General features: G+C 59.9%; 53 protein-coding genes, 1 tRNA gene and 1 riboswitch (1 of these 55 running past the window's edge). Of the genes, 13 read left to right on the top strand and 41 right to left on the bottom strand.

Annotated features, from left to right (window positions below):
• The 3 genes in view from VR74_RS08735 to VR74_RS08725 are tightly spaced (at most 5 nt apart) and all read left to right on the top strand, a layout consistent with a single transcriptional unit that may run on beyond the window.
• A protein-coding gene (locus tag VR74_RS08735) for a CDP-alcohol phosphatidyltransferase family protein (protein WP_045695948.1) crosses the window boundary here: on the top strand, positions 1 to 124 show its 3' end. The gene continues 1013 nt to the left of window position 1, outside the view; 124 of the gene's 1137 nt are visible here — the last part of the coding sequence; its start codon lies off the left edge, out of view; it ends in the stop codon at positions 122 to 124.
• A 5-nt stretch (positions 125 to 129) separates the two neighbouring features.
• Positions 130 to 819, top strand: a complete 690-nt coding sequence (locus tag VR74_RS08730) for an HAD family hydrolase (RefSeq protein WP_045695946.1) — start codon at positions 130 to 132, stop codon at positions 817 to 819.
• Positions 816 to 1550, top strand: a complete 735-nt coding sequence (locus VR74_RS08725) for a phosphocholine cytidylyltransferase family protein (RefSeq protein ID WP_299949941.1) — start codon at positions 816 to 818, stop codon at positions 1548 to 1550. Before VR74_RS08730 ends, VR74_RS08725 begins: the two co-directional genes overlap by 4 nt.
• A gap of 170 nt (positions 1551 to 1720) precedes the next feature.
• On the opposite strand, the gene VR74_RS08720 is transcribed toward VR74_RS08725, so the two are convergent.
• Positions 1721 to 2197, bottom strand: a complete 477-nt coding sequence (locus VR74_RS08720; RefSeq protein WP_299949940.1) for a cupin domain-containing protein — start codon at positions 2195 to 2197, stop codon at positions 1721 to 1723.
• Positions 2198 to 2719: 522 nt separating this feature from the next.
• Here VR74_RS08720 and hlyD point away from each other — a divergent pair.
• The 5 genes from hlyD to VR74_RS08695 are packed head-to-tail and all read left to right on the top strand — an operon-like array spanning position 2720 to position 8376.
• A complete protein-coding gene (gene hlyD / locus VR74_RS08715) occupies positions 2720 to 3727 on the top strand; it encodes a secretion protein HlyD (protein ID WP_045695944.1) in 1008 nt (335 codons plus the stop codon).
• A gap of 8 nt (positions 3728 to 3735) precedes the next feature.
• Positions 3736 to 5487 (top strand): ATP-binding cassette domain-containing protein, encoded by a 1752-nt coding sequence (locus tag VR74_RS08710; RefSeq protein ID WP_045695943.1) that lies wholly within the window; start codon positions 3736 to 3738, stop codon positions 5485 to 5487.
• Complete coding sequence (locus tag VR74_RS08705) at positions 5484 to 6620, top strand: ABC transporter permease (protein ID WP_045695942.1); 1137 nt, start codon at positions 5484 to 5486, stop codon at positions 6618 to 6620. The genes VR74_RS08710 and VR74_RS08705 overlap by 4 nt, the downstream gene beginning before the upstream one ends.
• Before the next feature lies 1 nt (position 6621).
• Positions 6622 to 7722, top strand: coding sequence for an ABC transporter permease (locus tag VR74_RS08700; protein WP_045695940.1), 1101 nt, complete (start codon positions 6622 to 6624; stop codon positions 7720 to 7722).
• Positions 7723 to 8376, top strand: coding sequence for a CerR family C-terminal domain-containing protein (locus tag VR74_RS08695; RefSeq protein ID WP_045695939.1), 654 nt, complete (start codon positions 7723 to 7725; stop codon positions 8374 to 8376).
• A gap of 288 nt (positions 8377 to 8664) precedes the next feature.
• Here VR74_RS08695 and VR74_RS08690 read toward each other — a convergent pair whose 3' ends face one another.
• The 14 genes from VR74_RS08690 to VR74_RS08625 all read right to left on the bottom strand — a co-directional run bounded on the left by VR74_RS08690 (position 8665) and on the right by VR74_RS08625 (position 26298).
• On the bottom strand, positions 8665 to 9780 hold the full coding sequence (locus tag VR74_RS08690; protein ID WP_045695938.1) for a diiron oxygenase: 1116 nt from the start codon (positions 9778 to 9780) through the stop codon (positions 8665 to 8667).
• Positions 9781 to 9972: 192 nt separating this feature from the next.
• Positions 9973 to 10533 (bottom strand): hemerythrin domain-containing protein, encoded by a 561-nt coding sequence (locus VR74_RS08685; RefSeq protein WP_045695937.1) that lies wholly within the window; start codon positions 10531 to 10533, stop codon positions 9973 to 9975.
• Positions 10534 to 10712: 179 nt separating this feature from the next.
• On the bottom strand, positions 10713 to 11330 hold the full coding sequence (gene pdxH, locus VR74_RS08680) for a pyridoxamine 5'-phosphate oxidase (protein WP_045695936.1): 618 nt from the start codon (positions 11328 to 11330) through the stop codon (positions 10713 to 10715).
• Complete coding sequence (gene hemN / locus VR74_RS08675) at positions 11314 to 12663, bottom strand: oxygen-independent coproporphyrinogen III oxidase (RefSeq protein ID WP_045695935.1); 1350 nt, start codon at positions 12661 to 12663, stop codon at positions 11314 to 11316. Before hemN ends, pdxH begins: the two co-directional genes overlap by 17 nt.
• On the bottom strand, positions 12660 to 13277 hold the full coding sequence (locus VR74_RS08670) for a molybdenum cofactor guanylyltransferase (protein WP_045695934.1): 618 nt from the start codon (positions 13275 to 13277) through the stop codon (positions 12660 to 12662). The genes hemN and VR74_RS08670 overlap by 4 nt, the downstream gene beginning before the upstream one ends.
• Positions 13270 to 13881 carry a carbonic anhydrase gene (locus VR74_RS20705; protein WP_299949938.1) on the bottom strand — a complete coding sequence of 204 codons (612 nt, stop codon included), beginning with the start codon at positions 13879 to 13881 and terminating at the stop codon, positions 13270 to 13272. Before VR74_RS20705 ends, VR74_RS08670 begins: the two co-directional genes overlap by 8 nt.
• 23 nt (positions 13882 to 13904) lie before the next feature.
• Positions 13905 to 14465, bottom strand: a complete 561-nt coding sequence (locus VR74_RS08660) for a hemerythrin domain-containing protein (protein WP_045695932.1) — start codon at positions 14463 to 14465, stop codon at positions 13905 to 13907.
• Positions 14449 to 15621, bottom strand: a complete 1173-nt coding sequence (locus VR74_RS20700) for a peptidylprolyl isomerase (protein ID WP_299949935.1) — start codon at positions 15619 to 15621, stop codon at positions 14449 to 14451. The genes VR74_RS08660 and VR74_RS20700 overlap by 17 nt, the downstream gene beginning before the upstream one ends.
• Positions 15621 to 16388 (bottom strand): respiratory nitrate reductase subunit gamma, encoded by a 768-nt coding sequence (gene narI, locus VR74_RS08650; RefSeq protein WP_299949933.1) that lies wholly within the window; start codon positions 16386 to 16388, stop codon positions 15621 to 15623. Before narI ends, VR74_RS20700 begins: the two co-directional genes overlap by 1 nt.
• A 23-nt stretch (positions 16389 to 16411) precedes the next feature.
• Positions 16412 to 17611, bottom strand: a complete 1200-nt coding sequence (locus VR74_RS08645) for a hypothetical protein (protein WP_299949932.1) — start codon at positions 17609 to 17611, stop codon at positions 16412 to 16414.
• Positions 17611 to 18294 carry a nitrate reductase molybdenum cofactor assembly chaperone gene (narJ, locus tag VR74_RS08640; protein WP_045695930.1) on the bottom strand — a complete coding sequence of 228 codons (684 nt, stop codon included), beginning with the start codon at positions 18292 to 18294 and terminating at the stop codon, positions 17611 to 17613. Before narJ ends, VR74_RS08645 begins: the two co-directional genes overlap by 1 nt.
• A gap of 2 nt (positions 18295 to 18296) precedes the next feature.
• Positions 18297 to 19820, bottom strand: coding sequence for a nitrate reductase subunit beta (gene narH / locus VR74_RS08635; protein WP_045695929.1), 1524 nt, complete (start codon positions 19818 to 19820; stop codon positions 18297 to 18299).
• Positions 19817 to 23551 (bottom strand): nitrate reductase subunit alpha, encoded by a 3735-nt coding sequence (locus VR74_RS08630; protein ID WP_045695928.1) that lies wholly within the window; start codon positions 23549 to 23551, stop codon positions 19817 to 19819. The genes narH and VR74_RS08630 overlap by 4 nt, the downstream gene beginning before the upstream one ends.
• 14 nt (positions 23552 to 23565) lie before the next feature.
• Complete coding sequence (locus VR74_RS08625) at positions 23566 to 26298, bottom strand: MFS transporter (RefSeq protein ID WP_045695926.1); 2733 nt, start codon at positions 26296 to 26298, stop codon at positions 23566 to 23568.
• A gap of 326 nt (positions 26299 to 26624) precedes the next feature.
• On the opposite strand from VR74_RS08625, the gene VR74_RS08620 reads away from it, so the two are divergent.
• Positions 26625 to 27401: a cyclic nucleotide-binding domain-containing protein gene (locus VR74_RS08620; protein ID WP_045695925.1), complete on the top strand. Its 777-nt coding sequence runs from the start codon at positions 26625 to 26627 to the stop codon at positions 27399 to 27401.
• On the opposite strand, the gene moaA is transcribed toward VR74_RS08620, so the two are convergent.
• From moaA to VR74_RS08575, 9 genes are all read right to left on the bottom strand, one after another.
• The gene (gene moaA / locus VR74_RS08615) at positions 27398 to 28390 is read right to left on the bottom strand and encodes a GTP 3',8-cyclase MoaA (protein WP_045695923.1); all 993 of its coding nucleotides are present in this window, start codon (positions 28388 to 28390) and stop codon (positions 27398 to 27400) included. The genes VR74_RS08620 and moaA overlap by 4 nt on opposite strands.
• A riboswitch (molybdenum cofactor riboswitch) is annotated at positions 28382 to 28500 on the bottom strand. (Overlaps the previous gene by 9 nt.)
• An 82-nt stretch (positions 28501 to 28582) precedes the next feature.
• Positions 28583 to 29779 carry an NnrS family protein gene (locus VR74_RS08610; protein WP_045695922.1) on the bottom strand — a complete coding sequence of 399 codons (1197 nt, stop codon included), beginning with the start codon at positions 29777 to 29779 and terminating at the stop codon, positions 28583 to 28585.
• A 24-nt stretch (positions 29780 to 29803) separates the two neighbouring features.
• Positions 29804 to 31993, bottom strand: coding sequence for an adenosylcobalamin-dependent ribonucleoside-diphosphate reductase (locus VR74_RS08605; RefSeq protein ID WP_045695966.1), 2190 nt, complete (start codon positions 31991 to 31993; stop codon positions 29804 to 29806).
• A gap of 154 nt (positions 31994 to 32147) precedes the next feature.
• A complete protein-coding gene (locus VR74_RS08600; protein ID WP_045695920.1) occupies positions 32148 to 33332 on the bottom strand; it encodes a molybdopterin molybdotransferase MoeA in 1185 nt (394 codons plus the stop codon).
• Positions 33329 to 33817, bottom strand: coding sequence for a cyclic pyranopterin monophosphate synthase MoaC (moaC, locus tag VR74_RS08595; RefSeq protein ID WP_045695919.1), 489 nt, complete (start codon positions 33815 to 33817; stop codon positions 33329 to 33331). The genes VR74_RS08600 and moaC overlap by 4 nt, the downstream gene beginning before the upstream one ends.
• The gene (moaB, locus tag VR74_RS08590) at positions 33814 to 34356 is read right to left on the bottom strand and encodes a molybdenum cofactor biosynthesis protein B (protein ID WP_045695918.1); all 543 of its coding nucleotides are present in this window, start codon (positions 34354 to 34356) and stop codon (positions 33814 to 33816) included. The genes moaC and moaB overlap by 4 nt, the downstream gene beginning before the upstream one ends.
• Positions 34337 to 34837 (bottom strand): molybdenum cofactor biosynthesis protein MoaE, encoded by a 501-nt coding sequence (locus VR74_RS08585; protein ID WP_299949930.1) that lies wholly within the window; start codon positions 34835 to 34837, stop codon positions 34337 to 34339. The genes moaB and VR74_RS08585 overlap by 20 nt, the downstream gene beginning before the upstream one ends.
• Complete coding sequence (locus VR74_RS08580) at positions 34831 to 35304, bottom strand: membrane protein (RefSeq protein WP_045695916.1); 474 nt, start codon at positions 35302 to 35304, stop codon at positions 34831 to 34833. The genes VR74_RS08585 and VR74_RS08580 overlap by 7 nt, the downstream gene beginning before the upstream one ends.
• Before the next feature lie 11 nt (positions 35305 to 35315).
• The gene (locus tag VR74_RS08575; RefSeq protein WP_045695915.1) at positions 35316 to 35555 is read right to left on the bottom strand and encodes a MoaD/ThiS family protein; all 240 of its coding nucleotides are present in this window, start codon (positions 35553 to 35555) and stop codon (positions 35316 to 35318) included.
• 255 nt (positions 35556 to 35810) lie between these two features.
• Here VR74_RS08575 and VR74_RS08570 point away from each other — a divergent pair, with 255 nt between their 5' ends.
• On the top strand, positions 35811 to 36584 hold the full coding sequence (locus VR74_RS08570) for a sulfite exporter TauE/SafE family protein (protein ID WP_045695914.1): 774 nt from the start codon (positions 35811 to 35813) through the stop codon (positions 36582 to 36584).
• A gap of 6 nt (positions 36585 to 36590) precedes the next feature.
• Here VR74_RS08570 and VR74_RS08565 read toward each other — a convergent pair whose 3' ends face one another.
• A complete protein-coding gene (locus tag VR74_RS08565) occupies positions 36591 to 38267 on the bottom strand; it encodes an acyl-CoA dehydrogenase family protein (protein ID WP_045695912.1) in 1677 nt (558 codons plus the stop codon).
• 218 nt (positions 38268 to 38485) lie between these two features.
• Between VR74_RS08565 and VR74_RS08560 the strand changes: the two genes are divergently transcribed.
• Positions 38486 to 39619 carry an acyl-CoA dehydrogenase family protein gene (locus VR74_RS08560; protein WP_299949928.1) on the top strand — a complete coding sequence of 378 codons (1134 nt, stop codon included), beginning with the start codon at positions 38486 to 38488 and terminating at the stop codon, positions 39617 to 39619.
• 149 nt (positions 39620 to 39768) lie between these two features.
• Here the strand turns inward: VR74_RS08560 and VR74_RS08555 are convergent, their stop codons facing one another.
• The 3 genes from VR74_RS08555 to VR74_RS08545 form a co-directional block, all read right to left on the bottom strand.
• Positions 39769 to 40872 carry a hypothetical protein gene (locus VR74_RS08555; RefSeq protein ID WP_299949925.1) on the bottom strand — a complete coding sequence of 368 codons (1104 nt, stop codon included), beginning with the start codon at positions 40870 to 40872 and terminating at the stop codon, positions 39769 to 39771.
• Between the two features lie 159 nt (positions 40873 to 41031).
• A tRNA-Thr gene (locus tag VR74_RS08550) sits at positions 41032 to 41107 on the bottom strand.
• 65 nt (positions 41108 to 41172) lie between these two features.
• Positions 41173 to 41787, bottom strand: coding sequence for a GNAT family N-acetyltransferase (locus VR74_RS08545; protein ID WP_045695962.1), 615 nt, complete (start codon positions 41785 to 41787; stop codon positions 41173 to 41175).
• A gap of 195 nt (positions 41788 to 41982) precedes the next feature.
• On the opposite strand from VR74_RS08545, the gene VR74_RS08540 reads away from it, so the two are divergent.
• Entirely contained in the window at positions 41983 to 42456 is a 474-nt protein-coding gene (locus tag VR74_RS08540) for a hypothetical protein (protein WP_045695911.1), read from the top strand.
• A gap of 107 nt (positions 42457 to 42563) precedes the next feature.
• On the opposite strand, the gene VR74_RS08535 is transcribed toward VR74_RS08540, so the two are convergent.
• A complete protein-coding gene (locus VR74_RS08535; protein ID WP_299949923.1) occupies positions 42564 to 42974 on the bottom strand; it encodes a DUF1761 domain-containing protein in 411 nt (136 codons plus the stop codon).
• Between the two features lie 118 nt (positions 42975 to 43092).
• Between VR74_RS08535 and metG the strand changes: the two genes are divergently transcribed.
• On the top strand, positions 43093 to 44832 hold the full coding sequence (metG, locus tag VR74_RS08530) for a methionine--tRNA ligase (protein ID WP_045695908.1): 1740 nt from the start codon (positions 43093 to 43095) through the stop codon (positions 44830 to 44832).
• On the opposite strand, the gene VR74_RS08525 is transcribed toward metG, so the two are convergent.
• The 12 genes from VR74_RS08525 to VR74_RS08470 form a co-directional block, all read right to left on the bottom strand.
• On the bottom strand, positions 44829 to 45746 hold the full coding sequence (locus tag VR74_RS08525) for an HAD family acid phosphatase (protein ID WP_045695907.1): 918 nt from the start codon (positions 45744 to 45746) through the stop codon (positions 44829 to 44831). The genes metG and VR74_RS08525 overlap by 4 nt on opposite strands.
• 50 nt (positions 45747 to 45796) lie before the next feature.
• Entirely contained in the window at positions 45797 to 46459 is a 663-nt protein-coding gene (locus VR74_RS08520) for a DUF938 domain-containing protein (protein WP_045695905.1), read from the bottom strand.
• Positions 46456 to 48207 (bottom strand): class I adenylate-forming enzyme family protein, encoded by a 1752-nt coding sequence (locus VR74_RS08515; RefSeq protein ID WP_045695904.1) that lies wholly within the window; start codon positions 48205 to 48207, stop codon positions 46456 to 46458. Before VR74_RS08515 ends, VR74_RS08520 begins: the two co-directional genes overlap by 4 nt.
• A 152-nt stretch (positions 48208 to 48359) precedes the next feature.
• On the bottom strand, positions 48360 to 49019 hold the full coding sequence (locus VR74_RS08510) for a hypothetical protein (RefSeq protein WP_299949921.1): 660 nt from the start codon (positions 49017 to 49019) through the stop codon (positions 48360 to 48362).
• Positions 49020 to 49138: 119 nt separating this feature from the next.
• Positions 49139 to 49747, bottom strand: coding sequence for a hypothetical protein (locus VR74_RS08505; RefSeq protein WP_045695901.1), 609 nt, complete (start codon positions 49745 to 49747; stop codon positions 49139 to 49141).
• Between the two features lie 49 nt (positions 49748 to 49796).
• Positions 49797 to 51719 carry a 1-deoxy-D-xylulose-5-phosphate synthase gene (dxs, locus tag VR74_RS08500; RefSeq protein WP_045695900.1) on the bottom strand — a complete coding sequence of 641 codons (1923 nt, stop codon included), beginning with the start codon at positions 51717 to 51719 and terminating at the stop codon, positions 49797 to 49799.
• A gap of 77 nt (positions 51720 to 51796) precedes the next feature.
• Positions 51797 to 52693, bottom strand: coding sequence for a polyprenyl synthetase family protein (locus VR74_RS08495; protein ID WP_045695898.1), 897 nt, complete (start codon positions 52691 to 52693; stop codon positions 51797 to 51799).
• A gap of 13 nt (positions 52694 to 52706) precedes the next feature.
• Positions 52707 to 52952 (bottom strand): exodeoxyribonuclease VII small subunit, encoded by a 246-nt coding sequence (locus VR74_RS08490; protein ID WP_045695896.1) that lies wholly within the window; start codon positions 52950 to 52952, stop codon positions 52707 to 52709.
• 67 nt (positions 52953 to 53019) lie between these two features.
• Entirely contained in the window at positions 53020 to 53628 is a 609-nt protein-coding gene (locus VR74_RS08485) for a histidine phosphatase family protein (RefSeq protein ID WP_045695895.1), read from the bottom strand.
• A 126-nt stretch (positions 53629 to 53754) separates the two neighbouring features.
• On the bottom strand, positions 53755 to 54609 hold the full coding sequence (gene lepB, locus VR74_RS08480; RefSeq protein WP_299949918.1) for a signal peptidase I: 855 nt from the start codon (positions 54607 to 54609) through the stop codon (positions 53755 to 53757).
• Between the two features lie 122 nt (positions 54610 to 54731).
• Entirely contained in the window at positions 54732 to 55796 is a 1065-nt protein-coding gene (locus tag VR74_RS08475; protein WP_045695894.1) for an MBL fold metallo-hydrolase, read from the bottom strand.
• Positions 55797 to 55850: 54 nt separating this feature from the next.
• Positions 55851 to 56816 (bottom strand): pseudouridine synthase, encoded by a 966-nt coding sequence (locus tag VR74_RS08470; protein ID WP_299949916.1) that lies wholly within the window; start codon positions 56814 to 56816, stop codon positions 55851 to 55853.
• Positions 56817 to 57041 lie beyond the last annotated feature (225 nt).

Raw genomic sequence — 57041 nt, 5'->3', positions numbered from 1 at the left:
CGAGCCCGCCTGGGGGTTTGTGGCAATCGCCGCCTGGACTGTCATTTGCCTGGTGTTTCATGGTGTCCGGGTCGTCCAGGCTCTCGCTCAACCGGACAAGCCGGTATCCTGGATGGAGGGATAGCTATCATGCCCGGAACGGCCATTTTTGATCTCGACAAGACGATCACATGCGCGCCGACATGGACGCGGTTCGTCTTCTTTGTGAACCGCGCCCGGATCCCGTTCCTGCTGCGCCTGCCATTGCTGCTTGGGCACGGCATTGCGCACAAGCTCGGCCTCGCCAGCCGGGATTCGGTCAAGGCCCACAGCCTGCGGACACTTGCATGGCTGGACCGAGACTCACTGGAAAAAGCCGCTGATACCTTCATCGCTCGTGAAGTGGCGCAAGGGCTGCACCCCGGCGCCGTCGCCGCGATCAAGTGGCACGCCCAACGGGGTGACCGGCTCGTTATTGCCACGGCTGCCGTCGACCTTCTGGCAGACCGGCTTGCGGCCGCCCTCGGCTTTGACCAGGTGATCGCAACGCGTCTTGACTGGACGCTACACGGCACGGTTCCCGCGCCGAGAATGTCTGGGGCCAATTGCTATGGCGCCGAAAAATTGCGCAGGATCGGGGAGTACACGTTTCCTCGTCCCATCTTCGCCTATAGCGATCATGTTTCTGACCTTGCCATGCTGGAACAGGCCGATCACGGAATTGCGGTCAACCCGTCCCGAGGCCTGCGTCACGCGGCGCCGGAGCGCAATGTCAGGGTGGTCGACTATCGCATGGCGACCGGTTACCCGCACACAGACGAGGCATCGGAGTTCACATGAAAGCCATCATCCTGAGCGCCGGCCGCGGCTCGCGGCTTCTGCCCCTGACCGAAAACATGCCGAAATGCCTTCTGCCAGTGAGGGACACGACGCTGCTTGGGTGCCAACTGGATACGCTGGAAGCGGCCGGGATACGCCACGCCACAGTTGTAACCGGCTTCATGCCAGGACTGGTCGAGGCCGAGCTTGCGAGCCGGAACGGCCCGCTGAAGGCCACGCCCTTCTTCAATCCCTTCTTCCAGGTCGCTGACAATCTCGCCAGTTGCTGGATGGTCCGTGAACAAATGGACGAGGAATTCCTGCTGATCAATGGCGATACGCTCTTTGAGATCAGCCTTTTGCAGGATGTCCTGTCGAGCCCGGTCCGGCCCATTCAGGTAACAATCGACCGCAAGGTGTCCTATGATTCCGATGACATGAAAGTAACTCTGGACGGGACGCGCCTCATGGCGATCGGCAAGTCACTGGCTCAGGCAGACAGCCATGCCGAATCGATTGGCCTCTTGAGATTCATGGGCGAGGGCCCCGGCATGTTCCGCGCCAAGATCGAGCAGATGTTGCGCACCCAGGACGGGATTTCTGCCTGGTTCCTCAAGGCGATTGATGCCATCGCCCGCACGACCGGAGAGGTAGAAACATTGTCGATTCAGGGGCGAGCATGGGCTGAGGTCGATACTGTCGCGGATTTCGAGGCCCTAGGTTCCCTGCCCTTTCTAGCGCGCCCTGACTAACCCTTATGCAATTCACCGCTCAGGAAATCGTGTATGACTGAGGCAGCGCTTTGGGACGGACAGGATGCCCTTTCCTCAATGGCGGAACCAAAACCCTGCGTCTGAACCTGTACATACTCCCGACGATCGTCAATCGCAGACACAGTCCAGGCGACTTCCATCAGGTCACGTCAGAACAGGATGGTCATGAGCAAGGACGCGTCCTCAATTCCTTTCACCGAATGTGGCTTGCCCCCTTCGAGATAGACCCAGTCACCTGCTCGCAGGTCGATTGTCTTGTCCGTTAATCCGAGCTGGGCGTGCCCCTCAATGCAAAGGAACATGATCTGGCCAGCAACATGGTGCGACGAAATCTCGCTTCCGTTCGGCACAACAAGGCGTATCGCTTCGAATCCCGGAGTGCGGACGATGGCGCTTGTCTTCGCCGCGCCGATCCGTGAGCCGTGGGGACGCAGATCAACGACCTCTCCGGGTTCTGCATGCTTCAAGGCCATATTGATGTCTCCCTTTGTTATAGTACGCTCACATCCGAAGCCGTGCACCTTTCCGGGATCAACACCGAGCAGGTCAAAATAGTCCGGCGCCTCCTCGCCCGCCATGCAGGGCGAGGAGGCGTACCGCCCAATCCCGTCATTACGTCCGGTCATTGCCATCCTCCAACGTGCGCCGTGCCGAACGAGGCATACAGCGAAGAATTCAACCCCGTACAAACGGCCAGATCCAGAACCCGGACATGGCTTGGCCGAGGTCGGCAAACAGTGCCGAAAGCAGAGCCAGCTTACAGTAGCACGCCCAGTCGGATGATCCGGCATGAGTTTTTAAAAAAGCGGAAGAGACCTGTGAAGATGAAGGGTGGCTAGATGCCACTATCCCTGATTTTAGGGCGATTGACGCTTACACCGCCCTGGAAACAAGAATTGGCGTGCCTGTGGCTTGAGGGTACGCATTTATACGTTCGTATCGTTTAGGTAATATCGGCAAGCCAAAAGTCGGGCATGTTCCGCGATCTCACATCTGACTTCCATACCTTTCTACATGTTTTACTATGTGGTGATTGGTCCTTCGATACTTGAAATCGGCACTTGCAAATACTGTACGTTCGTACAATATTCTTAGGGTAGGATCTGTTTAGCAGGGAAGGTGCAGCACCTGTCCCGGAAAGTCTGTCGATGAAGCGGATTGCCCTGATCGCGGCTGTTCTGGTCGTAGCGCTGGTTCTGGCGCGCTTTGTCCTGTGGCCTCGTTTAAATTCTGGCGACACCAATTCTGAGGCCGCGCTTGCACTCTATGGCAATGTCGAAATCAGGCAGGTCGATCTGGCGTTCCGGGTCTCGGGCCGTCTCGATGCCGTAAATTTCGAAGAAGGTGACACGGTTTCGGTTGGCAACGTGATCGCGGTTCTCGATACTGCGCCTCTGCGTGACGGAGTCACTCAGGCCAAAGCTGAAGCGTCGGTGCGCCGGGCAGAGCTTGCGCGCCTTGAGGCCGGTAGCCGGTCTCAGGAAGTTGACCGGGCGCGCGCCCGGGTTGAGGAACTGGAAGCAAACGTTCTGATCGCCCAGCAGACCTTCGACCGGCAGTCAAAATTGCGCGACAGTGGATACGTGTCCCAGCAAGCCTATGACACTGCGCTCGCTACACTGGACGCTGCAAAAAAGCGACTTGTCGCGGGGAAAAAGGAATTGGTCCTCGTGCAGCTTGGGCCGCGTCCTGAAGAGATCGCCGGAGGAACGGCGGGTGTCGAAGCAGCCGAGGCTGCCGTTGCTCAGGCAGAGTTGAGACTCGGAGACACAAGCCTGATTGCACCTTCGGATGGTATCTTACTGGCGCGCGTGCGTGAACCCGGCTCCATTGTTGCCGCAGGCGTGCCCGTTGCCACGCTGGCCCTGACCAGCCCGGTCTGGGTGCGCGCCTATGTCGATGAGACCGATCTTGGTTTCGTCGTACCGGGCAAGACTGCCGACGTGTTCACCGACAGCATGCCGGACCGCCCTTATCGGGGACAGGTTGGATTTGTCTCCCCCGTCGCAGAATTTACACCCCGGACTGTCCAGACCCCCGATCTGCGTACTGATCTTGTTTATCAGGTGCGGATCATAATCGACGCACCAGACAGCGGCTTACGTCAGGGCATGCCCGTAACTGTCAAGATGAGCCGTTCGGCTGTGGCAGATTGAGGACGCAGATGAGCGATGCCTCCGTCAATACCCTGAAGCCTCACCCCTTTGTCCAGATCAACAAAGTGACCAAGCGGTTCTCTGCAAAGGGACCGGCAGCGCTTGATGCCGTGTCCGGATGCATCGAGACGGGGAAGGTAACCGGACTTGTCGGCCCGGACGGAGCCGGCAAGACGACCCTGATCCGTCTCCTGACCGGGCTTAGCCGTCCAAGCCAGGGCGACGTGCTCATTGAAGGAATGCGCGCCCACGCCTCACAGCACCGCTTGCACCAGATGCTTGGCTATATGCCGCAACGCTTTGGCCTCTACGAGGACCTGAGCGTAATGGAAAATCTGGACCTGTTTGCCGACCTGAAGGGGCTCTCAGGCGACCAGCGGGAAGAAACGTTCTCCCACCTGCTGAAGTTCACCGATCTGTCTCGCTTCACCGCACGCCTGGCAGGCGCCTTGTCCGGCGGCATGAAGCAGAAGCTCGGACTGGCCTGCGCGCTGCTGACCCGGCCACGCCTGCTCCTTCTAGACGAACCGTCTGTAGGGGTCGATCCCATTTCGCGCCGGGAATTGTGGTCGATGGTTGGCGAACTCATCGATGACAGCATGGCAGTGGTCTGGGCAACAGCCTATCTCGACGAAGCCGAAAAATGCGATGATGTTCTCCTGCTCAGCGATGGCAAGCTTTTGTATTCCGGCTCCCCCGGCGAATTGACGGGCACGATGAAGGACCGTGTCTTTCTGGCGCGCGTTCCGCTGGCAAAGCGCCGCTCTGCCATCGCGCCGCTGCTGGGCGATGCATCAGTGGCCGATGCGATCCTGCACGGCGATGCCATACGCCTGCTCACCCGTGAAGGTGCGGATCTTGCTCACGTCAGAACGCTGGTGAAGGCAGAGATCGTTCCCGCCGCGCCACGCTTCGAGGACGCGTTTGTCGACCGGCTTGGCGGCGGGCCGGATGGACGCTCGGCTTTGGCCGATGCGATGAAAGGTCATGCTGATAATGGCGGTGCTGTCGTCGAGGCGCGCGGCCTGACCAAGCGTTACGGCAATTTCACCGCAGCATCCAATATCACATTCACCCAGAAACGTGGTGAGATCCTGGGCCTCCTGGGCCCCAATGGCGCAGGCAAATCGACGACTTTCAAGATGCTGTGCGGCCTGTCGGAGCCAAGCGAGGGCGAAGGACGGGTTGCCGGGTTCGACCTGCGCACGGCGGCTGCAGATGCGCGCGGGCGGCTTGGCTATATGGCGCAGAAATTCTCCCTCTACAGTGACATTTCGGTTGTGCAGAATCTCTCCTTCTTTGCGGGCGTGTATGGTCTCAATCGCCAGCGCGCCAGGGAGCGTATCGAAACCATGCTCGAGGCGTTCGATCTGACTCCCTATCGCGGCATTTCGGCCGGGCAACTGCCGCTTGGGTTCAAGCAACGCCTCGCACTTGCAGCCGCGCTGCTGCATGAGCCGGAAGTCCTCTTCCTGGATGAACCAACCTCCGGGGTTGATCCAATCACAAGGCGAGAGTTCTGGTCGCACATCAATGCGCTGACGGCGAAGAATGTCGCGGTCCTGGTCACCACGCATTTCATGGAAGAGGCTGAGTATTGCGACCGGATCAATCTGATCTATCGCGGCAAGACGATCGCAGAAGGCACACCAGAGGCGCTGAAGGCAAGCTGCAGCAATGCAGACGGATCGGTGGTGACCATGGAAGATGCATTCATTGAGCTGGTAGCGCGCTCTGAACTGGAAGGGGCCACAGCATGAACGGGCCGAGACTTCCTGCACCCTTGCGCCGCACCCTGTCTCTTGCGCGCAAGGAAACCTTCCAGATAATCCGTGATCCCTCATCCATCCTGATCGCATTCATCCTGCCTCTCATCCTTCTCCTGCTGTTCGGCTTCGGTATATCCCTCGATGCCAATTCGATCCGCATTGGTATGGTGGTACAGGACGCGCGCGCCGACGCGCGTAGCCTCGTTCAGGCATTTGAAGCGTCCGAGTATTTCGAAATTGTCACGGCCTTCGACCAGTCGGCACTCGAGCCGGGCCTGGTGTCCGGACAGTTGCGCGGCCTGGTCGTCATTCCCCCCGACTTCACCGAACGCCTGCACAGGCGCGATCCGGCGTCCATTGAAGTCTTGACCGACGGGTCTCAGCCAAATACGGCGCAATTCGTCGCGAACTATGCTCAGGGCGTTTATGCGGTCTGGCAAACCCGCCAGTTCGGTGATGCAGCCTTTACGCCCCCCCCTGCGATCACACCGCAACCGCGCTTCTGGTTCAATGCTGAACTGACCAGCCGATACAATCTCGTGCCAGGTTCGACCGCCGTCGTCATGACCATTATCGGCACGTTGCTGACCGCGCTGGTGATCGCCCGAGAATGGGAGCGCGGCACGATGGAGGCGGTACTCGCCACACCGGTCAGCCGGGTCGAACTGCTGCTGTCCAAGATTGTACCCTATTTCATCCTGGGCATGAGCTCTTTGGTGCTGTGCACCCTGGCAGCGGTGTTTGTCTTTGATGTGCCGTTCAGGGGCTCTGTGCTCGCCCTTGCTGCAGTGGCTGCTGCCTTCCTTGTGCCCGCTCTCGGGCAGGGATTGTTGATTTCTGCGGCGACCAAGAACCAGTTTGTTGCCGCCCAGCTCGCACTCTTCACCGGTTTCCTGCCGGCGACCCTGCTATCGGGCTTCATCTTCGAGATCAGCGCCATGCCATTGCCGATCCGCACGGTCACCACGGTGATCCCGGCGCGCTATTTCGTCACCAGCTTGCAGACACTGTTCCTGGCAGGAGATGTCTGGTCGGTTCTGTTGCCGGCAATAGCGAAAATGCTGGCCGTCGGGGCCTTCTTCCTTGCGCTCACGTGGCTAGCCACGCCGAAGCGGATCGCCTGATATGTGGCGACGCATCCTCTCTCTCATAATCAAGGAGATGCTCGCCATCTGGCGCGATCCGAAGGGGCGCGCCGTGATCCTGGTGCCACCGCTCCTCCAACTCGTGATCTTTGCATTCGCCATGACAATGGAAGTGCGCAATGTCGATATCGCTGTCCTCAACCTCGATACCGGAAGCCGGGGTCGCGACGTTGAAGCCGGCATACTGGGCGCCTCCCCCTTCGACGAAGTGATCGGGCTGCAGTCGGTCAGCCAGATTCAGGAAGTCATCGACAGTCAGCGCGTCATTGCAGTCGTCCATATCGGGCAGGACTTCACGCGCCGGATCGAAACCGGCCATTCGGCAGACGTCCAAATCATCCTTGACGGACGCAAGTCTAACGCATCGCAGATCGTCAATTCGTACCTTTCTGGTATCATTTCACGTGTTTCGGCGACAGCCTATCCGGGCGGTAGCGCGCCGGAAGCAATCCGTATCCGCCATTGGTTCAATCCCAATCTTGAATACGCCTGGTTTACCCTGCCAGGACTGGTCGCGACGATTACGCTCCTGACGACGATTATCGTGACCGCCTTGTCGGTCGCCCGTGAGCGTGAGCTTGGTACGTTCGACCAGTTGCTGGTCTCACCGCTAAGACCGATCGAGATCGTTGTCGGAAAGTCTGCACCGGGCCTGATCTTTGGTTACCTGCACGGGACATTCTTCATTCTTGTCGCTGTGTTCGGATTCAAAATTCCCTTTGCCGGCTCCCTGCTCGCACTCTACGGCTCGATGTTCTTCTACTTGCTGGCAGTCATCGGGATTGGCCTCTTCATCTCGGCGATATCTTCCACCCAGCAGCAAGCCATACTCGGCGCCTTCGTGTTCGCTTCGCCCGCAGTGCTCTTATCCGGCTTCATGTCTCCCGTCGAAAACATGCCGGGCTGGATGCAGCTGGCTACACAAATCAATCCGCTTCGCCACTTCCTCCATATTTCGCAAGGTGTGTTCCTGAAAGACCTGCCACTGTCCGAGGTGGTGCGTAGCACAGTCCCGCTGATCCTGATCGCCATGGTAACCCTTCCGGCGTCGGCCTGGCTGCTTAGAAAGACGAGTTCATAAATGGCAAAGCGAGACGACCCTCGGAATGTTGAAACACGCGACCGGCTCGTCGAATCCGCTATCGAGCTGTTTGGCCTTGTCGGCTACGATGGAACATCTACCCGCGCCATCGCAAGCAAGGCGGGTGCGTCGCTTGGTGCCATCCCATACCACTTCAAGACCAAGGAATGCCTCTATCTTGCCGCGGCAAGATCGATCGCAGAACAGGTCTCACTCAGACTTGGTCCGGTGCTCAGCGCATTTGAATCTGATATTTACAGTGACGAGCTCAGCCGGAAAAAGGCCATCTCGCTGCTCGAAGAGATATTCACACCATTTGTAACCATGCTGGCAAGCAATGACAGTGAGAAGTGGGCCCGGTTCACGCTCCGCGAACAAGCCGCGCCAACCAAAGCGTTCGATATATTGTACGCCAGCGATATCGGCCGGTTCTTTCGCGCAGTGATACATTTGGCAGCGATCGCAAGCGGTGATGTGCCTGCATCTCAATCCGCTCGCATTCGGGGTATGACACTGGTCGGCCAGGCGCTGGCTTTTCGCGCGGCACGGGCTCTTTCTTTAAGAACACTTGAACTGGAAGATCTTGGCGCCAAAGAGATCACACTGATCACGGCAACGATTCGGGAGAATATACGCCTCCTGCAATACGTGTAACGCCATTGGCGCAAGGTCAAAATCCTCAAGACGCGACTTCATCCTGCAATTTCAAGGCAGCGACGTGAAATGTTTCTCCCACCTGGTGGCAACTGCGACCAGAATGACCCTTCGCCTTACCAAGTCCTCAAGCGCCCCTGCGCCATATGCTGAAAACCTTCAATCTGACCCGGTCCTGAGCACGGATCCGAACCCGGCTCATTCGTGAACCGGGTTGCTACCGGGCCAGGCCCTGCAATCAAACTCGGCACCATTCGTGCGAAGTGATCGCAGGACCGAAGGGCCGACCTACTCAGCCGCGACCTGGCGGATCGGTCCGGTTTCAAGAGGACGCTCGAGCGAGGCCCAGTCAATCTCGGCGTCGGTCGCCGCATTCTCGTAATGCAGCACGCCAAGCGCCTCGAATTTCGGTTTCACGCTTTCCGTCAGCAGGCCGACGCGTTTCAGGTTCGGGATCATCCGTTCGAATAGAAAGTTGCGGAAGGCCTGGCCGCCCTGCGAATCGATACTCATCCGCCGGGCCTCTTCCCGGTCGAAGCCGAATTCTTCCTCGACAATCGTGGAGAACAGGCGTTCGCGCATGATGGCGCAAGCCTCATAGGCAAACTGTGCGCGTTCCTCGATTTCCGCTTCCGGCAGGGCCTTGATCCAGTCTTCAAGGTAATTCACGCCGAACGCGACATGGCGGCCCTCATCGCGCATCACGAGCGTCAGGATCTGACGCAGCAGCGGGTCGCGCGTCGTCTGCGCCATGGTCTGGAAGGCGGCCAGCGCCAGCCCTTCGATCAGCACCTGCATGCCAATGAACTTCAGGTCCCAGCGTTCGTCCGTCAGGATCTTGTCGAGCAACAGTTTCAGACTTGGATTGACCGGATATTCGACACTGCAGCGAAAGCGCAGGTATTTGTTGAAGACTTCGACATGGCGCGCCTCATCGAAGGTCTGTGAGGCGGCATAAAGTTTCGCGTCATAGGTCGGCGCGCAGGAGACGAGCTGCGAGGCGACCATCATGGCTCCCTGCTCGCCGTGCAGGAATTGCGAGAGTACCTGCGCCAGGGACCGCCAAGCATACTCGTTCTTCTTCTCCTCGCTCATGGCAAGATAGACCGGGTGGTCATGGAAGGGGTTCAGACCGGCCTGCGATGGCCCTTCGCTCTTGTCGAAGTCCACCTCCCAGTCGACATCCATCTGGGCATCCCAGTTGAATTTTTTTCCGAGTTCGTAAAGGCGGCGGATCTTCGAATTGGCGACCTCGTAGTCCCAGTTATAGGACCCGGTCAGCGGCGTCTTGAATATCTCGCGGACAATTTCGACATCCTCCGGCGACAGTTTGTCGGCCAGTTCACCGGGCTCCTTGAATGTGCGGGCCGTTGTGGGTGGGCCCGAAACCAGTTTCACTTTCATCGTTTCCTCCTTTTCAATCGCTGAAAAGGCGCCGCTATGATGACAGGCCTTCCCGCTTGACCGAGAATAGGCCCAGTATCCATTGGGAAAATACGTAAGTTGACGGAGGCGTCATCTTTTTTTGATGCGCGATTACCGTTTTCAGATGATCCGGGCCGGATGCAGGATCACTTGCGACATCTGACCCCGATGTCAGGCGCCCTCGTTCAACATGATGGCCTCGATCGCCCTTGCCACGCTATCGATCCGGTCCAGCCTGGTGCGGAGGTCAGGGTCTTCGCATGACGCCTGAATGGCGTATTCAACGTCGCGCCAGTCTTCGAGTGTCAACTGGCGTTCGGCCATGGGAAAGAAGACATTATCCTCCTTGACCATGTGGCGCCGCAGCAATCGCGTATACACAGCTCCGGTTTCAACAATGACTTCCATTGGCAGGTCGCTTCCCTGTCGAAGCTCACTGATGTGTTCGCCAAATTGCCTTGCTCCGGCCGCGAGGCGCTCATGGTCTGCGCGTAAGTCGTCGAGCGCCGGCCGCGCCAGATCCGATCTGGTGACGAGCACATCATAGATCAGATCTTCCTTCCGGTGATGCCACTCATCCGGAAACGATGTGAAATAGTCCAGCAACATCTCAAGAAGTTCGTATCGCGGTGACCTTCCCGCTTCAAAGGCTGCCAGCTCCAGTTCAAACAGGTCGAGAAAGCGTCGGAATACACGATGCTCCGCCTTGAGTATCTCAATTGCTTCCGGCATCTTTTACTCCTTTTCACTTTGTCGCGGGACGCTCTGGCCGCCCGAACCTATGTGGCTTCACGACTGTCATGACCGCCCCTTGCCAGCCTCACCGCCCGCGCATTTTCCTTGATCGCGATCCCGTCGCATCGTGACCGCGTTCTGTTGCCTGGCATTCTGTAAAGCACCCGGTCGCCACATCATGGAAACAGCTCCAGGGACTGCCATCCGTCATCAGCAGACAAGGCGAAAACGCGGCGATGGTGTATCCTGAATGATCCTTCAGACCAGAACTCGACCCGGTCCGGCCTGACGCGATACCCTGACCAAAAATCCGGGCGCGGGACAGGCTGCGCCGCAAACTGCACTGTTCTGCTGGCAATACGACTGAGGAGTATCGAAGGGGATTCCAGACGCTGGGATTGCCGGGATGCCCAGGCGCCAATCTGGCTGCTTCGGGGACGAGAGGCAAAATAGGAATCCGCCTCCTGCGGCGTCACACCCGTCACGCCGCCCTCAATCCTGACTTGTCGTCCCAGCGGCGACCAGTGGAAGCATAGCGCTGCTCTTGGATTGGCTTGCAGGTCACAGCCCTTGCGGCTGCCCAGATTTGTATAGAAAACGAATCCCCTTGCATCGAATGATTTGAGTAGAACCATCCGGCACGAAGGAAGCCCGGTTTCATCAGCCGTTGCCAGCGCCATCGCGTTCGCATCATCGATACGCCGGTCCGTCATAGCCGCCTTATACCATGTACTGAATATCCCGACCGCCTCATGCGGGAGGTCCACCGGTGATGCGTCAGACTGCAAGGGCATGACGGGATTTTTCCGGGTCAAGATATGCGTCGAAACATGAGGCAATCAACCTGAGGGCTGGCCGGCCCCTCTCTTGTATTCGCAGCAGGCGACCATTGACCACGACCAGCCCGTCAGCTTCATACCTGCGGCAGGCTGTGATTTCCCTGTCCAGAACATTTTCGGGAAATCCATGCATCTGGCTGATCTGCCCCAGATCGGCACCCATGAAGCACATGAGATTATTGATGACCTCCCCGCGCAGGCGATCCATCCTGCTCAGACTGTGACCGCGCTGGACAGGCAGGTGTCCCGAACCGACCGCCCGGTGCCAGGCGCCCGTTTCAGTACAATTCTGGACATAACCTCCCGGAACGCAGGAAATGGACGAGCTGCCGACGCCAATGACAGTTGACGGCGTATCGGCCACATAGCCCTGGAAATTCCGCATCAGCGTTCGATCGTCCAGAGCCTTTGCAAGGCCGTCCTCCGGCAGTGCGAAGTGGTCAAGGCCAACCCGCCTGTAACCGCCCGCCATCAGGTTCTCAGCCGCCCGCTCGGCCTGCTCGAAACGGGCCTCAAGTCCAGGCAGGGCGTCTTCATTGATCTGCGTCTGACGGCGCGCGGCCCAGGGAACATGTGCGTAGCCAAAGAGTGCAATACGGTCGGGACGGAGTGTCAGTGTCCGGGCGACCGTTTCCTCCAGTGTCGCCACCGTCTGGAAAGGGAGACCGTACATGAGATCAAAGTTGATTCGGCAGATTCCTGCGTCCCGGAGGCTATGGACGACGTCCCTGACCTGTTCAAAGGGCTGGATACGGTTAACGGCCTCCTGGACCGCCGCGTCAAATTCCTGAACACCGAGAGAGACCCTGTTGACCCCCAACGCCGCTAGCGTGCTTGCACGGGAGAGTGAGAACGTTCTGGGATCAAGCTCAAACGCGGTTTCCGCCAGTGGCGAGACATCGAAAAGCTGTCGAGTCCTTTCGGTCAGATGCGCGAGTTTCCCGTCCGGCAGGGAGGTCGGCGTGCCGCCCCCCCAGTGAATTGCGTCGATCCGTATGCCGTGCGGGAGGGCTTCACAGAGAAGTTCAAGCTCATGGTCAAGCGTCGCTGCATAATCGGCGAGCGGCTTTTCCCGTTTAACGAGCTTCATGTTGCAGGCGCAATACCAGCACACCTCCCGGCAAAAGGGCACATGAATGTAGATCGCGACCGGAATTGCAGGATCAAGTTCGGACAGCCACTTTCGATAGAGTGTTTCGTCAGGTGACGCCCCGAATGCCGTTGCTGGCGGATAGCTGGTATAACGCGGAACCCGCATATTCGCATAACTGGGACTATTTTCGGTCATGATCGGATCCCATCAAAATCTGAAGCGTCTCCCCGCAAGGAGCGGCGAGCCAGGGCGAGGTCGTCCATTGTGTTGACATTGTGAAATGGATCGAGCCCCTGCACTGGCCAGTCAACTCCGACGGCTGCGCAAATCTCCAATGCACCCATCAGGCTTAGACGTCCGTCATCGGCGTAAATTCTCAGCGGCTCGAGGCAATGAATCGGCCACACAGCACAGACCGGATGCCGCCGCTGCAATGACGACGCAACGGCAGGCCGGTCGAACCGGGCTGCAGCCGCGTCCAGACGGGTCTTCAGGTCTTCAGGCAAGTTCGGCATGTCGCACGGGATGGTGATCACACGTCGCGCGCCAAACGCCTTCGCCCATGTCAAGGCACCTAGCAATCCGCCAAGTGGCCCTGCAATACGCAGGTCATCGAGAATTTCGGGCATGCGCGCAGACCCAGCTTGTCCCGGTTCTCGCACCGCTACTCTCGCCGGAATATGCCATCCCGAGACATGACTGATCGCACGGTCGATCAGACAGTGTCCAGCCAGCATGACTGCCGGCTTGTTACCACCGATCCTGCGGCCCTCTCCGCCTGCAAGTATAACAGCTACCAGGTCAGTCATTCGGGAACCATGGACGTTCTGAGAGAGCGTCCACTTGCTTCGGGTGCGCGATAGACAGATCGAGATTACGCAAAAGCCCATCCCGGATGGAATATATCCAGCCATGGATTGCCAGGGATTGGCCTTTTCGCCAGGCATCGACCACGAAGGGATTCCGGCCAAGATACTCGACCTGAGTACGGACATTGTGCTCGCATACGACATTTACGCGCGTGTCGAAATCCGTGATGGCGCGCAGGTGTGCCTTGTGCCGATGCGCCATGTCCGCGATAGGCTGCAGCCAATGATCGATAAGTCCTCTCCGCTGGTTGTCTATCGCAGCGCGAACACCACCGCATCCATAATGCCCGCAGACAATTATGTGCCTGACTTTGAGTATCTCAACGGAATATTGCAGTACGGACAAAAAATTGACATCCCGCGGTGGGGCAAGGTTGGCGACATTCCGGTGAACGAACAGCTCACCCGGATCCAGGCCGACAATCTCGTTGGCCGGTACGCGGCTATCCGAGCACCCGATCCAGAGATGCTCGGGTGACTGCTGGGCTGCCAGTCTCTGGAAATACTTTGGGTCAGCCCGCACACGCGCGCTTGCCCAGTTCATGTTATTGTCAAGCAGCTCCTCGATCATGACGCCCCCGCGAACGGGTCCGGCAAGCCCCTGCGAGCGGCAAGCCGGCGTCCGAGATTGTGAAGATCAGCTTCGTTCAGCCGCGCGCGCGCGATTGGGAGAACGACAGCGTTCTCCACAGCTATGTGGCGTTCCTGGGATCGGCAGAATGGTGGAATGATCTGTGCGGCTTCAGTGTAACCTGCTGGGCCACGGCGATCCGTCAAGGCCGTGGTGATCAAGGATTTGACAGCCGAGGCATCGTGTAGATCGCTGGCATGTTCTCCCGACAGCATGCCCAGGACTGCCTCGATCTGGTCATCGGCCTGGCAGCGCCGCCGCAAGAGTGGAAACAGGTCATCCTCCTCATCAATGACATGGAGCGGCAGGTCATTGTTGAGGAAGTGCAGGACGTCCTGCAGCGCAGCCTCGTTGAACGCGACTGTCTTGGCCAGCTCACGCAATCGTTTGCAGACGGCCCGATGGCGATAATGTTCGGCAAAAAACCATACAAGTGGTTCGCGCAGCAGTTCCGCTGGCATGGCTTCAATAAACCCATCCTTATAGACCGGTTCCATTGGGTTCGCCTTTCTCTTCCGGATTCACGGCTCCTTTCCGGTGCGTCAGAATGAGCGTGCGGCTTGCCTTGACCTGTGGAAGCTGGCTTCGGACCATCGTTTCGAGGCAGTCTGAGAGCGGAGACGGGCTGTCCCGGAGGCGGGAAATCACCTGCGTCCAGGACTCATCCTTGGCCTCGGTCAGGAAGGAATTGATCGCATCAGACAGGACACTGGCCGCTGAGCTACCTGTCTTTTCCGCTTCGGCGTCAATCTGCCTGACAATGTCGGGCTTCAGCGCCGCGAGAGCGGCCTCGGGATGAGAGAAGACATCTCCAATAAGCGCAAAGACTCGTTTGTCAGGCGTCTGGTCCGTCTCCAGCGTTCCGAGCGCCGAAATCCCCAAGGCTGGCGCCGATGCAGACGCGCGCTTCAGAAGCGCGTCGACATAGCGGGCAGCTGCCAGGGTCCAGGCTCGGGCCTCCAGCTGCATTTCGATATGCGCCGCGACGTGCTCGAACGGCAAGCGCCGCCCTTCAACCCGATGGTCCAGCCTGAGAACGTGCCAGCCATGTTCCGTTCGTATCGGTTCGTCCGCAACCTTTCCCGGATCCAGCGTAAGCAATGCCTGCCAGATCGCGGGCAGCAAATCACCCGGCCGCAATTGACCGAGTGTGCCGCCATCACTTCCAGAGGGACAAGCTGACACCGTGCGCGCGAGGCCCCCAAACCTGTCGGGCTGCCTGGCAAGGACAGATATGAGTTCATCCGCGCGTGCGCGCGCCAGTGTGGCCGCCATGTCGTCATTCTGCTCGGGCGCAACCAGGATGTGCGAAGCTTCAAGCAAGGGTGGGGTCCTGAAGCCGTCGGGCTGGCTGTCATAAATGTGCCGCACAGCGTCAGCTGACGGCGCTTCAGCCTCGACCTCCTGACTGAGGAGCTCGCGGATCATCGCCTCCTCCTGTGTTTCCTCCAGTCCGTCCGCATTGCGTTCAGGAACCGCCGCTATATTGAGATGACGCGCACGGTCGATCAGGACAGCCTTGGCAGCCAGCGCCCGGCCCGCACGGGCACGCGCGTCAGCGAGACTCGCAGACCGATGGTTCTGCATTTCAGCTGCCAGCAATGTCTCAGGTACTTCGACGCCGTGGAATATTGCAGTAGCAGGACTGGACATCATGCATCTCCCATCCGCTTACGCGCTGCAATCGCCTGGTCCGCCTTTATGTTCCTTCGTGTGCGGACGAGTTGCCAGCCACGGCGGTTCAGATACCAGACCGGCGCCGATAGCATGTGCACCAGCCTGGTGAATGGAAAGACGAGGAATATGGTCAGGCCAAGGAACAGGTGCGCCTTGAAAATCCAGTGAACATTGGCAACATAGTCGGCTGCGTTTGACTGAAACGTGAAGATGCCTTGCGCCCAGTACATGAACTTGACCATTTCCGATCCATCAAGGTGATTGGCCGACAAGGGGATTGTCGAAAGGCCAAGCATCAACTGGAGCGTCAGCAGTGCCAGGATCGCGGTATCACCGAAGGAAGAATTGGCACGTATACGTGAATCGAATACGCGCCGGTGGAGCAGGATAAAGGCGCCGAGGATGGCCGCCAGCCCCGCGACACCTCCCGCGACGATGGCGAGCACCTGCTTCTGGCCGTGCGTAATCCCGATCATGTCGAATACCCAAAGCGGCGTCAGCAAGCCGACGAAATGGCCACCGAAAATCACAAGTATGCCGACATGGAACAGCACCGAACCGAGGACCAGCTGCTTTCGGCGCAGAAGCTGCGACGATCCCGATCGCCAAGTGTAGGGCTCACGGTCAAACCGCACCACAGATCCCACCGCAAGGACGGCAAGCGCGATATAGGGATAGATGCCAAATATCGCCTGGTCTATCCAGCCGGCTGAAGTCATTGTCGTAATTTGCTCTGGTGCCATGTCGTGGCTCCCTCCTGATAGGTCTAGAAGCTGGCCTCCAGGGCCAGCCAGAATTTGGTTCGGTCTGCCGGTCCGCCGGTGTCGCCATCGAATATGGCGACCTTGCCTTCAAGGTTGAGTTTTGCGTTGAGTGGCAGTCGCACCAGCGCATCGAGCTCGCGGCCGAGATCCTGTTCTCCATTGTCAGAGGAAAAATCGTGAGCCGCGATCACCCATGCGAGAGGCTGGCCTCCGGTAATAAATGCCGGGGCTTTGCCTTTCAGGGAAGCCGATATATCCCGCACGCCCCAGGCGGGCGTGGTCAGAAAGACATCCGCCCACCCCTGAAAGGCGTGCAGGGTCGCGAGCGGTGTCGCGAAGCCGCGGCCACCGGCCCCTTCCAGAATCTCGAGACCCAGCGCCCCCGTCACGCCCTGTTGCGTCATCGAAATGCTTGCAGACTGATAGCCGAGATTTGATTCAGGCCCCTGCCCGTTCCATTCGCTCTGGACAGCCGCTTCGACATCAAGGGCAAACTTGCCCAGATCGGTATCCATGGATCTTGTCCAGCTGGCACCCCAGGTCTGGCCCGAGGCCGCCGGCGCATCGTCAAAATCCAGTAGGAGGCCGTAAGCCGTAATGTCGCCGAGCGCTGTTTTTGTCGACACCCGCAGGATGTGAGACGCACTGTCCCACTCGCCGACCGGGCTGTCATCGCCGAACACACGGCGGACCTTGTCGATATAGACATAATCAACTGACACTTTCCCGGGAAAGACGTGACCCAGCCGGAGCGCATCAAAGGTCTGCTCATTCTGCCGGAAGCCGACATTGCCGACAAAGCGCGCATCATCAAGAATGATGCGCTGGCGCCCGAGTGTAACTGAACTTGCCTTGTCCTTCCACGCGACCTGCAGGCGGTTGATCTCAAATGCCTCTGGGTCAGCGACAATGGCCTTGCCGGCGACGGTGTTCACGGTATCGGAAAAGTCATCATTCAGGTGTGCGACGCCTTCGACTTCCCCAAGGAAGCTCCAGGTATCATTGGCCTTGTAATCATACCCAACCCGTCCTCGCGCCGTCAGGGCCGTTGTTTCGTCTAGCCCGGCCTGGTCGACCTGTTCAGCTCGCAACCGTATATCAAGGATCGGTTGTCCCTCGCCAGCCTGCGCCAGCGGGACCCCGAATGCACAGGAAGCTGATATGACCGCACCCGCCATGAGCACTGCTCTCAACCCGGACATTACCCGCGTGCTCCCTGCATATTGCCGACCATTGCGGCGGCTTTCGGACAACCGTCCGATGGCGTTCCCGGACCGAATGTAACGGGTGCTTCAGCCCAGTTTTCATCAAGCGCCTCCAGATCATCCGGATCATCCTCGGGTATGGCCAGAAGGTCTGCCAGCGCATCCTTGTCTGCCGGACGATCAGACAGGGTCATCAGGGCACCAAAAATCGCACGGTAAGGGCTCTGACGCTTCTTCAGGCGCTCGCCGATGGCCTCGATGACATGTGCTGCTTCGCCAATGAGCGAGGCGGCATCCGCATCCGGAATGATTGACAGGAACTCCAGGAAGATCGGCAGATAGTCTGGCAGGTCGCTGACATTGAGTTCCAGCCCGTGCGACTTGTACAGTTCCACAAGTCCCACCATGGCCGGTCCCCGCTCCCGGCTCTCACCGTGGACATGCTCATAAAGGTGCAAAGACAAGGTGCGCGACCGGTCGAACTGGTCGACATACATTGCCTGGGCTTCATAGATATCCATGCTGGCAAGGCTGAGCGCCAGCTTTCGCAGGGACTTGATGATCCGTTCCGGAATGATGCCCTCAGCCTGCATGGCGTCGACAAGAGAGTCTGCTTCTGCCTGCAGGACGGCATCGGGGTAGGACAAGAGGCGCGACAAAGCGCGATAGGTGATGGCCATGATTACAGCTCCATTGGGGTTTTGGCTTTTGAACGCTTGTCCCGGCCAAACAGGCCGAGTTCCGTGCGTCCACCAGAACAGTCATTGCCGAATGTAAATCCACACTCACCGCGCATTTCGAACGCGTCTTCCTGGGATTCACGATGGGTCGTCGGGATGACGAAGCGATCTTCGTAATTGGCGATCGCCATATAGCGATACATCTCGTCAATCTGGGCGGCCGTAAGTCCGACCTTCTCGGCGGTAGGGTGATCGATCACACCCTCAATCGTCTTTGCCCGCATGTATTTTCGCATCGCCATCATTCTCTCGAGCGCGAGAACGACCGGTTCTTCCTTGCCCGCCGTCAACATGTTGGCGAGATAGCGTACAGGAATACGCATGCTGGCGACGTCAGGCATCTCCGCATCGGTTTCAAGCGCGCTGGCGGCCACAGCCGACTGGATCGGCGAGAGGGGCGGGACATACCAGACCATGGGCAGCGTGCGATATTCCGGATGCAGGGGAAAGGCGACCTTCCACTCCATCGCCATCTTGTAGACCGGGCTCTGGCGCGCGGCCTTCAGCCAGGCTTCCGGGATCCCATCCTGTCGTGCCTGCGCAATGACGGCCGGATCATTCGGATCGAGAAAGACATCAAGCTGCGCCTGATAGAGGTCCTTCTCGTCCGGCGTACTGGCAGCCGCCTCAATCCTGTCGGCATCGTAGAGCAGGACACCTAGATAGCGGATTCGTCCGACGCAGGTTTCCGAACAGACTGTGGGTTGTCCGACTTCAATGCGCGGATAGCAGAACGTGCATTTCTCCGACTTTCCGGATTCCCAATTGTAATAGACCTTCTTGTAGGGACAGGCCGAGACGCACATGCGCCAGCCGCGGCACTTGTCCTGGTCGATGAGAACGATTCCATCCTCTTCCCGCTTGTAGATCGCTCCTGACGGGCACGCCGCGACACATGTCGGATTCAAACAGTGTTCGCATAAGCGAGGCAGGTACATCATGAAGGTTTGCTCGAACGCTCCGTAGATCGCCTTTTCGACCCCCTCAAAATTGTAATCCGCGCTTCGCTTTTCGAACTCGCCGCCCAGGATTTCTTCCCAGTTTGGCCCCCACTCGATTTTCTCCATTCGCTGACCCGTGATCTTCGAGCGCGGGCGCGCTGTCGGAAACGCCTTCATTTCCCCGGCGGTCTGGAGATGGGCATAGTCAAAATCGAACGGTTCGTAATAGTCGTCTATTTCCGGCAGGTCCGGGTTGGCAAATATCTTGGCAAGAATGCGCCATTTCGCACCCATTTTGGGCTCGATCCGGCCATTGGGCTTGCGCCGCCAGCCACCATTCCAGCGCTTCTGGTTTTCCCAATCCTTGGGAAAACCAATGCCTGGCTTGGTCTCGACATTATTGAACCAGGCATATTCAACTCCCTCGCGGCTGGTCCACACATTCTTGCAGGTTACAGAGCAGGTATGACACCCGATGCATTTATCGAGGTTCAGTACCATTCCGATCTGGGCACGGATTTTCATTGTGCGCTCTCCATTTGCGAGGCCGGCTCTTCGAGCCAATCCACGTTTGCCATTTTACGGATCACCACGAATTCATCCCGGTTGGATCCGACCGTGCCATAATAGTTGAAGCCATAGGACAGCTGCGCATATCCGCCGATCATGTGGGTGGGCTTCAGGATTGTGCGCGTAACCGAGTTGTGAATGCCACCGCGCTTGCCGGTGATTTCCGACCCGGGCGTGTTCACGATCTTCTCTTGTGCATGATACATGAAGATCGTGCCCTCCCGGATCCGCTGGGAGACGACGACACGGGCTGTCAGCGCGCCATTCGCGTTGAAAACCTCGACCCAGTCATTGTCGACAAGACCGGCGCGCTTCGCATCTGTTTCAGACACCCAGACGACCGGGCCGCCGCGGTTCAGCGTCAGCATCATCAGATTGTCAGTATAGGTCGAGTGGATGCCCCATTTCTGGTGCGGCGTGATGAAGTTGAGCGTGATCTCCGTGTTCCCGTTCGGCTTGGCACCCTGGACGAAAGTTGTCTTGAGATCGATCGGCGGCTTGTAGACAACGAAACCCTCGCCGAACGCACGCATCCAGTCATGGTCCAGGTAGAGTTGCTGGCGCCCTGTCAGGGTCCGCCACGGGATCAGCTCGTGAACGTTCGTATAGCCAGCATTGTAGCTGACATGCTCACTTTCGATTCCTGACCATGTCGGAGAAGAAATGATCTTGCGTGGCTGGGCAACGATGTCACGGAACCGGATTTTTTCGTCTTCCTTGGACAATGCAAGATGGGCGTGGTCTCGCCCGGTCTGCTTCTCGAGCGCATGCCATGCCTTGACGGCGACCTCACCATTAGTCTCCGGCGCCAGCATGAGGATGGTTTCGCAGGCATCGATATCGGAATCGATACGCGGTTGACCTTTGGAGACGCCTTCATCAAGCACGCGCCCATTGAGGGAGGCGAGATTGGCCACATCATGCGCCGTGTCCCAGCCAATTCCCTTCCCGCCATTTCCGAATTTCTCGAGGAGCGGACCGAGCGATGTGAATTTTGCATAGGTCTGGGAATAGTCCCGCTTGACCACAGTGATTTGCGGCATGGTCTGTCCGGGAATGGGTTCATTGCCGTCAGTCAGCCAGTCTGCCACACCGGATGCCTGAGCGAGTTCACCTGCACTGTCATGCTGGATCGGTGTCAGGACGACATCGGTTTCCTCGCCGAGCACTTCAGGCGCAACTTCCGAGAATGTCCGGGCCAGCCCCTTGAATATCTCCCAGTCCGACCGCGATTCCCATGCCGGATCCACCGCTGCGCCGAGCGGATGGATGAAAGGATGCATGTCAGACGTATTGAGGTCGTTCTTCTCGTACCAGGTGGCCGTCGGCAGGACGATGTCGGAATAGACAGCCGTGGTGGACATGCGAAAATCGATGCAAACGAGCAGGTCGAGTTTCCCTTTTGGCGCCTCCTCGTGCCACTTGACACTTGTCGGCTTCACGCCGCCCGTCTCACCCAGATCCTTGCCTTGTACCCCATGCTCGGTTCCGAGCAGGTGCTTGAGGAAATATTCATGCCCCTTGCCAGACGACCCAAGAAGGTTGGAGCGCCAGATGAACATGTTGCGCGGCCAGTTGGCCTCGTCATCCGGGTCCATGCAGGACATTTCAAGCTCGCCGGATTTCAGTGATTTCACCACGTAGTCCCTGGGGTCCATCCCTGCCTTTTCCGCAAGCGATGCGATTTCGAGCGGGTTCGTCTTGAGCGCCGGCGCAGAGGGCAGCCAGCCCATGCGCTCGGCCTTCGCGTTGTAATCGATGAAACTGCCGGACCAGTCCCCCTGGGGCGCCGTTGGGGACAGGATTTCGCCAATCTTGACCGTTTCATAGCGCCATTGGTCTGTATGCGCATAAAAATATGACGTTGAATTCTGCTGGCGGGGTGGACGCACCCAGTCTGTCGCGAAGGCAAGCGGCGCCCAGCCGGTCTGCGGGCGAAGTTTCTCCTGACCGACATAGTGCGACCAGCCGCCACCGGACTGGCCAATACATCCGCACAGGACTAGCATGTTGATCACTGCACGGTAGTTCATGTCCATATGATACCAATGGTTCATGCCGGCGCCGATTATGACCATGGATTTGCCATTGGTTTTTTCGGCATTGGTCGCAAAGCCCCTGGCGACGGCGATGATCTGGTCGCGCGGAACTGATGTGATTCCTTCGGCCCATGCTGGCGTATACGGCGCCGGATCATTGAAATCCGCCGCCAGATGCTCGCCGCCATATCCCTGGTCGACGCTGTAATTCGCCATCAGGAGGTCATAGACGCTCGCCACGAGGGTCTCACTACCATCCGCCAGTTTCATGCGCTTGACCGGGATGTTCCGGACCAGCACGTCCGGATGATCGGTCGAGGCAAAACCGTTGCTGGCAGCATTGGCAAAGTACGGGAACCGCACGCTGGCAATTTCATCTTCGACGCCCTTCAGGCCGAGACGAAGCCTGATCTCCTCGCCCTTGCCATCGCGTTCTTCGAGATTCCATTTTCCGGTGTCGCCCCAGCGAAAGCCGATCGAGCCATTGGGAACGACCACTTTGCCAGTCGCCTCGTCGAGACCGACAGTCTTCCATTCGGGCTTGTTTTCTTCACTGAGCGCATCATCGAAATCCGATGCACGCAGGAGACGCTCAGGCACATGGCCGTCTTCTTGTTCCTGCAGGCGCACGAGCAGCGGAAGGTCGCTATACTTGCGGATGTAATCGCGGAAATAGGGTACGTCGCGATCACGGTGATACTCGGTCAGGATGACGTGGCCGAATGCCATGCCAAGGGCAGCATCTGTGCCTTGCTTGGCGGCAAGCCAGACGTCCGAGAATTTCGATGCCTCCGAATAGTCCGGACAGATAACTACCGATTTCACACCCTTGTAGCGCGCTTCGGTGTAGAAATGCGCGTCTGGTGTTCGGGTTTGCGGCACATTTGAGCCCCAGAGCACCAGGAACCCCGAATTGTACCAGTCGGCGCTTTCGGCAACATCCGTCTGCTCGCCCCATGTCTGCGGACTTGCTGGCGGAAGGTCGCAATACCAGTCATAGAAGGATCCGGTCACCCCACCGATGAGCTGGAGGTAACGTGCCCCGGCGGCATAGGACACCATCGACATGGCCGGGATCGGCGAGAATCCGAATACACGGTCCGGCCCCCATTTCTTGATCGTGTGCGCGTTTGCAGCGGCGATGATCTCGTTGACGGTATCCCAGTCTGCCCGCACGAATCCGCCAAGTCCGCGCCGTGTCACATAGTCGGCCCGCTTGGATGGATCATCCTGTATCGACCTCCAGGCAGCGACTGGACCGAGTGTCTTGCGGGCCGCGCGCCAGGACTTTAGCAACCGTGCCCGGATAAGCGGGTATTTCACGCGATTGGCGGAGTAGAGGTACCAGCTATAGCTCGCACCGCGCGCACAGCCGCGGGGCTCGTGGTTGGGCAGGTCATCCCGGGTCCGAGGATAGTCGGTCTGCTGGGTTTCCCAGGTCACGATCCCGCCTTTGACATAGATCTTCCAGGAACACGATCCGGTGCAGTTGACCCCATGCGTGGAGCGTACAATCTTGTCGTGGCGCCAGCGATTGCGATAGGCCTCCTCCCAGGAACGATCCTCATCATTGAGAACGCCGTGTCCGTCCGAATAAAGCTCTGTCTGCCGCCGGAAGAATGTCAGTCTGTCGAGTGTGTGGCTCATTATTCAGTATCCTTTTAGACGGTTGCCGCGGTGGCAGATTTGGACAGGCTTGCGCGCCCACGTTCGATATCGTGCAGGAGGCCACCCTTGCGCGTATACACACGCCAGGTCAGCACGAGGCAGGAGACGTAAAAGACGAGGAAGCAGATAAGGGCCGGCATCGCGCTGCCGCTCGCCGATAGTGACGTGCCAAAACCCATCGGAATGAAAAAGGCACCGTAGGCGGCAATGGCGGAGGTGAAACCCGTGATGGCCGCACTTTCCTTGTCCGACTGGCGCACAAGCTCTTCGGCCGACAGGTTTGGCTCAAGCCGTGCCACTTCCTTGCGCATGATGACGGGGATCATCTGGAAGGTTGATGCGTTGCCAACGCCTGTCGCAAAGAACAGGAACATGAAGCTCGCAAAGAACCCGGTGAAGCTGCTGACCTGGAGGGACGCCATGACGCCCAGCGTACCAAGCGCCATCGCAACGAAGACCCAGAGGGTGACGCGTCCGCCCCCCCATCGGTCGGATATCCAGCCCGTGAAGGACCGTGACAGTGCTCCGACAAGAGGTCCGAGGAAGGCGATCTGCAGGACGTTGACGTTCGGAAACTGCGTCTTGGTCAGCAGAACGAAGGCTGCCGAAAAGCCGATGAAGGAACCGAATGTCCCGGTATAGAGCCAGCACATGAACCAGGTGTGCGCCCGCTGGAATATGACTGATTGCTCGGCAAACGATGCCTTCGCGGAGGCAAGGTCATTCATGCCGAACCAGGCTGCGAACGCCGAGGCAACAATGAACGGAACCCAGATGAACCCGGCATTCTGAAGGAAAATCTCCTCGCCATTGCTGGTCACGATCGGGTCGCCACCGAGGGCGCCAAACACGCCCATCGTGATGACAATAGGCACGATGAACTGCATGGCGCTGACGCCAAGATTGCCGAGGCCTGCGTTCAGAGCGAGTGCATTGCCTTTTTCCTTCTTGGGGAAGAAGAAACCGATATTCGACATGGAAGAGGCAAAGTTGCCGCCTCCGAAACCGCACAGCAATGCCAGCAGCAACATGATCGCGTAAGGCGTTTCCGGATTCTGGACTGCAAATCCGATGCCCAGCGCCGGCACCAGCAGTGACCACGTCGTCAGGGTCGTCCAGAGCCGTCCGCCGAAGATCGGAACCATGAAGCTGTAGAAGATCCGCAGCGTGGCGCCAGACAGGCCTGGCAGGGCTGCCAGCCAGAACAGCTGGCCGGTCGAATAGCCAAACCCGATCTGGGGCATTTTGGCGACCACAACCGACCAGACCATCCAGACAGAAAAGGACAGGAGCAAGGCCGGGATCGACAGCCACAGATTGCGCCTGGCAACTTTTTTTCCTGTCTCCTGCCAGAAAGTCTCGTCTTCCGGGCGCCAGTCGGTGATCAGCTTCGGGCTGAGCGCACTGCCGGCATCCTCATCATGGAGCGGCTGCATTTCCGGCAGCTGCGGCAATTGCTCAAGAACCGCGCCTGACGCCTCACGCTCCATCCTCTGGATTGCCAGATGCATCCATATGAACGACCCCGACACCAGCAGGAACAGCGCCATGAAGGAACTCGTCCACACACCTGTCAGATCGTTCAGTATGCCGAATAAGATCGGGAGAAAGAACCCGCCCAGTCCCCCGATCATGCCGACCAGGCCACCTACGGCGCCAACATCATTGGGGTAATAGATCGGGATGTGCTTGTAGACCGCCGCCTTGCCGAGGCTCATGAAGAAGCCGAGCACGAAGATCAGGACAACGAAGGCAACCGGGCCCATGGCCAGCCGGAATGTGATCGGTCCCCTGACGCCATCGACGATATAGGAGGTCGGGGGATAAGACAGGATGAAGGTCACCACCATGGACACAAGGAATGTCCAGTACATAACCTTGCGGGCACCAACCTGGTCGGACAGATGCCCGCCATAGATCCGGAAAATCGAAGCCGGGATCGAATAGGCCGCAGCCAGCATGCCCGCCGTCTTGATGTCAAATCCATACACCCCGATCAGGTAGTGGGGCAAAGACAGGGCAAGCGCGACGAAACCACCGAAGACAAAGAAATAATAGAGCGAAAAACGCCAGACCTGGACATTGCGCAATGGCGCGAACTGGGAGGAGAAACTGCGCGGCCGGGCGCCCGACCTGCGCCGCTCGGCGAGGGCAGGATCGTCCTTTGTGAAAACAAAGAAGATGACGGCAGTGACTGCCAGGGCAATCGCCCACACCGTTGCCACGCCGGTCCAGCCGATGGAGGCCATCACGACCGGAGCCGCAAACTTCGTCAAGGCCGCGCCGACATTGCCGGCCCCGACGATTCCGAGCGCAGCGCCCTGCTTCTCGATGGGAAAGAATTTCGACACATAGGTAATCGATACGGCGAAAGACCCGCCCGCCAGACCAATGCCCAGCGCCGCGAGGAGGAATTGCGGGTAGGTCTCGGCAAAGGTCAGAAGCCAGGTCGCCAGCGCGGAAAGCAGCATGACAATGACATTGACGATGCGTCCGCCATACTGGTCAGCCCAGATACCAAGCACGAGTCGCGACAGGGAACCGGTCAGGATCGGTGTGCCAACGAGCAGGCCAAACTGCGTTTCCGTCAGGCCAAGATCCTTCTGGATCTGGATGCCGAGGATCGCAAAAATGACCCATACTGCGAAGCAGATCGTGAAGGCGAAAGTGGTAAGGCCGAGTGCGGTATTGGCGCCGCTGGCCGGCTGGGTTCTGGAATCCGTCACGTCTGTCCCCTCGGATCGGCGGTGAAACTTCAAACCGAGACGTGGCACTACCCCTGTCCAAGAGCCTTGATATTTGCGAAGCGATGAGTTGCCGTTTGTCCGGACATGCGCACAAATTGAGATCAATCTTTTCGGGACTGATCAGTGCATCCAGGCATCTTGAAATACATGTGCCAAGGCCTGAGCGATTCGGGATGATTACTTGACTTTTATCAATCCGGTTTCTAGACTTCAGGCCGATGCACCGGTGGAAGTTTGGCCAGCCGCTGGCGATTGCCAGGTGGCAATTTTCAGGCCATTTACGCGCGACACTGACAGGAAGCTGCATGACGCTGAAACCCACGGATACTTTACGCACCCGCGAGCTCTCATTCTTCAAGGCGGCGAGTGCCGAAACGTTCGAGCGCGTCATGTCCGGCGCCTTCCTGCAGCGCTTCCCCTCCGGAACAACCCTGCTGATGGAAGGCGACAGCGTCGATTTTCTCTATGTCCTGCTCGATGGATCGGTCGAACTCGGTGCCGGATGGAAATCGAAAGACACGACGCTCGCAGTTCTCAGGCCGGTATCCACCTTCATCCTCGCCGCTGTCGTGCTCGAATCGGATGCCCTGATGTCGGCGGTCACGCTGGAGCGTTCCGAAATCCTTATGGTGCCTGGCGAGTCGATCCGGCGCGCCATGAGCGATGATCCGGCCTTCGGTTTTGCGGTCTCGGAAGAACTTGCCGGCTGTTATCGCGGACTGGTCCGCTCGATCAAGAATCACAAACTGCGCGATTCAACAGAACGCCTGGCGAACTATCTGATGACCCAGCGGGCCCGTCAGGGCGAGAAGGACGAAATCACCCTGCCTCATGAAAAGCGCGTGCTGGCTGCCCTGCTGGGCATGTCACCCGAGAACCTGTCGCGTGCCTTCGCCAAATTGTCAGCCCAGGGCGTGACGGTTGACGGCCCGATTGTCCGGTTCAGCAGGGTGCAGGCCCTCGAACGGCTGGCAAGGCCCAGCCCTCTCATCGATAATCATTTTGCGCAAGACCGCAGCCAGCTCGGCAAAGCCAATACCGAGCGCCAGCAGGGCGTGCTGAACGAGCCCCATAACCGCTAACCCCCGGTCTGCGATAGGTTGCGCGTTTCACCCGGATTGGCGGCGTGCAATTCGTGCGTAAGCCGCTTGCCTCCGAGCGACAGCACGATCGCTTCCTGCAGTGCCTCTTTCTGGTCATCATATTCGAGAAGATTGCGCAAATCGTGCCCACCTTGTCCGAAGAGGCAAAGGCGCAGCTGACCGCGCGCGGTCACCCTGAGGCGATTGCAGCCGTCACAGAAACCAGGTGCATAGGGTGCGATCAATCCAATCCGTCCGGCATGGTCAGGATGCGTGAACTCGATTGCCGGACCATCGTCATTCCCCCGTTCACGCGGTTGCCAGCCATGTTGAAGGAGCCAGTCTCGCAGCACAGTGCCGCTGACATGCTGATCCTGGAAAAAGGCTGCATTGTCCCCCGTCCGCATGAGTTCGATAAACCTTACGGAAATCCGGCGATCCCTGACAAAGGCAGTCCAGGCCGAGAAATCATCCTCAAGCCCCTCGCGCAACAGCACCGCATTGACCTTGACGGCCGCCAGCGGCAGCGACTGTGCCCTGTCGAGGCCGGACAGTACCTCGTGCAGCCGGTCGCGACCCGTGATCCGGGCAAACGCCTCACGATCAAGCGCATCAATGCTGACATTGAGGTGGCTGAGCCCGGCCGCCACCCAGTCATCGATATGACGCGCAAGGTTCCAGCCATTGGTTGTCATGGCGACCTTGTCGACATCGCTTTGCGATGCAACGCGCGCGATGATCTCGGTCAGGTCCTTGCGGACACTGGGTTCACCGCCGGTCAGCCGGATCTTCCGTAATCCAAGTTCGGAAAACGCGCGCGCCAGACGTTCGGTCTCGACAGGCGAGAGGAAGTCCATGGCGCCCGTCTTCTTGTAGCCATTGGGCAGGCAATAGGTGCACCGGAAGTTGCACACCTCGGTTACCGACAGCCGCAAATAGCGAAACCGGCGTCCAAAAGCATCCGTCGCATCGCGAGCGGTCAGTGTCATCGCAGGCTCCTTTCCAAGCGCGGGAGGCGACATGGTTTCCCATTGTCACCCTCGGCCTGGCCGCCATGGCAAATGCTTTAGGCGGCGCAGGCTCGGAGCGAATTGATCAAGACCTATGATGGCCGCATCCGCTTGTCGTTGACCAGACAACTTTCGGGAGTTGATGTCCGTCAAGTGGCCCTTGACTGAGTATCAAGCTGGATGTGACAGCCGCGGCTGTAACAGGCGCGGACCGTAGACAAGGCAGAAGCCTGAAAACGCTGCGCACCAGATCAATGCAGCGACAGGATTGAGAATCACCTGGGATGACAGGGGAAGTAAGGTTGCAGCGACCCTGAGAAGCGCCGCAAGATTGATCAGGACGTAAATCATGACCGTCCCGCTTCCTGCAAGAAGCGGGCTTCCTGTGTGGCCAAGACTGGCCCGCGTCATCACCGCAAGTGTCATGACACCGATGGCACCTGCGCCGGCAGCATGGATCCCTGTCACGGGCGGTATGATGGCCGGGACCAGACTGCCCAGACCAAGCAGGAACAGCGCGACGCCCGCCCAGGCATATCCGGCGTGCAGGATCCAGACGAGCGGCTCGGCCAGGCATGCGTGGCCGCGCCAGCGTGCAAGCCGCAAGAGGTTCAACCCACCCGACAGGATCATGCCACCTGCCCCCAGAACATGATCGCCAGCGAACACCCATGCCGCAAGCGACACGAGTGAAAAGACCAGCACAGCCGCGTCGAACCTGCTGAAGGCAGCAGGTGGCGGCGCAGCGCGCTTGGCAAGCCAGTTGCGGGTAAAACTGGGTGTAATGCGTCCGCCAATCAACAGGATCAGGAACAGCAGCGTTGCAAGACCGCCATTGATCGCCAGCCGGGGTAGCCCGCCGGATGACAGATGCAGGACATGAAAACCCGCATTTGCAAGCGCAAGTGCCGTGACGGCCATGGCCACCTTGATATTCTTTGTGTTTCGGCCCGCAATGACTTCCCGCCAGACCAGCGCTGCGAACAGGAAGAGGAAAGCCGCATCGACAGCGGCTCCGATCCAGGCCGGGTCGGTTTGCAGCAGCAGAGCCACCCGCCCTGCGACCCATACGAGGACCAGCAAAGCAAGCGGGATACCGCAGACCGGTAACCGTCCGGTCCAGTTCGGGATTGCGGTCAGGAGGAACCCGGCCACGATCGCAGCCCCGTAACCGAAGAGCATCTCGTGGACGTGCCAGACGAGTCCCGCCTCGAATGGCAAGGCATCAGGCCCGAATGAATAGGTCAGTATCCATAATGGAACTGACACCGCCGCCCAGAAGGCACCAAGCAGGAAGAGAGGCCTGAACCCAAAGCTGAACAGGGCTGGTCCTGCATAGGCCCGAACCTGTTGCGCCGTTGTTGTCATGTCATTGCCCTCAGTCCTGGGTGATCAGCCGCATTTCGAGTGGCCACATTCAAGACAGGTATCACAGCCTTCCTTGCGTACGAGCGCCTTCTGCCCGCACTTCGGACAACAACGGGCAGATTCATCCTGCACCGTGCTGGCTGCGGCGTCAGCGTGGCCGAGATGCTCTGCCACAATCCGCCCGATGGCCGCAGGCAGTGACGGGACGTATCGGCCGTCCATGAATGCCCCGCCCTGGGGATCAAATACAGCCTGCAATTCTTCAGCGACGAAGCTGACATCTCCCCCGCGCCGGAACACGGCCGAAATCATGCGCGTCAGGGCAAGCGTCCAGGCGTAATGCTCCATATTCTTTGAATTGACGAATATCTCGAAGGGCCTGGTGTTCTGCCCTTCCTCCGAATCGTTGATCGTCACATAGACCGCGTGCGCAATGGGTGGCCATTTCAACTTGTAGGTCGCACCCGTGAGACGCGCCGAACGTGGCGGCAAGCCTGTCTCATCCTGCGTGCTTGCGGCGGGATCGATCGTGCTCAACACGGATCCTGTGATTGCATTGGGCCGGTAAGTGGTCAGCCCCTTGCACCCCAGGCGATACCCTTCGAGATAGATATCCTTGAAAGCATCGAAATTGATCCCGGCTGGACAATTGACCGTCTTTGAAATCGAGCTGTCGACATGTTTCTGCGCCGCGGCCTGCATGCGCACATGATCGGCTGGCGTCAATGTTTGCACACTGACAAAGGTCTCTTCCGGTGGCGGCATATCGCCATGAAGACTTTTCCAAAGCGCAAGGGCGTAATCGGTGACCGCCTCATCGCGTGTCGAACCATCCGCCTGCTTGACCTTGCGAATATAGGAAAAAGCAAACACTGGCTCGACACCCGATGACACATTATCCGCCAGAAGCGACGTTGTGCCCGTCGGGGCAATCGATGTCAGGCACCCGTTCCGCAAGCCGTGCGCCTTGATCAGCGCGCGGGTCTCTTCATCGAGTTCGAGGAGATTGGGACGGTCAAGCACGGCCGCATCGTAAAGAGGGTAGGTCCCTTTCTCCCCGGCAAGCAGGGCGGAGGTCCGATAGGCAGCGCGCTTGATCGCACCCAGCCAGAGCTCTGTCTTTGCCAATGCGTCCGGCGACCCGTAGCGGGCACCACAGAAGATCAGGGCGTCGGCAAGCCCTGTAATCCCGAGCCCGATCCGCCGTTTCGCCTTCGCTTCGCGTTCCTGTGCCTCGAGCGGAAAGCGGGAAATGTCGATGACATTGTCAAGAAAGCGTACCGCAGATTCAGTCAGGCGCTCGAGCTGATCCACATCCAGCGCCGCCTCCTGTTCGAACGGTGCCTTGACGAGGCGGGCCAGATTGATCGATCCAAGTAGGCAGGCGCCATAAGGTGGCAACATCTGTTCGCCGCATGGATTGGAGGCAGATATGGTCTCGATGCCAGCCAGATTGTTGTCGGAATTGACCCGGTCAATGAAAATCACACCCGGTTCGGCCGCATCATAGGTTGCCTGCATCAGGCGATCCCAGAGATCGCGCGCCGCGACGGTCCGGTAGGGCGTGCCGGCATGCTGCAGCGTCCAGTCCGCCCCCGATTCCAGCGCCTCCATGAACGCATCGGTGACGAGCACGGACAGATTGAAATTCCGGAAACGTGCGCCATCGCGCTTGGCGTCGATGAAGGCTTCAATGTCGGGATGATCGATCCGAAGGCACCCCATCATCGCCCCCCGCCGCTGGCCGGCCGACATGATCGTGCGGCACATTGCGTCCCAGGTATCCATGAAGCTGAGCGGTCCTGACGCATGCGCACCAACACCGACAACCGGCGCTCCCGACGGACGGATCGTGGAAAAATCCATGCCGACCCCGCCACCCTGCTGCATCGTCATGGCCGCTTCGCGAAGATGCTCAAAAATACCCGGCAGGTCGTCCGGGATCGTGCCCATCACAAAGCAATTGAACAGCGTTACATTGCGGCCGGTTCCCGCGCCGGCAAGGATGCGGCCCGCAGGGATGAACTGGAAGTTGGTGAGTGCGTCCCGGAACCGTGATGTCCATTCCTTCCTTTTCGCGGGCTTTTCAGCTCTGGCGACGGCACTTGCAACGCGGTCAAGCGTACCTGCCAGATTGGCATCTTCCTTTGATGCCGAACGGAACCGGTATTTCTTGTCCCAGATTTCCTGGGCGAGCGGGGTATCGAAAGGCATGTGCGTCATCCTCTTTGACCAATGTGAGTCAGGACCGTCAGGTTCTGTGATTCGGTGCGGCGCCAAGCAGGGTGCGCGCCCGGTCTTTCCCTTGTTCCTTTGTCACCTCCATGCTTGATCTGCATCAACCGGTATTCCGGCAGGCAGATAAGGATCAAAAATCAAGTATTGTTACATCCGCGCCGGGTTGAGTAGCCGGCGCGCCTGCCTGACGACGGATCAGCACATCACTGAAGGCAAGTGCCCTCTGGCTCGAAGAGTCCTGTGAGGCGGCAAGCATAATACCTGCTTCATTCCGCCGGGCCCGGAGAAAAGTTTCCCGATCGCCGGTCTCTGGCAGCGCGTCGAGGCAAGGGCACGTTCTGAAAACGAGCGCGCCTGACGGATCTCCGCCAGACAGACCCGCCAGGAGTGGTGCGAGGAACAGCCGAGCTGTCACAAGCGCCGAGGTGGGATTGCCCGGCAGGCCGAGTACCAGTCGCGACCCCACCCTGGCCAGCCACACAGGCTTGCCCGGCTTGATCGCCACTTTCGGAAACACATAGTCAAGTGTCTTGCCAAACATGAGTCGGGAAAAATCCTTTTCGCCAACTGATGCACCGCCGATCACAATGACGAGGTCGGCATCTTCCAGCGCAGAGGTCGCTGCCGGAATCAATAGCGCGGGATCATCTGCCAGACGAAGCGATCGCAAAACGGTTACGCCTCTATCTTGTGCAAAGGCTCGAAGGCCGAAGGAAATGCTTTCCGGTATGGCACCCACGCGCTCATGCGCCTGCCCCGGCGCGGCCAGTTCGTCGCCAGTCGCAAGTATGACCAGGCGCGGTGCGCGGTAAACATCCACTTCCGCCCTGTCGGCCGCCGCCGCCGTCGTCATGGATCGCCAGTCCAGCCTGTGCCCGGCCGGAAGCAGGATATCTCCCTCCCGGAAATCAGACCCGGCCCTGCGAATATGCCGCCCCGGACCATAGGGACCGACGATACGCGCAACGTCGCCGTCCCGTTCGATGTTTTCCTGCACGATCACCCTGTCTGCACCTTCTGGCACAGGCGCGCCTGTGAAGATGCGGCAGGTCGTGCCGGGCTTCAGCACGATGGACGGATCCGATCCGGCAAAGGATTCCCCGTGTATGGGCAGGCTGAAGGGAATGGCCTTTGTGTCTGCGTCCCGCACCGCATAGCCATCCATGGCTGAGACGTCCTGTGCCGGCATATTGAAGCGCGCGACAACAGGCGCCGTGAGGATCCGGCCTGCCGCTTGTTCAAGCGGCAGGCGCTCCGATCCCAGTGGGGAGGCGAGCGCGGTAATCCTCGCAATGGCCTCCTGGAAACTGATCATGACGCATCATCCCCTGCGATCCAGTCGCCGGACTTTCCCCCGCTTTTTGTCATCAGACGGATCGCTTCGATCACCATGCCGCGATCAACGGCCTTCAGCATGTCATAAAGGGTCAGGCAGGCGACACTGACTGCGGTGAGCGCCTCCATCTCCACCCCGGTCTGGCCTGACGTGCGCGCCTCGGCTTCAAGCCTGAAACCGGGCAAGGCATCGTCAAGCCTTATCGTCACGGAAACCTTGCTGAGGGGCAACGGGTGACAGAGTGGAATGAGATCATGGGTTTTCTTGGCCGCCATGATGCCGGCGAGTTCCGCTGTTGTAATGACCGCTCCCTTTGGCGCCCGGCCCTCCCGAACCAGCAGGAGGGTTTCCGGAAGGCACCGCACCTGCCCATGCGCAACGGCAGATCGCGCAGATACGGCCTTGTCACCCACATCGACCATATGAACACGGCCATCCTCATCGAGATGCGTGAGCCGGGTCATGGGCAGATTCCGCGGTAGCGCGCGATCTGCCCGACCAGCGAACAAGGCCTGTACCGGCTGTTCAGTTCGAACGCGAAAACATGATCCCAGGCATCACGGCACGCGCCTGTCGAGCCGGGCACACAGAAGATGAACGTCTCGCCTGCCTGTCCGGCAAAGGCGCGTGACTGCAAAGTGGAAATCCCCACTGTGCCCATGCTGACATGGTGAAACACGGTGGAGAAGCCATCCATTTCCCTGGAGAACAGGGGGCGGATCGCTTCAGGTGTCACGTCGCGCGGCGAAAAGCCCGTGCCGCCTGTCGTGAGAATGACGTCGATCCCTGGATCAGCTACCCAACGCGCCACGGTTTCACGGATCGCGTTCACCTCATCTTTCACAATTTGACGGTCAGCAATGACATGGCCGGCGGCACTTGCCCGCTCGGCCAACAGGCCACCGGAAGTGTCCGTCGTTTCGTCACGCGTGTCCGATACGGTCAGAACCGCGAGATTGAGCGGATAGAATTCGAGCGTGTCATCAATCCTGGCCTTGGTCATTGTTCCATCTCGTCCTGTCTTGTTGATCTCTTTGCGTGGGCTCGATCCATCTGGAACCAAACGTGCCGACTTCGCGCTTCCAGAACACCGCGTCAGTCTTCAGTCGGTCCATAATATAATCTGCAGCCAGGAAGGCGTCACGCCGGTGGTCGCTTGCGACAGCGACAAGCACGATGGTTTCGCCTGGCAGGATATCGCCGCAGCGATGCACCACGGCTACTGCGCGCGTTGCAAACCGGTCGGCGCCAGCCTCTGCGATCCGGCGCAGCGATATTTCCGTCATGCGCGGATGCCATTCCAGTACCAGCCGGTCCAGCGGTTCCCCCGCCTTGGTTTCCGGACGCATGACGCCCTGAAAGGAGACGATAGCCCCTGCGCCCTCAGCTGATTTCGAAATTCGCGCGAGTGCATCAGATGCATCGAACGCCTCCATGGCCAGGATTGCGCTGACCGTACCGGTTCCCGGTTGCTTGCTTACCATAATGCACCATGCGCGCCCAGAACGGCTGCACCGACTGCAACAAGGCTGGCAATCAGCAAGACAATATGGCCCGTCTGGACCCTGTCCAGTGTTCTGGCAGGATCGACAGCGACACCCGCCGCGAACCATCGGTGCAGAAAGAGGGGTTCCAGGACGAACAGGACCAGCGTGAAGACCAGCCAGATTGCCACCATCGCATGCATCCACCAGAAACCAGGGTCAAAGAAACGGCCCCAGGCTGCCAGGCGGTGGGTCATGTAGAAACCGGTCAATCCCGCCAGTGTCACTGAAAGCCTGGCTTGCCAGAAAAAGGCCGATTCCACGCGCGCGAACAGGTCGGCCTGATTGTCCGGTGCCGCGAGACGCCGAACACCAGGCAGCAGCACCAGCGTCACGAAAGACACGCCGCCAATCCAGTGGACGACAGCCAGGACATGCAAGGCTCGGGCTATGGTCATGTCAAGCATGGTTACCGTTCCTATCCGCCCGACAGGGCGCTCATGAAAATCACGTCATCTCCCGGCATGACGATATGGTTTTCCAGAACGACCTCATCATTGACGGCGGCCCGAATTGTCTTGTCCAGAATCATGTCTGTCCTGCACGCTTGCGCGATGACCTGGCGAATATCAGCAACGCTCATGCCGGATTCCGGAAAGGCGATTTCCAGTGTCTTGCCAATCGGATCCGATATTTTTCCAAAGAAACTGATCTTCATACGCTCACTCTATCACCTGTCACGGCGGCCGTTTCCGAAAGGATACCCAAGACAATAGACACCAGTCTTTCGATTTCCCGGCTGATCAGGCTGGCATCCGGTTTTTACCACCCCTAGGTGCTGAAACCGGGCCTGCGTATGACATTCATCATGCGTGAAGGTGTTTTTTGCGGCAGACCGGCCAGACATCGGCACTAGGCCCGCCCCGCGACGGCAGATATATGAAGATGAACACGTCAGTCCGGATGCACGCCCATGCCTTTCCTGCTCGTTGCGGCGTTCCTGATAACCGCAATACTCTATGCCAGTGTCGGCTTTGGCGGCGGATCGACCTATAATGCCCTGCTTGTGCTGAATGGCACGGATTATCGCATTCTCCCGATGATCGCACTGGTTTGCAATATCATCGTCGTCAGCGGAGGCGTCTGGCGGTTCTCGCGTTCCGGCCATTTGTCGCTTCGCCGGCTCCTCCCCTTTCTCGTGACCTCCATCCCGATGGCCTGGTTTGGTGGGAGGCTGCTGATCTCCGAAACCGCTTTTGTCGGCCTGCTCGGGCTTGCGCTTCTGCTATCCGGCCTGCGCCTCGCACTGGAAAAATCAATCGTCCACGATTCAGCTGATCCGGCCGGCAGTCAGTATGTGTCGTCAGGCATCGCCGGAGCGGGGATCGGTTTTCTCTCAGGTCTGGTCGGCATTGGCGGTGGAATTTTTCTCGCCCCCGTACTCTACATGATGAAATGGGGAGGGCCGCGCCAGATCGCTGCAGCCTGCAGCCTCTTCATTCTGGCCAACTCTCTCTCGGGACTTGCCGGGCAAGTGATGAAGCTGCACGGTACGGCCCTCTTGTCCCTTGCCCTGCCCTACTGGCCTCTGCCCCTGGCTGTACTGATCGGCGGCCAGGCAGGCACATGGCTTGCCGGATACGGGCTCAAACCCGGGATCATCAAGCGATTGACAGCCATACTGATCCTTTACGTTGCGGCGCGCCTGCTTATTCACTGGTTCCGGCTGATTGTGAACGGGGCATAAGGTCGTTCATCCAACCCTTCCAGGTGCCTGGCGATCAGGCATGGCGCGCCCGATCAGCCGCTGCTGATCGACGCCATCACACATGTCGCCATAAAGAAACCCCGAACGGTCCGTGGCCAGGCGCTGACGGCAAAACGCCTCGAAAACGAAATCGGGAGCCGACTGGAAGAGGGCCGCCGCTTGCAGCGCCAGAGCGGCACATTGAGCGAAGCTCCGCGCCGCGCCTTCATGCAGTCCGCCTGGGCGCGCAAAAGCTTCCAATCTGGCGCAGTGCTGCTCAAGTGATCTGTTCTCTCTGCGGACCGGGGCGAGCTCCGCCATGACCGCCTCGAGACTGGACGGTTCGCGTGCAAGCGCGCGCAAAATGTCCAATGCGATGACATTGCCTGATCCCTCCCATATGGCATTCAGCGGCGATTGACGGAACAGACGCGGCATCGGGCCTTCCTCGACATAACCTGCGCCACCGAGGCATTCGAGTGCCTCATAGACAAAGCCGGGTTGACGTTTGCAGATCCAGTACTTGGCAATCGGGGTGGCCAGCCGAACGAATGCAGCTTCCTGGTCGTCACTCCCTGCGCGATCCAGACTTCTGCCAAGCCTCAACGCCAACGCGGTCGCCGCTTCGCATTCGATGACCAGGTCTGCCAGGACTCCGCGCATTGCAGGTTGATCTATCAGCGTTTTCTGAAACACCCGGCGCTGCGACCCATGCCACAGCGCCTGGACCAGCGCCGCCCTCATGCCGCCTGCCGAGCCAAGCACGCAATCATAACGCGTATGCTGCACCATATCGATGATGGTCCGCACACCACGTCCGGGTTCTCCAAGCGGCCGGGCCCATGCGCCATGATATTCGATTTCCGAGGACGCATTCGACTTGTCGCCAAGCTTGTCCTTGAGCCGCATGATATGTATTGCGTTGCGTTCGCCGTCCGGCCGCCAGCGCGGAACAAGGAAGCACGTCATCCCCTGATCCGAGTATGCCAGCGTCAGGAACGCATCACTCATGGGCGCGGAACAAAACCATTTGTGACCGGTCAGCAAGTATGCGCCGTCTCCATCAGGAATGGCCCGGGTCGTGTTCGCGCGAACATCAGAACCACCCTGCTTTTCTGTCATGGCCATCCCTATCGTGACGCCATGCTTCTCGTCTGCCGGAATCACACGGGGATCGTAACGGCTGGACTTGACGCGGGGGATCCATATGTCGGCCAGATCCCGATCAGCCCGCAGCGCGGCTACGCTGGAATAGGTCATGGACATCGGACAGGTCACGCCCGGTTCAGCCTGTCCCATCAGGATCATCATCGCGCCATGTAATACATGCCCGGATCCGGGTTTGAGCCAGGCGCCCGCCGATATGCCGGAATCGAGCCCGAGCTTCATCAACGCGTGATAGGCTGGGTGAAATTCAACCTCGTCGAGGCGGTGACCGAAACGGTCAAACGCTCGCAACTCCGGCGCGTTTCGGTTGGCTTGCCGGGCCTGGACCTGCACTTCAGCCGATCCGCACCGTGCGCCAAATTCTGACAGTTCATCGAGGTGACTGGCGCCCCCATTCGCCGTGACGGCACCGATAAGCGCCCGGTCCGTGTCGAACAGGTTCACATCCTCAAAGGGGTTCACCTGGTTGGAAACCACATGTGTCGAAAGGTCTGAACGGGGTGCACGATCGGACATTGTGTAACAAGCCTCTCTCTGTCTCTGATAGGGCACCCTAAGCTCGCAAGAACATCCGGCCAACGTAAATATGGTGGGTCATCAATCGGCGCTTGCTGTTTCCGGCCAGCGTGGCAGGCTGGATAACCCCGTATCTTCCCTTATTGCAGATAGCCGCACCATGCGCGGTAGTGTCCGGCCTTACGAGACTGACGGAGTCCGAAATGTATGGCGACGGATTGACCCAACCAATCGCGGTCCACGATGACGAAACCCAGAGGGTCGATCAGGCCTTCAGATCCGAGGTCGAGGCGTTTCTTGATGAATCGCTCACCGAAGCATTACGCGAAGCCGGGCGTGAGACGACGGGGCTGAAGTCTGCACCGGACGCGTGCGGCGCTTGGCGGGACAAGCTTTTCCAGCGTGGCTGGCTTGCCCCGTCCTGGCCCGTCAAACATGGCGGGGCGGGTTGGAGTACAGCGCAGCGGCTCTATTTTGAAAACGCATGTGCGGAGCGTGATGCGCCGATCCTGCAGTCATCGGGTGTTCGCACGATTGGTCCACTGATAATCGAGGAAGGCTCGCCGTCACAAAAGGCACGCTATCTGCCAGCCATCCTGAGCGGAGAACATGAATGGTGCCAGGGGTTTTCAGAATCTCAGGCGGGTTCAGACCTTTCAGCGCTGTCTCTGCGCGCAGAACGGGACGGCGATGACTTTGTGCTTTCAGGCAGCAAGCTGTGGACAAGCTTTGCCCAATACGCGACGCACATGTTTCTCCTCGCCCGCAACGTGCCGTCCTCACGTGGCGGAGAGGGACTGGTTTTCCTTCTGGTCGAGATGGACCGGCCCGGCATTGATGTCCGTCCGATCCGCTTCATCGACGGTCAGCATGAAACCAACGAAGTGTTCTTCGACAAGGTTCGCACGCCCGTCTCTGACCGGATCGGTGACATTGGCGAAGGCTGGAAAACAGCGAAACGACTGATGTCGATCGCGCGTTCCAATAATACGACCACGGGCGTTCTCCGTCGCGCACTTCGGGCGGCGCAGCGTGAGGCGGCTGAGTCAGGTGACGTCTGCCCTCAGGAAGAAGCGAAATTCCTGGACCTGCAACGACGCATTGATGCGTTCGAAGCATTTGAATGGCGGGTAGCCGCAGGAATGGTGGCTGTCGCCCCAGCGCCAGCGACGTCGGCACTGAAACTGCTTGCGACAGAGCTGCATCAGGCGATCACTGAAATCGGGCTCACAACCGCGCCCCATAGCGAATTCGCCCAGGCGAAGTATCTCGCAACCCGTGCAGCGACGATCTATTCTGGCACCAGCGAGATTCACCGCAATATCCTTGCGCGTTCGATTGGATGTCCATGATGCGCAAAGCTGACATGGCTGAAGACTGTCGGGTGTCAGCTGACTGAGATAGACAGCCTTCTGAGATTCAAGGGGCGGGCATGGGCTGAGGCCGATACCGTCAAGGATTTCGAAGCCCTTGGTTCCCTGCCCTTTCCAGCGCGCCCTGGCTAACCCTTATACAATTCACGGCTCAGGAAATCGTGAATGGCTGAGGCAGCGTTTCGGGACGGAGAGGATGCCGTTTCCTCAATTGCAGAACCAAAACCCTGCGTCTGGGCCGGTGCATAGTCCTGATGATCCTCAATCGCCGATGCAACCCGCGCCATGACCTCTTCTGCCGTGTTTGCAACTTCGCCATAGTGCCAGTGCCGGTAATGCTCGTCGGCCTGCCAGTCCACTGCATGCGCATTGGCAAAGACGCACGGCTTCGGTACACGCAGGAATTCATAGACCTGACTGCTCACATCACCAAGGTATATGTCAGCATACCGCGTATAGTTCATATTGATCGAATCGAGACTGCCACCGTCGAAACGCATGCCGGCGCCCGCATACTGGCTCGCAAGACGGTCAAACAACTGCCGTGAGCGGCCACGCATCCGGACATGCGGCGCACAAATCAGGTTCATCCCGGCATTTCGGCTGAAAGCCTTTATGATTGCCTCGCCGAACGCCGGCCAGGACGACAGGCGGTCATCGAAGTGCGGATTGTATAATACGGTCGGAAGTTCATTATCAAAGTAGTCCGGCACGTCCACAGGCAGCAGGTCGAACTTGCAATAGCCCACCACATGGCACTTCTCGCCGGAAACGATGCCGCGATGAACAAGCATGTCGCGATCCTTGCTGCCCGCAACCAGAACAAGGTCGAACATGCCAATGCGGGAATCGTAGCTTTTGGCGCGATCTCCCGCACCATGCGGAATGTGGATCAGTTTCGGGCAACGCTTCCCCAGGACCCGCCGCAAGAGCGTTGACGTGCGCTCGGGCGTCAGGATCGCATCGCAATCAAGGACGGCCTGCAGGCCAAACAGGAGATTCAGGAGCCTTGGGGGGCATTTATGCAATGGCTGATTTCTGAACATCACGGGCGATCGAATGATCCCCGGGCCAAGTTCAGGCGCATACGACCAGATGATCTTCTCGTGCCAGTGCGTCGACACCATGCAATTGACCTGAATGCCCATGCGATGCAGGTGCAAGGCGGGGCCGAGGACATGGAATAATTGATGCGCCTCTCCGATGGCCAGCACAAGAAGCCTCGCGGTCATCCCGGTATCCGGCATCCTGTCCTCTAACTGCATGCCGATAACCCCGAAATTCGCAGCCGACAGCAATATACACGGCCTTGCAACAAGTGAAGGCCGCGATTGGTTGCTGTGAGGTGCTGCTGTCACAAGGATCAGGAAGCCCTAAGTCCTTGTTTCCAGTGGTGCCGGTTGAGAGACTCGAACTCCCGACCCTCTGATTACAAATCAGATGCTCTACCAGCTGAGCTAAACCGGCGGCTGGAGGGGTGTGACTACTTCGATCGGCGCCGGGACGCAAGAGGGGTTTCCAGTGGGCGCCGCTCAGCTGGCCAGTCGCGGCTGATAGGCGGAAAAGCGGTCGAACGCGGCGAACACATCACGCCGCCCGTCCAGCCCGTCCATGGCCGCAATCAGGTCGTTCATGCGGGCAACATCAAACGCATAGGTCATGTAGGCGCCGTCCGACTGGGTGCAGGTCCCGCCAAGCGCCTTGAACAGGCTTCGCGCCTTCCTGTTTTCAGCCAGGACATGGGCTTCGAGCGTTAGAATGCCCGCCTCGGCACAGTCGCATCCGATCGTGGCCATCAGGATGCGCGCCATTCCTGTATTGTGATAGGCGTCCAGCGTCGCAATGGCGAGTTCGGCCTTATGCGTGCCAGGCATGCGGACCGCCCTGACAACGCCCACTGCCGGCAGGTCACGCTCGGCCAGGTCCAGCGCTGCCCAGGCGATATGATCCACGCCGTCCACCGCGACCAGCCGCTCAAGGACCGAATCAGGCACCTTTTTCATGCCGGAAAAGAAACGGAAATAGCGCGATTCATCTGAAAGATTGGCGATGCTGTCGCGTATGCGCAGGCTGTCCTGCGGCCGTACCGGCCTCAGGTATATGCGCTTGCCCGTCTTCAGGCTCGTATAGATGGCGCGATTGTCCATGCACCATATGTTGCAGCGCAGCATAAAAATACAATGGCCGTTTCACAGCCTCGCTAAAATTTCATGTTCCGCCAGATTCACGATTTCTTGCAATCACCTTGCAACGGCCCCAATCGCCACGCCGCCTGCACGTTTCGGCCCCATTTCATGCGTAGATCCAGTACCAATAACGATAAGTGCATGAAGGAATATCCCATGAAACGCCCGATAATCGCTCTTGCAGGCTTGAGTGTCGCCGCCCTGATGCAGATGCCGGCTTTCGCCCAGGTCCCGCCTCCGCCGCCGACGACACCGGCCACGATTCCCGTCACCAAGAGCTGCGAAGACGTCTCTCTTTCGATCTATTTCCCGGCCTATGAGACGATGCTGTCATCCTATTCCATGCGCGCCGTGAACGCCGCCAGCGACCAGCTGGCCGGATGCGCCGTGACTGAAATCAAGGCTGAAGTCACCTCCGAGGAGGCCCACACGGACGAAGGCCTGAGCCATATTTCAGAGGCCCGCGCCACCGCAGTCCTCAATGCCTTCAGCGCCCGCGGCATCCGCGCCGGCGATATCGAGACAGATGTCACGCCGGTGACCGTGACAACGACTCCGGCTGGCCAGAAAGCCACGCTCGCACGCCGCGTTGACGTCGTGCTGACGGCCGAGCCCGGCTACGGCCTGTAATAGCTCTCCCTGATGGCTGGATGGAGGGTGCTTCACCGCTCCCCTCCGTCCAACTCACTGCCCCGGACCGGTTCGAGACCGGCCGGGGCTTTTCTTTGTGAGCGGTCCTAGTCGAAAAATGACAGGACGGCGCCTGCCAGCCCCATCGAGACCAGCATATGCCCCCAGTCGACCATCAGGCCAGGCAGGGAATGGTACAAACCATAGACATATTCATAGGCTGTGACCGGCAAAACCACGACCACGGCCAGCATCAGGGCGGTTGAAACACAGGCGCCGAGGCCCTTGGCACCCTTCAGCTTCAGCACCCAGCCGAGCCCGAAGGCCAGCACGAGTTCGATCAGGAAACCGCCGGCCATCCAGGCCGGATTGGCATCTGCCGCCATGTCGGCCGTATAGCCGCGTGCAGCCATCCACTGCTCGGAAAACAGCATTCCGTAGAAAACGAATCCGACAAAGAACATCACTATGGCGGCCAGCAGCACGCCCAGCAGGTTCACTCCACTGAGTCTTGGCATGTTTATTCCTCCCAAGTTTCTTTCTTTTCCGGCCCACCCCGCTTAAAAGTCCCGTTCCAGCGGGCGACCGGCCCGAATCATGCCTCAAAAAGCCTCAACCGGAAAGAAAACACCCCCCATGACGCGACCCCGGCGCATCCTGATCACCTCCGCCCTGCCCTATATCAACGGCATCAAGCACCTCGGTAACCTGGCCGGATCCATGCTGCCCGCAGATGTCTATGCGCGTGTCATGCGCCTGCAGGGCCACGACGTGACCTATATCTGTGCCACGGATGAGCACGGCACCCCCGCGGAGCTCGCCGCGCAAGCCATGCAGATCCCGGTTCAGCAATATTGCGACGAGCAATACGCCGTCCAGCGCAAGGCTGGCGAGGGCTTCAACCTGTCGTTCGACTGGTTCGGACGCTCCTCGCGCCCGGCCAATCACGCCATGACGCAGCATTTCGCGCAGGCGCTGGAGGCGCGCGGCCTGATCGAGGAACGCACCTCGAAACAGGTCTATTCGGTCGATGACGGCCGCTTCCTGCCCGACCGCTATGTCGAGGGCACCTGCCCGCATTGCGGCTTCGAAAAGGCGCGCGGCGACCAGTGCGATAATTGCGGCCGCCTGCTTGATCCCGTGGACCTGATCTCGCCCTATTCGTCGGTCTCGGGCAGCAAGAATATCGAGATCCGCGACACCAACCACCTCTACCTGTTGCAGGAGAAGTCCCAGGACACCATTCGCCAATGGGTCAACACCAAGGGCGCCAACTGGCCGAGCCTCGCCGTTTCGATTGCCAACAAATGGCTCGACGAGGGCCTGATTGCCCGCGCGATCACGCGCGACCTGTCATGGGGTGTCAAAGTGCTGGACGTGGACGGTGCGGTGCGCCCCGGCTACGAAGACAAAGTCTTCTATGTCTGGTTCGACGCGCCAATCGGGTACATCTCCGCCACGCAGGAATGGGCAGAAGCGACAGGCGGCGACTGGGAAGCCCTCTGGCGCACCGACAAGGGCGCCGACGAGACCGAATATGTCCAGTTCATGGGCAAGGACAATGTCGCCTTCCACACGGTCAGCTTCCCCGTCACGCTGCTCGGCAGCGGTGAGCCATGGAAGACGGTCGACAAGCTCAAGGCGTTCAACTGGGTCACCTGGTATGGCGGCAAGTTCTCGACCAGCAACAAGCGCGGCGTCTTCATGGACCAGGCGCTGGAACTGCTCCCGGCCGACTATTGGCGCTGGTACCTTATCGCCAACTCGCCGGAAGGCTCTGACGCGGCCTTCACCTGGGAAGGCTTCCAGGCGGCGGTCAATTCAGACCTCGCCAACGTGCTCGGCAATTTCGTCAACCGGATCACCAAGTACGCCGCCAGCAAGTTCGACGGCAAAGTGCCGGAAACCGGCGAGCCGGGCGAGGCGGAAGCCTGGATGGTGGCCGAACTGGCTGAGCGCCTGCCCCGCCTGATCGGCTATTACGAAGACATGGAGTTCCGCAAGGCCGCTGCCGAAACGCGCGCGATCTGGGCCGCGGGCAACGAATACCTGACCAAGGCTGAACCCTGGGTGAAGTACAAGAATGATGTCGATGCCGCCGCTGTCGGCGTGCGCGCCGGCCTGAACCTCGCTGCCCTGTTCGGCATCCTCGCCTTGCCAATCATCCCGGAAACAGGTGCAAAAATTCTCGATGCGCTGGGCGTTCCGGAAGAAAACCGTACCCTGAAGTTCGGCGTCAGCACCGATTATGCAGCCCTTCTTGACGCCATGCCGCGCGGCCACGCCATCGCGCCGCCAGACGTGCTGTTCCAGAAGATCGAAGACGAGCAGGTCGCCGCGTGGACAGAGCAGTTCGCCGGCAGCAATCAGGCCTAGTTGATCACCTCGGCTTCGGCCTGTGGCGTCGGCTCCCAGTGCGTTTCCGGCGGGAATACATCGTCAAATCCGCCGCGAATGGATGGCCCATAGACCGGGTTCGGCAGGACGAACCAGCCATTGCCCCACAGGCCCGCGACAGAAGGTGCTTCCGTGAGCGCCCTGCGCTCGGCTACGCTCAATGACTTGTCATTGAACGGGTCGGCAATATCGCCCAGCTGGTCACCGACCAGCGCAACCACGCAATAATTGCCTGCAATCATTGCCCGGCGGCCATCCTTGCCGGATCCATCCGGCGCATCACCCTGCAGGAACAGCGTTTCGCCATGCGTGAAGTCGCCAATCCCTGCCTCGCGCAGCGTATCCACACTCCCTGCCGCGTTCACAGCCGCCCGGTTCGTGTTGACGATCACCGTCACACCGGCCGCGCGAATACGGTCAAGTCCGGCCAGTGCGCCAGGAACTGGCACGGCCTTGCCAGCGCCCGTCCTTTCCCAGTCATCCCAGATACCCGGATCGAAGCCGATGCCGGCGCGGGTAAAATAGCCCATCGAGCCAAGATTCCAGATCAGGGTCTCATCCGCGTCGAACACGGCCGCCAGCGGCTTGCCTTCGCAAGCCAGGAATGAAGGTTGCTCCGGCATGCTGCCCGGTGCCAGTACAACACCATGGCTCGGCCCACTCGCGGCCTTCGCCTCGACAAAGCCCGCAATGCCCGCCCAGGCCTGCCGCATAGCCACGCTGGCTTCGGCAGAGCCATACAGCCATTGCTGGCCAGGTATCGGCTGAGGCGCATCTGGGGCGCTCTCGGCTTGCGGCACCGGAATCGGGCTGTCGGCGATGGGTGTATCAACCGGCGCCGTCTGGCAGGCCGCCAGCAGCGCCACGAAGGCAAGGCTCAGAATCTGTTTCATGCTGCCTTTCTCAAACGACGGCGCCCGAAAGTCCACCCGAACTTTTTGTCTCATGCCCGCTCGAAAATGACCGACAGGTTGTTGGCGGGCATCTCGGCGACGTTCTGCAAGACGAGGCCGGCGAGCGAGGCCAGCGGCAGCACTTCCTGGTCAAGGTCGCGCACGCCCCATTCCGGATTGCGCCGCTTCAGGTCTTCACTGAAGCGCGCATTGGATGGTGCTATCGCGCCTTCGCGTCCATAGGGTCCGTAAAGGAACAATCTCCCTCCCGGACGCAACAGCCTCCCTGCACCTGCGAACAGGCCTTCAACGGCCGCCATTGGCGCAATGTGGATCATGTTGATTGAAACGAGCACATCCCATGGCCGCGCCGATTCAGCTGCGCCCCAGTCAGCAAGGCTCGCGTCGAGCATCAGGGGGCCCTTCAGCCGGTCATGTCCGGCCGCCTTCACCCAGGCCCGCTGGCTGTCGAGGCTGGCAGGGTCGATATCGGAATATGTCCACTCGATCCCCGGCAACGCCTGCGTGATGAAGGCGCCGTGTTCGCCTGTGCCCGACGCCACCTCCAGCACAAGTCCCGTGGTCGCCACATGCGCCGCGAACACGTCACGAATGGGCTCGCGATTACGCGCCACCGATGGCGAAAAGCGCCGCCCGTCCTCGCCGGTCTCGCGGGTCTCGAACGCAACCGGTCTGGCGGGCGTCTCGCTCATGTGCGCGCCTTGAACCTTGCCCGCAGTTCCGGCTTCAGGATCTTGCCATTGGCATTGCGCGGCAGCGGCTCGTCCTGGAACTGGATTTCAACCGGCACCTTGAACGCCGCAAGCAGGTTCGCGATGTGCGCACGCAGCTCATCCTGCGTTACCGTCTTTCCAGGCTTCAGCTGCACCACCGCACCAACTTCCTCACCAAGCACCTTGTGCGGAATGCCGACGACCGCCGCGTCCATAACGGCCGGATGGTCGTACAATGCACTCTCAACTTCGATACAATAGATGTTCTCGCCGCCGCGGATCAGCATGTCCTTGGCCCGGTCGACCAGGTAGAGAAAACCTTCCTCGTCGATACGCGCAAGGTCGCCCGTAACGACCCAGCCGTCACGGAATGTCTCGGCGGTCGCCTCCGGGCGGTTCCAGTAACGTTTGCAGTTCGACGGGCTCTTGCACCACAGCTCGCCCACTTCCCCCTGTGGCAGCGTGTTGCCGTCCGGATCACACACTTTCAGCTCAACCGCGTTTGGCGGCGCGCCGGCACTGTCCGGCCGGTTCACATAATCCTCGCCAATGTTCAGCGTCGCTGTCGCACAGGTTTCCGTCATGCCCCAGCCATTGCCGGGAGCCGCATCCGGGAAGCGCTTCTTGATCGTCGATACGAGTTCCGGTGCAGACGGCGCGCCGCCATAGGAAATCGCCTTGATCGAGGACAGGTCATACTGGTCGCGCTCGGGATGCTCCAGCAGCTGCCAGGCAATCGCCGGCACTCCGCCTACGGAGGTAACCCGTTCCCGTTCGATGATCGGCAAGGCCTCACCGGCATCCCATTTGTACATGGCAACAATCTTGTCGCCGCGCATCATGGACGGGATCAGTATCGCGAACGCCCCCGTCGCATGGAAGAACGGAATCGCCAGCAGCGTCCCGCCCTGCTCATTCGGATCCGGCTCGGGGATCGCTTCCCCGCGGCGCAGCAGCATGCGCGCCTGGCAGGTCGACGAGTTGAACATGTTGGAGATCACGGCCCGGTGCGACGCCAGGGCGCCCTTCGGCTTCCCGGTCGTGCCTGACGTGTACATGATCGTGGCATCGTCATCCGGCAATAGTTCCACGTCCGGCAGGCCGATCTCCTTCAGGCTACCCCAGCTGTTCGCCTCACCGATATATTGCTCAAGGCTGGCGACGCGCGGATCATTGTGTTCCTCACCCTTGTCCCGGGCGACGACAACATGTTCGAGCTCAGGCAGGTCTTTGAGGTGGTCGCGCAGGCGTTCGAATATCTGCCCGTCGACAACGGCTAGCTTCACCCCGGCAAATGACAGGCCGTATTCAAGTTCCTCACCTGTCCACCAGGAGTTCATCGGCGTCGCAATCGCACCCAGGCTGGACGCGGCAAAGAACGCCACCGGCCATTGCGGATAGTTACGCATGATTATCGCAACACGGTCACCCTTCCTGATGCCATAGGTGTCGCGCAGGACGGCGGCGAAATTCTGCACTGCCAGCATCATCGCCCTGAATGTCACGCGCTCGTCCTCGTAGACGATGTAATCGCGCTCCGGCCATGTGGCAGCCGCCATTTCCAGGATCGACCGAATCGTCGGCGGCGCATTGGCGTAGAGCTTCAACTTGACGCCATCGACTTCACCATCGACCAGTTCCAGCGGAGAGCCAGGACCAGCAAGGGCCGCATTGGCATCAGCAATCGAGATGACGGGCCATGCGGGCGGGGCTGTATCTGCGGGCATTCGGTTTCCTCCGGTGTTTTTTGCTCATTCACAGAAACCACGCCCCATGAGGGGATTAAAGGGCCCTTGTGTTGGAAACAGGCTGATTCAGGCAAAAAAATGCCCCATTGCAAACGCAAAGGGGCATTTGGGGGCAGGTTGTCGCAGACGGCCTATTTTCCGAAATCGCAGAATCGCAGCGTACGCGGGGTACCGTCCTGTTCAACGGCCTCGTAGGCGCGTCCGGTCAGCGCGTCATCCTCGCAGAGATAACCGATATCATACATCGCGATCAGCGCGTCATTGTCAGGCAAAAGGTCATTGGCGATCATCAGGTCAATGGCATCCTGGTGCATGCCCAGTTCCATCATGAAATTGAACTTCTGCAGCCGGCTCGTCTCGGGCTGCGACAGCTGGGCCTCAAGGGTCGTCACCTTCCCGCGCGCTGAATCCAGCATGGGCAGCGCAGCCGTGTACCAGGACGTATCGCCATATGAATCCGTGACTTCCTCGAAGTCCTCGACGGCGCCCAGCGCATCAAAGCCGCCGGGACCAAACCGGATTTCACCGCGGCGGAACAGCGCTTCAGCATACTCGTCCCGCGTCAGCGCCGGGCTTCCCAGCAACTGGGTCAGGCGGTCCAACGCCGCCTGGGTATTGCCCGCTGCGACAAGGCCTTCGACAGTCTGCATGGCCAGTTCAAAGGCAGAATCCGGAATGGCTGCGGCGGCCGTCGTATCGCTGCCGCCTGGAATCTTTGCCGTTTCCGGTGCAGAGGCGCAGGCGGCCAGCAGCATGGCTGAAGCAGCAACAAGGAGGGGGGTGCGGATCATCTGTTTGGACTCCATCAGGGTGTGGGGGATTATGTCAGCGCTCCACTCCTAGCCGCAGAACATGTGCGGAGACAGGGCGGATTTGTGAAGAAAGTGTGTTTCTTTCAATGCGCCGGATATCAGGCATCCGGCGGGGCACACCAGTGCTTGTGTTCAAGGTCAGGCCGCATATCGCCGAGCGTGTAGACAGGGGCCTCGCCGCCCTTGTCATCACAGACAAAGCCATCCGCAACCAGCTTGGCGAGTTCGGTTTCGCTCGGGCTCAGGCCCGACTTGCGGTATCGCTCAGCCGCTTCGGCATGCGCGCCGAGCACCCACATACTGTTGAACCACTGTGACAGGTTGAGCGGCCGCGCCAGGCCCGCTTCGATCGTCTCGACATCGGTCTGCGCGAAAGCCAGCTCTTCTCTTGCATTGGACGCGAGCGGATGTTCAGGCGCCAGTTTCAGCATCGCACCGAAATCCTCGACGGCGCCCTTGCGGTCATCGCCAGCCTGCCGGCGCAAGCTGCCGCGCGCATACAGGGCGCGCACGCGCTCGTCGTCGCTGAGGCTCGTGTTCTCCAGCAGTTTGGACAGGGCATCATCGGCCGCGTAGGGATTGCCGCCACTGCTGGCTTCAACCAATGCCGCGTCGAATGCGGGGCCCATGCCTGTGGGCGCCGTGGCGCAGGCTGCGAGAAATGCCGCCATGATAAGGGCCAGCCACAGATTCAATCTTTTTGTCATGCAGCAGACTCTACTCCGGGTCTGCCGTTCCAAACAAATTGCATTTCCGTCATGCGCTGGCGAGACGGTCGATTTCGGCAATATCCCCGCGTCCGAGCGCTTCGATGGCGCGCGCCGCTATGTGCCGTGCCGTCAGGCCAGCCTCTTCATACATGGCCTCGGGCGTATCCTGGTTCTGGAACACGTCCGGCAGCGTCATCGGGCGAATCTTGAGCCCGCGGTCCAGCGCGCCGGCTTTCGCGAGATGCTCCAGCACGAAACTGCCAAAGCCACCCGTCGCGCCCTCTTCCAGCGTGATCAGCACTTCGTGATCCCTGGCAAGTCGCTCAACCAGATCGGCATCCAGCGGCTTGGCAAAACGCGCATCCGCGACCGTCACGGACAGGCCCTGCGCCGACAGCATCTCGGCCGCCTTGAGCGCCTCGTGCAGGCGTGTGCCATAGGACAACAGCGCAATCGTGGTGCCCTCGCGCAGGATGCGGCCCTTGCCGATGTCCAGGGGCGCAATCACGTCGGGCATTTCCACGCCAACGCCTTCACCGCGCGGATAGCGGAAGGCGCTTGGCCGGTCATCAATCTGCGCGGCAGTCACGACCATGCGCGCCAGTTCCAGCTCATCGGAGGCCGCCATGCACACCATTCCCGGCAGTGCGCCGAGATAGCCAATGTCGAAACTGCCTGCATGGGTCGGCCCGTCGGCACCGACCAGCCCCGCCCGGTCAATCGCAAAGCGGACCGGCAGCCGCTGGATGGCCACATCATGCACGACCTGGTCATAGCCGCGCTGCAGGAAGGTCGAATAGATTGCCGCGAACGGCCGCATGCCGTCGGCCGCAAGCCCCGCCGCGAAAGTCACCGCATGCTGTTCGGCGATGCCGACATCAAAACTCCGGTCCGGGAACGCCGTCTCGAAAATATCGGCACTCGTGCCCGACGGCATTGCTGCGGTAATCACGCAAATCTTGTCGTCCGTCTCGGCAAGCCGGGTGAGGGTCTGGCCGAACACTTTCTGGTAGGCGGGCGCCTTGGGCTTGGCCTTGGCCTGCTCGCCCGTGACAACCGAGAACTTGGATACGCCGTGATACTTGTCGGCAGAATTCTCGGCGTGCGAATAGCCCTTGCCCTTCTGCGTCACGGCATGGATCAGGATCGGGCCTTCGCGCATGGCCTTCACGTTCTCAAGGATCGGGATCAGTGTATCGAGATCATGTCCGTCAATCGGGCCGACATAGTAGAAGCCCAGTTCCTCGAACAGCGTGCCGCCCATGGCGAAACCGCGCAGGTATTCCTCGGCCCGGCGCGCGGGCGACTCCAGGCCAATCGGGCTGACCACTTTCTTGGCAATCCGGCGCAGGCCGCGATAGGGCCGCGATGACACGAGCTTGGACAGGTAATTGCTCATCGCGCCAACAGGCGGGGCAATCGACATGTCATTGTCATTGAGGATGACGATCAGGCGCGACTTGTCTGCGCCCGCATTGTTCATCGCTTCATAGGCCATGCCGGCGGTCATCGCGCCGTCGCCGATCAGGCAGATGACATTATTGTTCTTGCCTTGCAGGTCACGCGACTTGGCAAAGCCGAAACCGGCCGAAATCGACGTCGACGCGTGCGCCGCGCCAAACGGATCGTATTCGCTCTCGTCGCGCTTGGTGAAGCCGGACAGCCCGCCGCCCTGGCGCAGGGTGCGCATCTGGTCGCGGCGCCCGGTCAGGATCTTGTGCGGATAGCACTGATGGCCCACGTCCAGGATCAGCTTGTCGTCCGGTGCATCAAAGACCGCGTGAATGGCCACGGTCAGTTCAACCACGCCCAGGCCGGACCCGAGGTGTCCGCCCGTAACCGACACGACATCGATGACTTCCTCACGGACTTCCTGCGCGATCTGTTTCAATTCGGCACGCGAGCGCCCTTTCAGGTCGTCGGGCGAATTGATCGCATCCAGTAGCCGGTTCGGGCTGTGTTCGGTCATCTTTCCTTGGACCCTTGAGTATTTGCGCACCCTTCAGAATACGGGTTGCTTGCGGTTATATTATGGTTCGCCCCTGTTTAACGGGTTCTATCCAATACAAAATCGACTGATTGCAGCAGAATATCGGCGCGATTGCGGAAGATAGCGAGGTGTTCCTTGGATTGAGCGGCCAGAAGCCGCACACGCTGCCGGGCCCCGTCGACCCCGAGAAGCGTTACAAAATTGGCTTTTCCGGCCCCTTGGTCGGTCCGCAGCGGCTTGCCGACCTCGCTTTCGTCGCCTGTGGCATCCAGCAGGTCGTCGGCTATCTGATAGGCCAGTCCGAGATCATTTGAAAAGCCGGCCAGCGCATTGCGCTCCGGCTCGCGCGCCCCGCCAATCAGGCCGGCCGCCTCGGTCGCGTACGAAATCAGCGCGCCCGTCTTGAGGCGCTGCATGCGCGTAATCGTGTTGATGTCGCGAGGGCTGTCCTCCTCCAGCATGTCGATCATCTGGCCGCCCACCATGCCCCGCGCGCCAGCCGCATCTGCCAGCCGCTCGATCAGCATCGTGCGCACGCTCGCATCATCATGCGTTTCGCTGGACGCCAGTATCTTGAAAGCGAGGGTCAGCAGGGCGTCGCCTGCCAGCACGGCGGTCGATTCGTTGAAGGCCTTGTGGACCGTCGGCTGGCCGCGCCGGAAGTCATCATCGTCCATGCAAGGCAGGTCATCATGCACCATCGAATACGTGTGCACGCATTCCAGCGCCGCTGCCGTGCGCAAAAGGCTTTTCTCGGGAGCATCGAACATGGCGCCGGTTTCCAGCAGGAAGAAAGGACGCATGCGTTTGCCATTCGCGAGCGCAGCGTGACGCATCGCGCGCATCAGGTTCGCTTCCGGGCCGCTCGCGGGTGGGATCAGCTGATCGAGCGCGACCGTAACCTTGTCGGCAACCTCCTTCAGGCGCAGCGCGAAGTCGGCGTCGTCGTCCATGGGGTCATCGGCCCTATTCAAAGCCGGCCGGCTCGGTCGTCACGCCGCCCGCACCCTGGACGATCTGTTCGACTTTCAGTTCCGCAGACTTCAGCCGCGACTCGCAGTGGGCCTTCAGCGCGGCGCCACGCTCGTAGATCGTGATCGATTTTTCGAGCTCGACTTCGCCCGCTTCCAGCTGCTTGACGATGCCTTCCAGCTCGCCGAGCGCCTCCTCAAAGCTCATCTTGTCGACCGGTTTTTCTTTTGCATCAGCCATCATGTTCGCCCGTGTTCGTACGCAGCGACTCTAGAGCGACCGCCGGGCGTCCACAACCTCTAAGCCGTTACTTGCCGGTGTATTCATAGATGCGGTGGCTCCAGTAGCTGTCACCACCATCATGCACGCATCGCCAGCCGAGCTTCTTGATCTCGGGCCGCAGCATCCGGTTGAACCAGCCATGGGCCGCCAGGTAGACCTTCTCGCCCTCGGATGCCTGGTGCAGTTTTTCAGCCGCAAGCGCCGCGCGGACACGCGCCTCGGAGACGCTTTCCCCATCCAGCGAATGGCCGCTCAGCCAGGCAGCCCGCGCCAGAATATTCCACGTCTTCGGCAGGTACCGCACGCCTACGATACGCGGCGGCGGCAATGGCGCCTCGTTGAAGACCGGGTCATGGATCGCATCGAGGTGCGGCGCGGCGCGCTGGGCGGTTTCCTGGGCCCGGATACGCGCCGATGCAAACACGACCGTTGCGTCCGCCACGATTTCCTTCAGCACGTCGGGCGCTTCCTGGTCGTCGCGCAGCGGACTTTCCTCGTAACGGTCCCACCAGTCCTTGTAGTCGCGCCAGTCGAGACGCGGTCCGGCGGTCCTGTCGAGCACGGGCCGGCCATGCCGCGAGACCACAATCGGGCCCCGCCGGGTTCCTGTCGATGTCGTGTCTGGCATCGCCATAAAGCCTGTCTTCAAACGCACACTGGGCTCGGTGAACCCGGTTCAGGAATTGCCACTAGCGGTGTTGGCCCCATGCGGCAAGGCGTCAATCGTCCGCCCGCATGGCAGCGTGTCGGGGGATATGGCTTACAGACCGCGCCAAACGCGCTTCTTGCACGGCTCATCGTCCTGCAGCTTGCAACGGTGCAGCGTCATGATCACCGTTTCAGCCCGCCCGATCAGGTGATCAAGCGGCACAAAGCCCACCGACGCCCGGTCCGACTCGACGCTGAGCGGACAGCCGGCCCGCGCCACGACGCCGTCAATCGGCGGACAATGCCCGGACAGGAACCGGCTATCGAGTGAGTTGTCCCGGTTGTCGCCCATCAGGAACAGATGCCCTTCAGGCACTTCGAACAGGACCGTATTGTCCCCCCGGTCGCCCTTTTCCTGGCGGTGTGTCAGCCAGGTCGCGCCGTCCGGAGCGGTCTCGCGCCACTCGAACGCAACGACATTGCGGCTTTCACTGTGCGGCTTGTAGCGGAGCGTCCGGATGAACTCGCTGTCGACCGGCTCTCCGTTCCGGATAACCTCTTCCCCGATCATCTGGATTTTATCGCCCGGCAGCCCCATGATCCGCTTGATCATCACCCGGCCAGTATGTGTGTGCTCGAACACCACCACGTCACCGAACTTGGGATCGCGCGCAAAGATGCGCCCTCCGGGAATCGGCAGGTAACGTCCCAGACTGAAAGGCAGGGAATACCGGTCATAACCATAGGCAAATTTCGCCACCGCCACCCGGTCGCCCACTTCCAGCGTCGGCACCATGCTCTCGGATGGAATGACCCGCTGTTCGTAGAACAGGCCCGAAAAGATCATGAAGATCGGGACGAAGACAGCCAGCGTCACGCCCCATTCCCTCAACTCACGCTTCACCTTTTCGGCGAAGGTCAGGTCTTCATCCTCGTGCTTGTCGGCCTTGTCGCCATCTCGTGCCATCGCGGGCTCACCTGATCTGCCTGTTGTCAGCCGACTTCTTAGACGAAAGCCGCTTCAGTTGCGAAGCTGAAATCCGCCTTGCCGCTGCAAAAGGCCCGTACTGTCTGGCAAACTGGCAGGCATCAGATCAGGCGGTAGCGCGCGATTCCGTCCTCACCCACGGCCGAAGTGACTTCGCCGCGGTGAATCATGCAGTTCAGGTGCGCGATGGCTTCGCCGGTGGCCATGCCCACCTCGTCCGGCTGGATCGCCCGGCCGAACAGGCTCGTAAACGTATCCATCACCGTCAGCGGCCCCTTCTGCATCCGGCCCTTGAGGCGCGACAGGGCGGTCTCGTGACCGTCAATCAGGTGACCAAGCCGTTCATGGGCGCCCCGGAAAGGCTCATTATGGGCCGGCAGCACCAATACGTCCGCCGGCAGCCGCTCCAGCAGCCGTTCGCAACTCGTCATCCAGTCCAGCAGCGGGTTCGCATTCGGCTCGGTCGGGTGCACTGACACATTGGACGAAATGCGCGGCAACAGCTGGTCGCCCGAAATCAGCACATTCAGTTCCGGGCAGTACAGGCATGAATGCTCAGGCGAATGCCCGTTCCCGGTGATCACCTCCCAGCCCTGTCCGGCCATGCGGAACATGTCGCCATCCGAAAGGCGCTCGAACGCATCGGGCATCTGGCTCACACCGCGCCCGAAGCCGCCAAACCGCTCCTTGTAATTCTCGATCTGTGCATCGTCCCAGCCAGCGCGCCGGTAGAAGGCGATTCCCGCCTTGGGCGCTTCGCGTCCTGTATCCGACACCAGCATCCGGCAGGTGATATATTCCAGCCGGCTCATCCACAGTTCGGCACCATACTTGTAGCACAGCCAGCCTGCACACCCGACATGATCGGGGTGCATATGCGTCACCATCACCCGCTTCAGCGGCTTGTCCGGCGTGACGCGCGCATCCAGCAGCTGCTTCCACGCATCCCGCGTTTCCTTCAGCGGCATGCCGGTGTCGACAATCGTCCAGCCGTCGCCATCATCGATCAGCCAGAGATTGATGAATTTGAGCGAGAAAGGGAGCGGCATGCTGACCCATTCGATCCCCGGCGACACCTGGATCGTTTCTGCGAGCGCGGGACGCGCATCCCCGTGGGGATAGTCGAGCCTGGGCCGTTTCGGCGTTTTTGTCTGGAATCCGTCCATGCGCCAGCATATGCCACGGGTCAGGCGCGTCGAGCCATCACGCCGGGTCAGTGCCTATTTGATCGGGGTCCGCTTGCGCGGGGCCAGTTTGGTGCGCTTGAACTTGGTTTCAGCCGGCTTCGGCTTGGCTGGCGGGCTGTCGCCGCGCGGTTTGCCCGCCGGCTTCTTGCCCGGTCCGGTCGGGCGTTTGCCTGCAGGCAGCGGGCGCTTGCGCTCAACCACGACCGGCGCCGCAGGTTCAGCCGAAAAGCCCTGCGCTTCCCAGCGCAGCAATTCGTCCCGCTCGCGCGCGCTGATCGGGCGCCACTTCCCCTCAGGCAGCCCGGCCAGCGACAGGGGGCCGATCCGGGTCCGCATCAGGTCAATCACGCGCAGGTCCACCAGATCGCACATCCGGCGGATCTGGCGGTTACGCCCCTCACGCAGGATGAATTTCAGTTCGTTGCCCTTGATCACCGTCACGCTCGCCGGCCGCAACTGCCGTCCGTCCAGCTCCAGCCCGTGGCGCAGCTTCGTCAGCTTGTCCTCCGTCACGTCGCCGCGCACCTTGACGTGATATTCCTTCTCCAGCTTACTCTCCGGCCCGATCAGCGCCTTGGCCAGCACGCCGTCCTCGGACAGGATCAGCAGGCCGTGCGAATCCTTGTCGAGCCGCCCGAGCGGAGCCAGCCGGTTATTGCGGCCCGGAATGGCATGCGCCCGCCCCGACAGGCTCTCCTCGGTGATCAGGCGCACAGCGGGTATCTCGCCGGCTTCCGGCGTGCCCGACACGATGCCCACCGGCTTGTGGAACATCAGCGACAGCTGGTTATCCAGCCGCCGCGCCGCCTTCTCGGTCAGGGTCAGCGTCTGGCCGTCCTCGATTTTGTAGCCGGCTTCGGTCAACACATTGCCGTCGATCTTGACCAGGCCCTTCTCGATCAGCGTATCGGCCTCGCGCCGCGAGCACACGCCCTCGGTCGCCAGCCACTTGTTGACGCGCATCGGCTCAGCGCCGCTATAGGTCTTAGTCCACGCCATCTTGCGGCTTTCCGGTATTGCAGGGGTCAGACGTCCCTCTTATCGGCGCAGCTGCGCGCCAGCAAGCGATCAGGCGATTCCGAACAGCGCCTCGGAATTCTCCAGGAACCGGCTGCCGCCTTCAGTGATGCTGGCCACCTTGCCAGGCGCCGCGGCCAGCAATGTCTCGGCGAAAAACCCCGCCAGCGCCAGCCGCCGCGCCCGTGCAGCGCCGTCGCTGCTGCG

It is taken from the genome of Hyphomonas sp. BRH_c22 (genome assembly GCF_000961795.1).
GTDB lineage: Bacteria > Pseudomonadota > Alphaproteobacteria > Caulobacterales > Hyphomonadaceae > Hyphomonas.
This window is presented reverse-complemented; position numbering and strand designations above follow the sequence as displayed.

What these genes read in the sequence shown, in the direction of transcription:
- VR74_RS08610 (WP_045695922.1), bottom strand. Translation starts at nt 29,779, where the DNA reads ATGACAACAACGGCGCAACAGGTTCGGGCCTATGCAGGACCAGCCCTG.
- VR74_RS08580 (WP_045695916.1), bottom strand. Translation starts at nt 35,304, where the DNA reads ATGCTTGACATGACCATAGCCCGAGCCTTGCATGTCCTGGCTGTCGTC.
- moaC (WP_045695919.1), bottom strand. Translation starts at nt 33,817, where the DNA reads ATGACCCGGCTCACGCATCTCGATGAGGATGGCCGTGTTCATATGGTC.
- narI (WP_299949933.1), bottom strand. Translation starts at nt 16,388, where the DNA reads ATGGCACCAGAGCAAATTACGACAATGACTTCAGCCGGCTGGATAGAC.
- dxs (WP_045695900.1), bottom strand. Translation starts at nt 51,719, where the DNA reads ATGACCGAACACAGCCCGAACCGGCTACTGGATGCGATCAATTCGCCC.
- VR74_RS08490 (WP_045695896.1), bottom strand. Translation starts at nt 52,952, where the DNA reads ATGGCTGATGCAAAAGAAAAACCGGTCGACAAGATGAGCTTTGAGGAG.
- hemN (WP_045695935.1), bottom strand. Translation starts at nt 12,663, where the DNA reads ATGACCGAAAATAGTCCCAGTTATGCGAATATGCGGGTTCCGCGTTAT.
- VR74_RS08515 (WP_045695904.1), bottom strand. Translation starts at nt 48,207, where the DNA reads ATGCCCGCAGATACAGCCCCGCCCGCATGGCCCGTCATCTCGATTGCT.
- VR74_RS08505 (WP_045695901.1), bottom strand. Translation starts at nt 49,747, where the DNA reads ATGACAAAAAGATTGAATCTGTGGCTGGCCCTTATCATGGCGGCATTT.
- VR74_RS08555 (WP_299949925.1), bottom strand. Translation starts at nt 40,872, where the DNA reads ATGACCGCGAGGCTTCTTGTGCTGGCCATCGGAGAGGCGCATCAATTA.
- narJ (WP_045695930.1), bottom strand. Translation starts at nt 18,294, where the DNA reads ATGGCCATCACCTATCGCGCTTTGTCGCGCCTCTTGTCCTACCCCGAT.
- VR74_RS08545 (WP_045695962.1), bottom strand. Translation starts at nt 41,787, where the DNA reads ATGGACAATCGCGCCATCTATACGAGCCTGAAGACGGGCAAGCGCATA.
- VR74_RS08660 (WP_045695932.1), bottom strand. Translation starts at nt 14,465, where the DNA reads ATGGAACCGGTCTATAAGGATGGGTTTATTGAAGCCATGCCAGCGGAA.
- VR74_RS08700 (WP_045695940.1), top strand. Translation starts at nt 6,622, where the DNA reads ATGTGGCGACGCATCCTCTCTCTCATAATCAAGGAGATGCTCGCCATC.
- VR74_RS08710 (WP_045695943.1), top strand. Translation starts at nt 3,736, where the DNA reads ATGAGCGATGCCTCCGTCAATACCCTGAAGCCTCACCCCTTTGTCCAG.
- VR74_RS08705 (WP_045695942.1), top strand. Translation starts at nt 5,484, where the DNA reads ATGAACGGGCCGAGACTTCCTGCACCCTTGCGCCGCACCCTGTCTCTT.
- VR74_RS08475 (WP_045695894.1), bottom strand. Translation starts at nt 55,796, where the DNA reads ATGGACGGATTCCAGACAAAAACGCCGAAACGGCCCAGGCTCGACTAT.
- VR74_RS08690 (WP_045695938.1), bottom strand. Translation starts at nt 9,780, where the DNA reads ATGAAAGTGAAACTGGTTTCGGGCCCACCCACAACGGCCCGCACATTC.
- pdxH (WP_045695936.1), bottom strand. Translation starts at nt 11,330, where the DNA reads ATGCCCTTGCAGTCTGACGCATCACCGGTGGACCTCCCGCATGAGGCG.
- moaA (WP_045695923.1), bottom strand. Translation starts at nt 28,390, where the DNA reads ATGACACTGACCGCTCGCGATGCGACGGATGCTTTTGGACGCCGGTTT.
- VR74_RS08570 (WP_045695914.1), top strand. Translation starts at nt 35,811, where the DNA reads ATGCCTTTCCTGCTCGTTGCGGCGTTCCTGATAACCGCAATACTCTAT.
- VR74_RS08510 (WP_299949921.1), bottom strand. Translation starts at nt 49,019, where the DNA reads ATGATCCGCACCCCCCTCCTTGTTGCTGCTTCAGCCATGCTGCTGGCC.
- VR74_RS08525 (WP_045695907.1), bottom strand. Translation starts at nt 45,746, where the DNA reads ATGAAACAGATTCTGAGCCTTGCCTTCGTGGCGCTGCTGGCGGCCTGC.
- VR74_RS08725 (WP_299949941.1), top strand. Translation starts at nt 816, where the DNA reads ATGAAAGCCATCATCCTGAGCGCCGGCCGCGGCTCGCGGCTTCTGCCC.
- metG (WP_045695908.1), top strand. Translation starts at nt 43,093, where the DNA reads ATGACGCGACCCCGGCGCATCCTGATCACCTCCGCCCTGCCCTATATC.
- VR74_RS08605 (WP_045695966.1), bottom strand. Translation starts at nt 31,993, where the DNA reads ATGCCTTTCGATACCCCGCTCGCCCAGGAAATCTGGGACAAGAAATAC.
- VR74_RS08645 (WP_299949932.1), bottom strand. Translation starts at nt 17,611, where the DNA reads ATGTCCGGGTTGAGAGCAGTGCTCATGGCGGGTGCGGTCATATCAGCT.
- VR74_RS08575 (WP_045695915.1), bottom strand. Translation starts at nt 35,555, where the DNA reads ATGAAGATCAGTTTCTTTGGAAAAATATCGGATCCGATTGGCAAGACA.
- VR74_RS08720 (WP_299949940.1), bottom strand. Translation starts at nt 2,197, where the DNA reads ATGACCGGACGTAATGACGGGATTGGGCGGTACGCCTCCTCGCCCTGC.
- VR74_RS08695 (WP_045695939.1), top strand. Translation starts at nt 7,723, where the DNA reads ATGGCAAAGCGAGACGACCCTCGGAATGTTGAAACACGCGACCGGCTC.
- VR74_RS08540 (WP_045695911.1), top strand. Translation starts at nt 41,983, where the DNA reads ATGAAACGCCCGATAATCGCTCTTGCAGGCTTGAGTGTCGCCGCCCTG.
- VR74_RS08600 (WP_045695920.1), bottom strand. Translation starts at nt 33,332, where the DNA reads ATGATCAGTTTCCAGGAGGCCATTGCGAGGATTACCGCGCTCGCCTCC.
- narH (WP_045695929.1), bottom strand. Translation starts at nt 19,820, where the DNA reads ATGAAAATCCGTGCCCAGATCGGAATGGTACTGAACCTCGATAAATGC.
- VR74_RS20700 (WP_299949935.1), bottom strand. Translation starts at nt 15,621, where the DNA reads ATGTCCAGTCCTGCTACTGCAATATTCCACGGCGTCGAAGTACCTGAG.
- VR74_RS08520 (WP_045695905.1), bottom strand. Translation starts at nt 46,459, where the DNA reads ATGAGCGAGACGCCCGCCAGACCGGTTGCGTTCGAGACCCGCGAGACC.
- hlyD (WP_045695944.1), top strand. Translation starts at nt 2,720, where the DNA reads ATGAAGCGGATTGCCCTGATCGCGGCTGTTCTGGTCGTAGCGCTGGTT.
- VR74_RS08565 (WP_045695912.1), bottom strand. Translation starts at nt 38,267, where the DNA reads ATGTCCGATCGTGCACCCCGTTCAGACCTTTCGACACATGTGGTTTCC.
- VR74_RS20705 (WP_299949938.1), bottom strand. Translation starts at nt 13,881, where the DNA reads ATGAACTGGGCAAGCGCGCGTGTGCGGGCTGACCCAAAGTATTTCCAG.
- VR74_RS08685 (WP_045695937.1), bottom strand. Translation starts at nt 10,533, where the DNA reads ATGCCGGAAGCAATTGAGATACTCAAGGCGGAGCATCGTGTATTCCGA.
- VR74_RS08670 (WP_045695934.1), bottom strand. Translation starts at nt 13,277, where the DNA reads ATGACTGACCTGGTAGCTGTTATACTTGCAGGCGGAGAGGGCCGCAGG.
- VR74_RS08630 (WP_045695928.1), bottom strand. Translation starts at nt 23,551, where the DNA reads ATGAGCCACACACTCGACAGACTGACATTCTTCCGGCGGCAGACAGAG.
- VR74_RS08495 (WP_045695898.1), bottom strand. Translation starts at nt 52,693, where the DNA reads ATGGACGACGACGCCGACTTCGCGCTGCGCCTGAAGGAGGTTGCCGAC.
- VR74_RS08535 (WP_299949923.1), bottom strand. Translation starts at nt 42,974, where the DNA reads ATGCCAAGACTCAGTGGAGTGAACCTGCTGGGCGTGCTGCTGGCCGCC.
- VR74_RS08485 (WP_045695895.1), bottom strand. Translation starts at nt 53,628, where the DNA reads ATGGCGATGCCAGACACGACATCGACAGGAACCCGGCGGGGCCCGATT.
- VR74_RS08730 (WP_045695946.1), top strand. Translation starts at nt 130, where the DNA reads ATGCCCGGAACGGCCATTTTTGATCTCGACAAGACGATCACATGCGCG.
- VR74_RS08470 (WP_299949916.1), bottom strand. Translation starts at nt 56,816, where the DNA reads ATGGCGTGGACTAAGACCTATAGCGGCGCTGAGCCGATGCGCGTCAAC.
- VR74_RS08585 (WP_299949930.1), bottom strand. Translation starts at nt 34,837, where the DNA reads ATGGTAAGCAAGCAACCGGGAACCGGTACGGTCAGCGCAATCCTGGCC.
- moaB (WP_045695918.1), bottom strand. Translation starts at nt 34,356, where the DNA reads ATGACCAAGGCCAGGATTGATGACACGCTCGAATTCTATCCGCTCAAT.
- VR74_RS08620 (WP_045695925.1), top strand. Translation starts at nt 26,625, where the DNA reads ATGACGCTGAAACCCACGGATACTTTACGCACCCGCGAGCTCTCATTC.
- lepB (WP_299949918.1), bottom strand. Translation starts at nt 54,609, where the DNA reads ATGGCACGAGATGGCGACAAGGCCGACAAGCACGAGGATGAAGACCTG.